Source organism: Candidatus Jettenia sp. AMX1, from assembly GCF_030263775.1.
GTDB lineage: Bacteria > Planctomycetota > Brocadiia > Brocadiales > Brocadiaceae > Jettenia > Jettenia caeni.
Genome location: NZ_SZPP01000021.1, coordinates 1 through 57,671, shown reverse-complemented (window position 1 = coordinate 57,671; position 57,671 = coordinate 1). Strand labels below are relative to the sequence as shown.

General features: G+C 38.8%; 55 protein-coding genes and 1 riboswitch (1 of these 56 running past the window's edge). Of the genes, 24 read left to right on the top strand and 31 right to left on the bottom strand.

Annotation, left to right across the window (positions count from 1 at the left end):
- Positions 1-260, top strand: the 3' portion of a protein-coding gene (locus FBQ94_RS08085; protein ID WP_007221628.1) for a hypothetical protein. 1,798 nt of this gene lie to the left of the window's left edge; 260 of the gene's 2,058 nt are visible here — the last part of the coding sequence; its start codon lies beyond the left edge, outside the window; the stop codon is at positions 258-260.
- A 243-nt stretch (positions 261-503) separates the two neighbouring features.
- Here FBQ94_RS08085 and FBQ94_RS08080 read toward each other — a convergent pair whose 3' ends face one another.
- The 15 genes from FBQ94_RS08080 to hemL all read right to left on the bottom strand — a co-directional run bounded on the left by FBQ94_RS08080 (position 504) and on the right by hemL (position 12,218).
- Entirely contained in the window at positions 504-809 is a 306-nt protein-coding gene (locus FBQ94_RS08080; protein ID WP_007221627.1) for a BON domain-containing protein, read from the bottom strand.
- 197 nt (positions 810-1,006) lie between these two features.
- Positions 1,007-1,228 carry a hypothetical protein gene (locus FBQ94_RS08075; protein ID WP_007221626.1) on the bottom strand — a complete coding sequence of 74 codons (222 nt, stop codon included), beginning with the start codon at positions 1,226-1,228 and terminating at the stop codon, positions 1,007-1,009.
- Between the two features lie 414 nt (positions 1,229-1,642).
- Positions 1,643-2,095, bottom strand: coding sequence for a hypothetical protein (locus tag FBQ94_RS08070; protein ID WP_007221625.1), 453 nt, complete (start codon positions 2,093-2,095; stop codon positions 1,643-1,645).
- 30 nt (positions 2,096-2,125) lie between these two features.
- The gene (gene rfbB, locus FBQ94_RS08065) at positions 2,126-3,157 is read right to left on the bottom strand and encodes a dTDP-glucose 4,6-dehydratase (protein ID WP_007221624.1); all 1,032 of its coding nucleotides are present in this window, start codon (positions 3,155-3,157) and stop codon (positions 2,126-2,128) included.
- A 44-nt stretch (positions 3,158-3,201) separates the two neighbouring features.
- Positions 3,202-3,606: an ATP synthase F1 subunit epsilon gene (atpC, locus tag FBQ94_RS08060; RefSeq protein WP_007221623.1), complete on the bottom strand. Its 405-nt coding sequence runs from the start codon at positions 3,604-3,606 to the stop codon at positions 3,202-3,204.
- Between the two features lie 2 nt (positions 3,607-3,608).
- Complete coding sequence (gene atpD / locus FBQ94_RS08055; protein WP_007221622.1) at positions 3,609-5,039, bottom strand: F0F1 ATP synthase subunit beta; 1,431 nt, start codon at positions 5,037-5,039, stop codon at positions 3,609-3,611.
- Between the two features lie 134 nt (positions 5,040-5,173).
- Complete coding sequence (gene atpG / locus FBQ94_RS08050; protein WP_040543675.1) at positions 5,174-6,046, bottom strand: ATP synthase F1 subunit gamma; 873 nt, start codon at positions 6,044-6,046, stop codon at positions 5,174-5,176.
- A 3-nt stretch (positions 6,047-6,049) separates the two neighbouring features.
- A complete protein-coding gene (atpA, locus tag FBQ94_RS08045) occupies positions 6,050-7,564 on the bottom strand; it encodes a F0F1 ATP synthase subunit alpha (protein ID WP_007221620.1) in 1,515 nt (504 codons plus the stop codon).
- A 243-nt stretch (positions 7,565-7,807) separates the two neighbouring features.
- Positions 7,808-8,356 (bottom strand): ATP synthase F1 subunit delta, encoded by a 549-nt coding sequence (atpH, locus tag FBQ94_RS08040; protein ID WP_007221619.1) that lies wholly within the window; start codon positions 8,354-8,356, stop codon positions 7,808-7,810.
- The gene (gene atpF / locus FBQ94_RS08035) at positions 8,346-8,855 is read right to left on the bottom strand and encodes a F0F1 ATP synthase subunit B (protein WP_007221618.1); all 510 of its coding nucleotides are present in this window, start codon (positions 8,853-8,855) and stop codon (positions 8,346-8,348) included. Before atpF ends, atpH begins: the two co-directional genes overlap by 11 nt.
- Before the next feature lie 19 nt (positions 8,856-8,874).
- Positions 8,875-9,147, bottom strand: a complete 273-nt coding sequence (gene atpE / locus FBQ94_RS08030; RefSeq protein WP_007221617.1) for an ATP synthase F0 subunit C — start codon at positions 9,145-9,147, stop codon at positions 8,875-8,877.
- Between the two features lie 25 nt (positions 9,148-9,172).
- Positions 9,173-9,937, bottom strand: coding sequence for a F0F1 ATP synthase subunit A (gene atpB / locus FBQ94_RS08025; protein ID WP_007221616.1), 765 nt, complete (start codon positions 9,935-9,937; stop codon positions 9,173-9,175).
- Positions 9,938-10,100: 163 nt separating this feature from the next.
- Complete coding sequence (locus tag FBQ94_RS08020; protein WP_007221615.1) at positions 10,101-10,556, bottom strand: ATP synthase subunit I; 456 nt, start codon at positions 10,554-10,556, stop codon at positions 10,101-10,103.
- Entirely contained in the window at positions 10,540-10,833 is a 294-nt protein-coding gene (locus FBQ94_RS08015) for an AtpZ/AtpI family protein (protein WP_007221614.1), read from the bottom strand. Before FBQ94_RS08015 ends, FBQ94_RS08020 begins: the two co-directional genes overlap by 17 nt.
- Before the next feature lie 92 nt (positions 10,834-10,925).
- On the bottom strand, positions 10,926-12,218 hold the full coding sequence (hemL, locus tag FBQ94_RS08010) for a glutamate-1-semialdehyde 2,1-aminomutase (RefSeq protein WP_007221613.1): 1,293 nt from the start codon (positions 12,216-12,218) through the stop codon (positions 10,926-10,928).
- A gap of 137 nt (positions 12,219-12,355) precedes the next feature.
- Between hemL and purN the strand changes: the two genes are divergently transcribed.
- The 5 genes from purN (at position 12,356) to FBQ94_RS07985 (ending at position 18,288) form a co-directional block, all read left to right on the top strand.
- Positions 12,356-12,982, top strand: coding sequence for a phosphoribosylglycinamide formyltransferase (gene purN, locus FBQ94_RS08005; RefSeq protein WP_007221612.1), 627 nt, complete (start codon positions 12,356-12,358; stop codon positions 12,980-12,982).
- 187 nt (positions 12,983-13,169) lie between these two features.
- Complete coding sequence (locus FBQ94_RS08000; protein WP_007221611.1) at positions 13,170-14,456, top strand: M16 family metallopeptidase; 1,287 nt, start codon at positions 13,170-13,172, stop codon at positions 14,454-14,456.
- A 97-nt stretch (positions 14,457-14,553) separates the two neighbouring features.
- Positions 14,554-15,294: a tetratricopeptide repeat protein gene (locus FBQ94_RS07995; RefSeq protein ID WP_007221610.1), complete on the top strand. Its 741-nt coding sequence runs from the start codon at positions 14,554-14,556 to the stop codon at positions 15,292-15,294.
- A 46-nt stretch (positions 15,295-15,340) separates the two neighbouring features.
- Entirely contained in the window at positions 15,341-15,538 is a 198-nt protein-coding gene (locus tag FBQ94_RS07990; protein WP_007221609.1) for a hypothetical protein, read from the top strand.
- A 50-nt stretch (positions 15,539-15,588) separates the two neighbouring features.
- Positions 15,589-18,288, top strand: coding sequence for an NAD(P)/FAD-dependent oxidoreductase (locus tag FBQ94_RS07985; RefSeq protein ID WP_007221608.1), 2,700 nt, complete (start codon positions 15,589-15,591; stop codon positions 18,286-18,288).
- A gap of 32 nt (positions 18,289-18,320) precedes the next feature.
- On the opposite strand, the gene hxlB is transcribed toward FBQ94_RS07985, so the two are convergent.
- Positions 18,321-18,899 carry a 6-phospho-3-hexuloisomerase gene (gene hxlB / locus FBQ94_RS07980; RefSeq protein WP_051006174.1) on the bottom strand — a complete coding sequence of 193 codons (579 nt, stop codon included), beginning with the start codon at positions 18,897-18,899 and terminating at the stop codon, positions 18,321-18,323.
- Positions 18,900-19,145: 246 nt separating this feature from the next.
- On the opposite strand from hxlB, the gene FBQ94_RS07975 reads away from it, so the two are divergent.
- From FBQ94_RS07975 to FBQ94_RS07945, 7 genes are all read left to right on the top strand, one after another.
- The gene (locus FBQ94_RS07975; RefSeq protein ID WP_007221606.1) at positions 19,146-19,388 is read left to right on the top strand and encodes a YggT family protein; all 243 of its coding nucleotides are present in this window, start codon (positions 19,146-19,148) and stop codon (positions 19,386-19,388) included.
- Between the two features lie 20 nt (positions 19,389-19,408).
- Complete coding sequence (locus FBQ94_RS07970) at positions 19,409-20,671, top strand: haloacid dehalogenase-like hydrolase (protein WP_007221605.1); 1,263 nt, start codon at positions 19,409-19,411, stop codon at positions 20,669-20,671.
- A 44-nt stretch (positions 20,672-20,715) separates the two neighbouring features.
- A complete protein-coding gene (ruvX, locus tag FBQ94_RS07965) occupies positions 20,716-21,129 on the top strand; it encodes a Holliday junction resolvase RuvX (protein WP_007221604.1) in 414 nt (137 codons plus the stop codon).
- A gap of 128 nt (positions 21,130-21,257) precedes the next feature.
- Positions 21,258-22,499, top strand: coding sequence for a peptidase U32 family protein (locus FBQ94_RS07960; RefSeq protein ID WP_007221603.1), 1,242 nt, complete (start codon positions 21,258-21,260; stop codon positions 22,497-22,499).
- Positions 22,496-22,747, top strand: a complete 252-nt coding sequence (locus FBQ94_RS07955) for a PGPGW domain-containing protein (protein WP_007221602.1) — start codon at positions 22,496-22,498, stop codon at positions 22,745-22,747. Before FBQ94_RS07960 ends, FBQ94_RS07955 begins: the two co-directional genes overlap by 4 nt.
- Positions 22,748-22,749: 2 nt before the next feature.
- Entirely contained in the window at positions 22,750-23,793 is a 1,044-nt protein-coding gene (locus FBQ94_RS07950) for a tetratricopeptide repeat protein (RefSeq protein ID WP_007221601.1), read from the top strand.
- A gap of 31 nt (positions 23,794-23,824) precedes the next feature.
- A complete protein-coding gene (locus FBQ94_RS07945) occupies positions 23,825-24,481 on the top strand; it encodes a hypothetical protein (protein ID WP_007221600.1) in 657 nt (218 codons plus the stop codon).
- Positions 24,482-24,804: 323 nt separating this feature from the next.
- On the opposite strand, the gene FBQ94_RS07940 is transcribed toward FBQ94_RS07945, so the two are convergent.
- From FBQ94_RS07940 to FBQ94_RS07925, 4 genes are all read right to left on the bottom strand, one after another.
- The gene (locus tag FBQ94_RS07940) at positions 24,805-25,056 is read right to left on the bottom strand and encodes a hypothetical protein (protein WP_007221599.1); all 252 of its coding nucleotides are present in this window, start codon (positions 25,054-25,056) and stop codon (positions 24,805-24,807) included.
- Between the two features lie 196 nt (positions 25,057-25,252).
- Positions 25,253-26,407, bottom strand: a complete 1,155-nt coding sequence (locus FBQ94_RS07935; protein ID WP_007221598.1) for an HD domain-containing phosphohydrolase — start codon at positions 26,405-26,407, stop codon at positions 25,253-25,255.
- 717 nt (positions 26,408-27,124) lie between these two features.
- Complete coding sequence (locus FBQ94_RS07930; RefSeq protein ID WP_007221597.1) at positions 27,125-28,828, bottom strand: sigma-54 dependent transcriptional regulator; 1,704 nt, start codon at positions 28,826-28,828, stop codon at positions 27,125-27,127.
- Between the two features lie 247 nt (positions 28,829-29,075).
- Positions 29,076-33,254: a PAS domain S-box protein gene (locus tag FBQ94_RS07925; protein WP_285442082.1), complete on the bottom strand. Its 4,179-nt coding sequence runs from the start codon at positions 33,252-33,254 to the stop codon at positions 29,076-29,078.
- Positions 33,255-33,951: 697 nt separating this feature from the next.
- Here FBQ94_RS07925 and FBQ94_RS07920 point away from each other — a divergent pair.
- Together FBQ94_RS07920 and amt are read left to right on the top strand one after the other, a co-directional pair.
- Complete coding sequence (locus tag FBQ94_RS07920; protein ID WP_007221595.1) at positions 33,952-35,355, top strand: hypothetical protein; 1,404 nt, start codon at positions 33,952-33,954, stop codon at positions 35,353-35,355.
- A gap of 83 nt (positions 35,356-35,438) precedes the next feature.
- Complete coding sequence (amt, locus tag FBQ94_RS07915) at positions 35,439-37,475, top strand: ammonium transporter (protein WP_007221594.1); 2,037 nt, start codon at positions 35,439-35,441, stop codon at positions 37,473-37,475.
- Here the strand turns inward: amt and FBQ94_RS07910 are convergent.
- A complete protein-coding gene (locus FBQ94_RS07910; RefSeq protein ID WP_007221593.1) occupies positions 37,472-38,113 on the bottom strand; it encodes a nitroreductase family protein in 642 nt (213 codons plus the stop codon). The genes amt and FBQ94_RS07910 overlap by 4 nt on opposite strands.
- 327 nt (positions 38,114-38,440) lie before the next feature.
- On the opposite strand from FBQ94_RS07910, the gene FBQ94_RS07905 reads away from it, so the two are divergent.
- Entirely contained in the window at positions 38,441-39,004 is a 564-nt protein-coding gene (locus FBQ94_RS07905) for an O-acetyl-ADP-ribose deacetylase (RefSeq protein ID WP_007221592.1), read from the top strand.
- Between the two features lie 12 nt (positions 39,005-39,016).
- Positions 39,017-40,582 carry an ATP-binding protein gene (locus tag FBQ94_RS07900; RefSeq protein WP_007221591.1) on the top strand — a complete coding sequence of 522 codons (1,566 nt, stop codon included), beginning with the start codon at positions 39,017-39,019 and terminating at the stop codon, positions 40,580-40,582.
- Between the two features lie 372 nt (positions 40,583-40,954).
- On the opposite strand, the gene FBQ94_RS07895 is transcribed toward FBQ94_RS07900, so the two are convergent.
- Positions 40,955-41,314 carry a VOC family protein gene (locus FBQ94_RS07895; RefSeq protein WP_040543672.1) on the bottom strand — a complete coding sequence of 120 codons (360 nt, stop codon included), beginning with the start codon at positions 41,312-41,314 and terminating at the stop codon, positions 40,955-40,957.
- Positions 41,315-41,608: 294 nt separating this feature from the next.
- Here FBQ94_RS07895 and FBQ94_RS07890 point away from each other — a divergent pair, with 294 nt between their 5' ends.
- The 3 genes from FBQ94_RS07890 (at position 41,609) to FBQ94_RS07880 (ending at position 43,077) form a co-directional block, all read left to right on the top strand.
- The gene (locus FBQ94_RS07890) at positions 41,609-41,977 is read left to right on the top strand and encodes a response regulator (protein WP_007221589.1); all 369 of its coding nucleotides are present in this window, start codon (positions 41,609-41,611) and stop codon (positions 41,975-41,977) included.
- Between the two features lie 128 nt (positions 41,978-42,105).
- A riboswitch (cyclic di-GMP riboswitch) is annotated at positions 42,106-42,241 on the top strand.
- A gap of 380 nt (positions 42,242-42,621) precedes the next feature.
- Positions 42,622-42,801 (top strand): hypothetical protein, encoded by a 180-nt coding sequence (locus FBQ94_RS07885; protein ID WP_007221587.1) that lies wholly within the window; start codon positions 42,622-42,624, stop codon positions 42,799-42,801.
- A gap of 105 nt (positions 42,802-42,906) precedes the next feature.
- Complete coding sequence (locus FBQ94_RS07880; RefSeq protein ID WP_007221586.1) at positions 42,907-43,077, top strand: hypothetical protein; 171 nt, start codon at positions 42,907-42,909, stop codon at positions 43,075-43,077.
- Between the two features lie 55 nt (positions 43,078-43,132).
- Here the strand turns inward: FBQ94_RS07880 and FBQ94_RS07875 are convergent, their stop codons facing one another.
- On the bottom strand, positions 43,133-43,660 hold the full coding sequence (locus FBQ94_RS07875) for a CsgG/HfaB family protein (RefSeq protein ID WP_007221585.1): 528 nt from the start codon (positions 43,658-43,660) through the stop codon (positions 43,133-43,135).
- Between the two features lie 536 nt (positions 43,661-44,196).
- On the opposite strand from FBQ94_RS07875, the gene FBQ94_RS07870 reads away from it, so the two are divergent.
- Positions 44,197-45,192, top strand: a complete 996-nt coding sequence (locus FBQ94_RS07870; protein ID WP_007221584.1) for a sodium-dependent bicarbonate transport family permease — start codon at positions 44,197-44,199, stop codon at positions 45,190-45,192.
- Positions 45,193-45,196: 4 nt separating this feature from the next.
- Positions 45,197-45,502: a P-II family nitrogen regulator gene (locus FBQ94_RS07865; RefSeq protein ID WP_007221583.1), complete on the top strand. Its 306-nt coding sequence runs from the start codon at positions 45,197-45,199 to the stop codon at positions 45,500-45,502.
- A 68-nt stretch (positions 45,503-45,570) separates the two neighbouring features.
- Here the strand turns inward: FBQ94_RS07865 and polX are convergent, their stop codons facing one another.
- The gene (gene polX, locus FBQ94_RS07860; protein ID WP_007221582.1) at positions 45,571-47,295 is read right to left on the bottom strand and encodes a DNA polymerase/3'-5' exonuclease PolX; all 1,725 of its coding nucleotides are present in this window, start codon (positions 47,293-47,295) and stop codon (positions 45,571-45,573) included.
- A gap of 261 nt (positions 47,296-47,556) precedes the next feature.
- Here polX and mtnP point away from each other — a divergent pair, with 261 nt between their 5' ends.
- Positions 47,557-48,420: an S-methyl-5'-thioadenosine phosphorylase gene (mtnP, locus tag FBQ94_RS07855; protein WP_040544082.1), complete on the top strand. Its 864-nt coding sequence runs from the start codon at positions 47,557-47,559 to the stop codon at positions 48,418-48,420.
- Positions 48,421-48,423: 3 nt separating this feature from the next.
- Here mtnP and FBQ94_RS07850 read toward each other — a convergent pair whose 3' ends face one another.
- From FBQ94_RS07850 to rbp, 3 genes are all read right to left on the bottom strand, one after another.
- On the bottom strand, positions 48,424-48,864 hold the full coding sequence (locus FBQ94_RS07850) for an FKBP-type peptidyl-prolyl cis-trans isomerase (RefSeq protein ID WP_007221580.1): 441 nt from the start codon (positions 48,862-48,864) through the stop codon (positions 48,424-48,426).
- 500 nt (positions 48,865-49,364) lie between these two features.
- Complete coding sequence (locus FBQ94_RS07845) at positions 49,365-49,793, bottom strand: FKBP-type peptidyl-prolyl cis-trans isomerase (protein ID WP_007221579.1); 429 nt, start codon at positions 49,791-49,793, stop codon at positions 49,365-49,367.
- Between the two features lie 152 nt (positions 49,794-49,945).
- The gene (gene rbp / locus FBQ94_RS07840) at positions 49,946-50,293 is read right to left on the bottom strand and encodes an RNA-binding regulator (protein WP_007221578.1); all 348 of its coding nucleotides are present in this window, start codon (positions 50,291-50,293) and stop codon (positions 49,946-49,948) included.
- A 185-nt stretch (positions 50,294-50,478) separates the two neighbouring features.
- Between rbp and FBQ94_RS07835 the strand changes: the two genes are divergently transcribed.
- The gene (locus tag FBQ94_RS07835; RefSeq protein ID WP_285442081.1) at positions 50,479-50,667 is read left to right on the top strand and encodes a hypothetical protein; all 189 of its coding nucleotides are present in this window, start codon (positions 50,479-50,481) and stop codon (positions 50,665-50,667) included.
- A 229-nt stretch (positions 50,668-50,896) separates the two neighbouring features.
- On the opposite strand, the gene FBQ94_RS07830 is transcribed toward FBQ94_RS07835, so the two are convergent.
- The 4 genes from FBQ94_RS07830 to FBQ94_RS07815 all read right to left on the bottom strand — a co-directional run bounded on the left by FBQ94_RS07830 (position 50,897) and on the right by FBQ94_RS07815 (position 57,298).
- The gene (locus FBQ94_RS07830; RefSeq protein ID WP_007221577.1) at positions 50,897-52,207 is read right to left on the bottom strand and encodes an MFS transporter; all 1,311 of its coding nucleotides are present in this window, start codon (positions 52,205-52,207) and stop codon (positions 50,897-50,899) included.
- A 428-nt stretch (positions 52,208-52,635) separates the two neighbouring features.
- On the bottom strand, positions 52,636-53,100 hold the full coding sequence (locus FBQ94_RS07825) for an EamA family transporter (RefSeq protein WP_007221576.1): 465 nt from the start codon (positions 53,098-53,100) through the stop codon (positions 52,636-52,638).
- Between the two features lie 6 nt (positions 53,101-53,106).
- On the bottom strand, positions 53,107-54,750 hold the full coding sequence (locus FBQ94_RS07820) for a DEAD/DEAH box helicase (RefSeq protein WP_051006196.1): 1,644 nt from the start codon (positions 54,748-54,750) through the stop codon (positions 53,107-53,109).
- A 160-nt stretch (positions 54,751-54,910) separates the two neighbouring features.
- Complete coding sequence (locus tag FBQ94_RS07815; protein WP_007221574.1) at positions 54,911-57,298, bottom strand: PAS domain-containing protein; 2,388 nt, start codon at positions 57,296-57,298, stop codon at positions 54,911-54,913.
- Between the last annotated feature and the right edge of the window lie 373 nt (positions 57,299-57,671).

The following is a 57,671-nucleotide window of genomic DNA, read 5'->3' as shown; positions in this document are numbered from 1 at the left end:
GTAATGGATCTGTAGGCAGGTACACTTCCATTATATCTGGCGTACAAAGTAAGGTACGTATCAGTTATTACGATAGTTCAAAGGGTAACCTCAAATTTGCTACCAATAGTTCAGGCTCATGGGCAACATGGCCACTAGACTTTCTTGGCGATGTAGGCGGGCACACCTCCATTGCTCTTAAATCAGGCAAGGTACACATTAGCTATTATGATTATACGAACGGTGACCTCAAGTATATCACGAATACACCTAGTCTATAAGATTGTAAAAGAAAAATACTATGGGTAAACTCATGGAAGAGAACAGAGAAATAGAGTAAAACCGAAGCATGATCAGCATAGGAATAGGGAGTGATTTTAAATGCACTCCCTATTTTTTAACCAAAACCGCTTACGTAAGGTAGCATAATAACCAATAGTAGCAATACATAGGAATAATAAGACATGAAATACTTTTGTTTGCAAATACACAACAATGCTGGAAAAACGATCACACATCTGAATCTATTTTACAATAATATCATTTTCGACTGATTCGACGCCTTCAACACCTTCTGCAATTTCTTCTGCCCTCACCGCCTGCTCAGATGTATCTGCAAATCCGCTAAGCTGTACATTTCCTCTAAAAGTCTTCACCTTAATGTCTAAAGCATCAACGACCGGATCAGAGGCAAAAGCAGACTTTATTTTTGTAGTAATAGTTGCATCATCGATATATTCCCCGGTGCTCCTTTGGTTCTTACTACCAGCACAACCTATCATTGCAGCAACAAATACAAAAACAATCATATACCTTGCCAAACTTTTCATAACTTCCTCCCTCTTCTCAAATGTTAACCTTGACTAATTGACACTTTACCATCACCTATAACAAATTCCTTTACAAACATATTTAACAGCAAGAAATGATAGTTTGAATATCTATTTTACAAGAGTATTATTTCCGACAATGGTTTAACAATCAGAATTATAAAACAAAATACTCTATCCAAAACTTTCCCTTATTCTTATGATCTTTTTGCTCCTATGACCAACAACGCAATTCCCCCTGCTAATGCTAATCCACCAACAATTGGAGGCAAGGGAATTCTTTTGGTCTTTTCAGCCGTTGCTTCGATAGGACCAACTTCTAACACCTTTTCTTTGGTTTTAAAAGTAATGCCCTCATACACAAAAGATACAATTCCCAAAATAATAAGTATAACCCCGATAATAATGTATGTTCTCATCCTTTCTACCTCCCCTTAGTTGTATTTATAACTTCTCAATTTTTAATACCGCTAAAAACTTATCTGTTATACTGCCTTATCATCTATAGATAAAACAAAAAGCCTCACTGCAAAGCTCTATTTTGTTAAAAAATTAATCCATGTTTATTCAATAAACAATCAAATATCATACCAATATAAATTATACGTAAAACTTTTTTATGATTTTTACAACAAAAAGACCTTACTGCAAAGATATTCTGTAGTGAATATTTTTACAGTAAGGCCTTTTTTATTCTTATAATAACTTTTATAGCGTTGAAAACTATCTATTTTGTATCTTCATTTGCTCAAGATTTTATCTAATAGAGTTTTTACATTAAGTTTTAATCCATCGAAAGGACGACGGTATCAATCAGAAGTACTCAAGTTCATTTAATGATTTTCAGCCTTTTCCAATGAGAGCGGCAATAAACCGACTTGAAGCGTCCTTTCAATCCGCCGCACACCTTGTTTACTCTTACATAATACTCCATTGATAGCAGATTTAATTATTAGTCTGGATCTATCATAGGTTATCAGTATCTTAAATATAAAGTATAGTTTTAACATGATTATCAGCGTTAATGGCGATACCAAAAGGAGCACCTTAGGTTTCGACATCTCTACAGCCAGATGCTGGGTCATATGGCTTATTAATAAAGCCATTACTGAAAAAGTGGCTATGAGAATGATCCCAATCTTTAATGACATATAGATAACAGCACAATTCATCAAAAACGATCTATATTTTTTCTTAAAATTAAGTACAGCCGCTATTAGCTCTTCAGCTTTTTTCTGTATATTTATAATCAACCTTGCATCGGAAAAACTCATCGAATCTAACATAACATACCTCTTTCTTCACACAATAGGCATCTAACACATTGGCGAATTTCTGAAACGATGATTATACTGCCTGTTATAATATTCCATAAATTCACCGTTCTTTATCCGATTCCACCATCCCTGATTATTTTTGTACCATTGTATCGTATCTTTAAGGCCATTTTCAAATTTTATTTTTGGTTTACAGCCTAAAGATGCAAGTTTAGTACAATCTAAAGCATAGCGTCTATCATGTCCTTCTCTATCCTTCACATGTTCTATCAAAGTTTTATCTTTCTTAAGCTCTTTCAGGATAAGGTTCGCTGTATCGATATTGGACCACTCATTACCTCCGCCGATATTGTATACTTCACCGTCTTTCCCATGCATCATGAGAAAATCAATGCTGGCACAATGGTCTTCAACATGAATCCAATCCCTTACTTGTTTTCCATCACCATATAACGGAAGCTTCCTGTCTTCTAACGCATTCGTGATAAAGAGAGGTATGAATTTTTCAGGATACTGATATGGACCATAGTTATTGGAGGCTCTTGTTATAATGATAGGTAACCTGTAGGTTATCCAATATGAATAAGCAAGCCTGTCTCCACCCGCCTTACTCGCAGAATAAGGGTTACTGGGGTTTAAGGCATCTGTCTCCCTGAAGGCGCCATGATGGGCTGTCCCATACACTTCGTCTGTAGATATCTGAATAAATTTTTTGACCTTATGATGCCTTGCTGCCTCTAAAAGGATAAAAACACCCTTCATATCTGTGTCAATGAAGGTACTTGCACTCAATATGCTTCGGTCGACATGTGTTTCAGCAGCAAAGTTGACGATTACATCAACTCCTTCCGCGGATACAATATGTTCTACTAGCTCTTGATTACAAATATCCCCTTTGTAAAATTTACATTGTTTAGACTTTTTTGAATCTTCTGTAATATCCTTTAGATTTTCAAGATTGCCCGCATAGGTTAACTTATCAAGCACTACTACTTGCTTATCTTGATTAACCATACGGCGGACAAAATGGCTTCCAATAAACCCTGCACCACCCGTAATAAGTATAGACATATATCCTCCCAACTCTGATTAAATTAATGGGAGATAAAAAGATTTCATTTGTTTGCCAAACTAAGCCATACGTTAGCTCTTTTTAAAGCAGCCTGCGCTTTTTCTTTAACTTCAGTGGTTCCCCCCATAGCTAAAGCTTTTTCTGCAGATTCCTTTTCGGCGCGCATTTTTTCGATATCAACTTCATCTTCCATAACACATGAATCAGTCAGCACAATAACATTGTTAGCCATAACTTCCAAAAAACCGCCATCAAGAGCAAAACGTATCGAGTTATTATTTGCATCAGTAACTACCAAGATGCTCGTCTGAAGTTCCGTAATCAGAGGAGCATGATCTGCAAGTATACCCAAAGCACCCTCAGTTCCAACTGCAGTAATGCCTTGAACAGGATTGCTATAAACAACTTTTTCAGGTGTAACAATCTCAAATTTAAATGTTTTAGCCATGTTTATCCACCCATTTGCTTCGCCTTTTCTATTACTTCTTCAATGCCACCTACCATATAGAAAGCCTGCTCAGGTAAGCTATCATGCTTACCCTCAACTACCTCTTTAAACGCTTTAATGGTCTCCTTCAATGGTACATACTTACCTTTCGTACCGGTAAACTGCTCAGCAACAAAAAATGGTTGCGATAAGAACCGTTGTAACCTTCTGGCCCTACCTACCAATATTTTATCCTCTTCTGAGAGTTCTTCCATACCTAAAATAGCTATAAAGTCCTGGAGTTCTTTATATCGCTGCAATATCCTTTGCACTTCTCTGGCAACTTCGTAATGTTCCTGACTTACAATTCTTGGATCAAGTATTCTGGAGGTTGATCTCAGAGGATCTACTGCGGGATAGATACCTAACTCTGCAATCTGACGGGACAAGGAGATTGTAGCATCTAAGTGTGGAAAGGTTGTTACCGGTGCAGGATCTGTAAAGTCATCAGCGGGAACGTAAACCGCCTGCAAGGAAGTAATTGAACCCTTCTTCGTTGTAGTAATCCGCTCCTGGAGGTCTCCCATTTCTGTAGCCAATGTAGGCTGATAACCTACAGCAGAAGGCATACGGCCCAGAAGCGCTGATACTTCAGAACCGGCCTGTACAAACCGAAAGATGTTATCGATAAATAAGAGTACGTCTTGCCCTTCTGCATCTCTAAAATACTCTGCCATAGTCAAACCCGTTAAAGCAACTCTCAATCTGGCGCCGGGAGGCTCGTTCATCTGGCCAAAGACTAGTACCGTCTTATCGATAACCCCTGACTCCTTCATTTCAAGCCATAGATCATTCCCCTCACGAGTTCTCTCGCCAACGCCTGCAAATGCAGAATAACCACCGTGTTCAGTAGCAATACTTCTAATAAGTTCCATAATCAATACGGTTTTTCCTACTCCCGCGCCTCCAAACATTCCAATTTTTCCACCACGAGCAAAAGGAGCAAGAAGGTCAATAACTTTTAAACCCGTTTCTAATACCGTAGTAACAGTTTCTCTCTCTTCAAATGATGGTGAAGGACGATGAATAGGAAAACGGTTTGTAACCTTTACCTCTCCCAGCTTATCGATTGGATCGCCTAAAAGATTAAAAACTCTACCAAGCACCTCTTTTCCAACGGGTACGGTAATTGGCGCCCCTGTATCGATAGCATCCATACCTCTGATAAGTCCATCTGTTGATGACATTGCAATACACCGGACCGTATCATTTCCTAAATGCTGTGCAATTTCAGCAACAACAGAAATATTTCTTTTTGCATCTTTTATAGTAACGGCGTTTTTTATAGGTGGAAGATTACCCGGAGAAAAACGCACATCAATAACTGGTCCAATGACTTGTACAATCGTTCCTTTATTATTTTTTCCAGCCAAAAGTCTTGCTCCTTCCTTCATTTTTAACCCATTGCTAATTTATTTTTTAGAATTTGAATGCTCCTCATAGTCTTATGTTAGCATTTCAACATTTCTAAATATTTTTATATACCTTATATATGTTACTTTTTTATTTTTACTCAATAGGTAAAATTTCACCTTACGAGCGCTTCGGCGCCCGAAACAACCTCTAACAATTCCTTCGTTATTGCCTCTTGCCGAGCTTTATTGTAAGTACTGGTTAATTCTTCAATCATTTCACCGGCATTCTCAGTAGCGGCTATCATGGCCACTCGCCTTGCAGCATATTCAGACGTTAAGGATTCTAAAATACACTGATACAATCGAGTTTCAATAAATTTCGGGAAAAGATGATTAATTATCTGTTCTGCCGATGGCTCAAAAATATATTCACCACCTGACTTTTCTTTCGATTCAAAAATATCTTTTTCTATGGGCAACAATCGCATACTCGTGGGGAAAGATTGCATAACGGTATGAAATTTCGTATAAAATATATGCAACTCTCCAAACGCATTCCTATCGTACCCATTAATTAGCTGAGCAGCTATCGCCTGCACCCGGCTATATCCGAGCTTCTCCACACTTTCAGGAATGTATTCTTCAATAGCAGGAGCATAGATTCCTTTAGAAAAATACTGATATCCTTTCTTTCCGATGAGGATCAATCTAACTTTTTTATCAGATTGAGCCTTCATAAACCGAACTACTTTTTGTATGATGTTGTTATTATAAGCTCCGCAAAGCCCCTTATCCCCTGTAATCAAAATAGCTTTTATAACGGAAACTTCCTGCCCTTTTTCTGCAAACCACGGATGGGCTTTTTCTAATGTGGAAACCAGATGGTTCAAGACCATATGCATTCGTTCGGTATAAGCTCTTGATGCTACAACCCTGGACTCAACCTTTTTTAGCCGGCTCGCAGCAACCATTTCCATGGCGCGCGTAATCTGCTTGATACTTGAAATACTCCTGATACGTTGTTTAATTTCTCGAGTACTCAGCATTTCTTAGCCCTTCTTTACAAAGTTTTGTTTGAATTCCTTGATCGCATTCTCTAATTTCGGTATCAGTTCCTGGTCGAGTTTTTTCTTCTCTTTAATCTCAATACCAATAGAAGCATATTTTTCTCTCATAAACTTCAAAAACTCTCTTTCAAAAGAACGAACCTTATCTACGGCAATATCATCCAGATATCCGTTAATACCAGCAAAAATTGCCATGATTTGTTCTTCTACCGGTACAGGAGAATATTGCGGCTGTTTTAAAATCTCTACGAGTCTGCTACCTTTGGCTAATTGCGCCTGAGTAAATTTATCCAATTCAGAACCAAACTGTGCAAAGGAGGCCAATTCTCTATACTGTGCCAAGGTCAAACGTAACGTTCCGGCAACCTTCTTCATTGCAGGAATTTGGGCGTTTCCACCAACCCTGGACACTGATAACCCTACTGAGATAGCAGGACGTATACCTGCATTAAACAAATCACTTTCTAAGTAGATCTGACCGTCTGTAATAGAAATAACATTGGTTGGAATATAAGCTGAATAGTCCCCTGCTTGCGTTTCCACAACAGGAAGCGCAGTTAACGAACCTCCACCGAGATCGCTGTTCAGTTTTGCTGCCCTCTCCAGTAACCGTGAATGGAGGTTAAATATATCACCGGGAAAAGCTTCGCGTCCAGGTGGGCGCCGTAATAACAGAGAAATCTGCCGATAAGCAATAGCATGCTTATAAAGATCATCATACATAGCCACGGCATGCATACCATTATCTCTGAAATACTCTCCCATAGCGCAGCCAGCATACGGCGCAATATATTGAAGCGGGGCAGGATCAGATGCAGAGGCTACAACAACGATACTTATATCCATCACCTTATGATCTTCCAATGTCTTAACAACATCAGCAACAGTAGACATCTTCTGACCGATCGCCACATAAATACAGTAAACACCGGATTCTCGCTGATTGATTATCGTATCAATGAGAATAGCAGTTTTACCTGTCTGTCTATCGCCAATAATAAGTTCACGCTGACCTCTACCAATCGGTATCATTGCATCAATTGCTTTAATACCAGTTTGGAGCGGCTCTTTTACCGGTTGCCTTTCAACCACGTTGGGAGAAGAGCTTTCGATAGGTCTAAAATGCTCAGTGGCTATAGGCCCCTTACCATCAATAGGTTGACCTAAAGCATTTACTACACGGCCCAATAATGCCTTACCAACAGGCACCTGTACGATCTTGCCGGTAGTCTTTACTACATCACCCTCTTTAATTTTTTCATCGGAACCCAGCAGGATGGCGCCAACATTATCCTCCTCCAGGTTCATAGCAATGCCGTACACATTTTCAGGAAATTCCAATAACTCACTGGACAAACAATCATCCAAGCCGTAAATACGTGCAACACCATCCCCTACCTGCATAACATATCCGACATTTTCTAATTTTAGTTTTTCCTCATAACCTTCAATTTCCTTTTTTAGGATTGAAGTAATATCCGTGGATGCTAATGCCATATCCCCCACTCCTATCGTAAATAATTTAGACCCTTTTCTTCGCTTACATAATTATAATAACAAATCATGTGAAAAGCGATAAATACAAAAGAATCTCCATGATCAAATTCCTCAATTTCAAGTTATGTGGCAGGAGCTACTCCTGCCACAAATTGTACTATTCACCAAGCTCCGGGGCTACTAAAAGCATCTGTAAATCGGACTTGATGCTTTATTCCATGTTTAGAAAATACTGAAACTATACTACGCTGTTCGCAGCGATAGTAATTTGGTTTTGAGATTTTTTAATTTGCTCACAACACTTCCATCAATCATTTTATTACCAATTTGGATTATCATACCTCCCAAAATATCTGGATTATGAACAACTTCAACCTCAACTGTTTTACCAGTAAGTTTACTGAGCTGCTTTTTGAAGTTGTCTAGCCGTTCTCCTGCCAGAGGTATGACTGTCTGCACTCTGGCTTTTACGATTCCTTTCTTTTCACTCGCAACCGTTTTATATACCTCAGGAATAAATTCCAGAAGGCCTATCTTTCTCCGATCCACTAATAAATACAAAAAATTCTTCATGAGATCTGAGACAGATCCACCAAACACATTCTTGATTAAATCCTTCTTCTCGTTTCTTGGGATCGATGGATGAAACAATATCTTTTTAAGGTTATCGTGTCTTGTGATTACATCAGAAACCAAATCCAGTTCTTTCTCAATTTGCTCAAAATTTCCCTTCTTTAAAGCTACCTCTAAAAGGGCATTAACAAATGCAATTGCAGCACTTTTATCTAACACGCAATTCCCCTATTTCTTCAATAAAGCCGTCAACAAGCTCTTCAGCTGTCTGTGGACTTATCGACTGCTTAATTATTCTGGAAGAAGCTAAAATGGAAAGAGTCACTACCTGATTTCTTATTTCTGTCAGAGCTTTCTTCCGCTCTTGTTCAATCCCTTCTTGCGCCTTTATCCTGACTAGTTCAACCTCTTCCTTAGCACGTTTAATAATTTCTTCGCTAATACGATTACCCTCATTTATAGCTTCCTGAATCCGCCTGGCAGCATCAGCCTCTGCCTCAGAAAGCTTCCTTTGATACTCCAACTTAACAGTTTCTGCCTCTGCTCTGTCTTTTTCAATCCTCTCGTAGGTGTTTCTTACTTCATCCGTTCGGGCTTTTATTACAGCTGATATCTTACCAAAAAGAAATTTCTTAAGAACAAAGAGCAGTATTAAAAAACCAGTTCCCTGGATAATAATAGATTTAAAATTGATTCCCAGGGTATTCAAAATATCCAATGAGATTCCCTCCTAACACTTATTTCACTGCGTGTTGAATTAATTCAAGAACTGCCTCTGTCTTTGGTAATTTTCCAAGAAGCATAAAGGACATCATCAAGGAATAGATTGTTAATGATTCAATAAAGGCCAGACCAACAAACATAACAAGCTGTATTTTACCTGCCGTTTCAGGCTGCCTTGCTATGCTGGTTGTCGCACCATAAACTGCCATACCTTGTCCAATAGCACAACCAAAAGCTGCGATTGCTATCAAAGCCACTGATACTGCTAATACTGCAAAATAAACCACGGTACCTCCTCCTTCTTAAAAAATGTTAATGATGCTCTTCTTCATGGATGCCAATTGCACCCGCTATATAAAAACTTGCCAATAATGAAAAAATCATTGCTTGTATTGTACTGCCCAGTAAGGCAAGAAAAACCATCGGTAGATGCATTGGTAAAGGGATGTAACCCAGGAGAAACGGAGAAATTCCTATAAATATTGCAATAATTGTATCTTCTCCCATAACATTACCAAACAAACGCATAGATAAAGATAATGGACGTGAAAGCAATTCTTGCATTAAATGTAAAGGAAAAACGAGTGGGGCAAGCCAAATTGGCTTTCCTGCCATATGCTTAAGATACCCTACAACGCCATTGTTTTTCACTCCCTGGTAGTGCGTAACAAAAAAAACGATTAATGTTAAAGCAATAGTAGTATTAAAATTACTCGTTGGTGAGTGAAACAGGGGGATTTGCCCTAGCATATTCATGGCAAAAATATAGATAAACAACGTCCCAATAAACGGAATAAAAGGCCCTGCAGCTCTTCCCATCTGTGATCTGGTAAAATTTTCAAGCCCTTCCACAAGGATTTCTAAAAAAGCCTGAAGCTTACCAGGGGTTTTTCGCAACTTTCTCGTTGCAAGCATAGAAAATAATGTCAAAAAAATAATTATCGTTGCCGACATTATTATAGGTACCCACTCGTGCTTCGTTAATCCTAAAAAATGACTATGGGCATCGATAGGCACTAAATCTACAAACGATGGTAATTCAGTTGTTTTTTCGCCTCCATCACCTGCACCAGACACAGACTAACCCCTTTCTTACATATAAATTAGTTGAAAAACATAATAACTCTTCCATAGCACACTTCTCATTACAAAGGATAAAATATTCAATTGCAAGATTTATCGCTTAACTATATCTCAGTTTAACCTTTTTATAGCGTGGCGATTGGAGCCATTACAAAAATTATAAATTCATATCTTTATAAGGGACCTTAACCGACTTATTCATATAATTTACCAGTACTTTACTGCCAATTTTCATAATAATCACTGCTATGACTACACTGAGACCAATCATCATAGCAATTACATCAACATCCAGAAATAAGCTAATCGAAAGTAATAGTGCACCTAGAATAAAATACTTTAAGATGTTTATTTTTAAGAGAAATTTCTTAATCTCAGAGCTCTTATGCTGTATTGCATGTCGTATCGTATGCCGTATCGTCCACCACAATACCTTATAGAGAATTAAGCTTATAAAACAACCGACAGCAACACTTACAGTTACTATAAAAGACATATAAGATAATGAGCAAACAACGAGTAAGAGTGACAGAAAAAAAGAAGTTTTAAGCACCCTATCGGGAAACCCCTCATCAAAAAACAAAAGAGATTTTTCTTTATCCTCTATTATCATGGTTTTTATTATTTTCTTCTAATAATTTCTTTACTAGCTTAAAAAATTCTATAAAACTTCCAATAACTCCTAATATAATGAATGACATCATAAACCACGGAGAGGTGTCAAATCTTTTATCTAAATAGCCGCCAAGAAAATATCCCCCTGCTATAGCGCCAGCAGTCGTGAAACCAAAGCTCCCAACTAATCCTATAACACGATACGTTTCATTATCTTTACCATTTTTATCTTTCTTGACAAGAGGCAATCTATTTCCCTCTATACAAAAATCCATATCGAGGCTTGTTCGATTAGGAAAATCAACTTTCAACAAAAAGAAACACTATCTACGAATTTTGAAATGAACATAGCCCTTCAGATCTTCGTTTAAAAACTTTTTACTACCTCCTTAAAAGCATCGATCGTTGCATCAATTTCTTTTTCACCATGGCATGTTGATACGAAAATTGCCTCAAACTGAGATGGAGCAAAATAGAAACCTTTTTCTAACATACCGTGAAAGAACTTTGCATATCGCTCTGTATTACATTTCTTGGCCGTGGTATAATCCGTCACTGGCTGGTCTGTAAAAAACGTACATAACATTGATCCTATACGTGTATGGTAAGCAGGTATTTTAGCATCTTTACATACTTTTTCCATACCTACGGCCAATCGATGAGATTTCTCTTCTAATCCTTTATAAATAGTAGTATCTTTAAGTATTTCTAATGTAGCAATACCAGCAGTCATAGCTACAGGATTGCCCGATAGCGTACCGGCTTGATATACAGCACCCATAGGTGATATAGTGTCCATAATTTCCCTCTTGCCACCATATGCGCCGACCGGAAGACCCCCACCAATAATCTTGCCCAGGGTTGTTAAATCAGGAGTAATATGGTAAAGCGACTGCACACCGCCATGCGCAACCCTGAAACCGGTCATTACCTCATCAAATATAAGCACAATACCATACTTCTTGGTTATTTCTCTCAATCCCTCTAAATAATTTTTTTGAGGAAGCACTACACCCATATTTCCAGCAACCGCTTCAACAATAATACAGGCAATTTCCTTCCCGCGCTTGAGACAAACATCATTCACTGCGTCTATATCATTATAGGGAAGAGATATTGTATGTTTAACAAAATCTTGAGGAACACCTGGACTCGTGGGCGTTCCCAATGTCGTGGCGCCCGAACCTGCCTGGATAAGCAAACTATCCACATGCCCATGGTAACAGCCATCGAATTTAATCACCGCATCCCGTTTGGTAAATCCTCTCGCCAGGCGAATAGCACTCATTGTGGCTTCTGTACCAGAATTAACCATTCTTATCTTTTCCAGAGAAGGCATAGCTTCTTTAATGAGTTGCGCTAACCTTACCTCTTGCTCGGTTGGGGCTCCGTAACTGGTTCCATTGGAAACTGCCGCATGAATCCTTTTTACAATCCTGGGATCGGCATGCCCCAATATGAGTGGCCCCCATGAGCCTATATAGTCCACGTAAGCATTGCCATCAATATCATTCAGATAACAACCTGTTCCGGATTTTATAAATAGAGGAGTTCCTCCTACTGCACCAAATGCCCTAACAGGGCTATTAACTCCTCCGGGTATAAATTTTTGCGCTTCAGCAAATGTCTTTTCTGATTTTTCGGTAATTCTTTTTGACATAGAGAATTTTTATTCTTATTATTTATGTAAGTAGAGTTCTAAGTCCAGAAGATACTTCTAGTACCACAAAGATCGCCATCTTAGCAAACATTAATTTTTTTGTCAATATATTTCATAAATTTTCATTTGCCTTTTCTATGAACAAAAAAATCAATTTAGGGGTGCTAATTTCTGGTAGTGGTAACACTCTTCAGAATTTTATAGACCAGATAAAAACAGAAAAACTTAATGCCCACATTGAGGTTGTAATAAGCAGTAAGCCGGATGTTGCGGGTTTAGACCGTGCGAAAAGATATAATATCCCTACAGCAGTCATTCCTTATGTAAATTATAAAGATGTTGATTCTTTTAGTAATGCTCTCAGTACGGAATTAGATAAGTATGCTATTGATTTAATTACCCTTGCAGGTTTTATCCATCTCTATAAGATTCCTGAGAAATACCAGGGAAAGGTTATGAATATTCATCCCGGCCTCATCCCCGCCTTTTGCGGTCGACAGTATTATGGTCATAAGGTTCATAAGGCCGCCATTGACTATGGAGTAAAAATTTCCGGATGCACCGTACACTTTGCTGATAATACTTACGATACCGGACCTATTATCATCCAAAGGGCTGTTCCTGTATTTTTTGAAGATACGCCTGATACTCTTGCTGCCCGGGTATTCGGAGAAGAATGTATGGCATATCCCGAAGCAATACGCCTGTTTGCTGCAGGACGATTACGGATAGAGGGCAGAAAGGTAAAGATACTAAACTCTTAGCAGTGAAATTACAATAAAATCCAATACGTAAAATTTTAAATACCGGGCAATTTGATTGGGAGGAACTTACGTTCGATTTAAGATCTTACTATTTATATTTATCCAGGATACAACACGTGAATTTTGGATTTATATGTGCTCCTCCGGGAGATAGATGCAAGCTACACATTGAGGCATAATTTACATAATGTATATATATAGTAAAGAGATTTTACCAAACGGACTACGTGTAATTTATATAGAGATGCCTTATATCCACTCCGTGGTTATGTCTGCCTATATCAGCGTAGGGTCCCGATATGAGGAAGAAAAGAAGACGGGTATCTCGCATTTCCTTGAACATATGCTTTTCCGGGGAACGAGACGTTTTAAAAATTCTTTCGAGTTGCTTCAAGCTATTGATAGTATCGGTGGAGAAAATGATGCTTACACATCTCCGGAGTATTCTGCCGTAACTATTCAGGTACATAACAAACACATCGAACAGGGATTACAGATATTAGGCGACATTATCCTGGGAGGAAATTTTAAACCGGAAGATATCGAGATAGAAAAATGCATCCTCCGCGAAGAAATGAAACAATTTGTAGATGTAAAAGGAGATTATGTATGCATTGACGATATGTCCTATTGTCTCATGTGGAAGAATGGTTCAACAGAGATACCTTTATTCGGAGATGAAAAAACCATCGCATCCTTAACCGCCGAAGACCTAACAGCATACTATAAGCAATTCTTTGTTCCAGATAATATGGTTCTCTGTATCAGTGGGAACTTCAAGAAAGAACAAGTCGTCCATTACATATATGGAGTGTACGGGAATCTACAAGGTAAGTTTACCGGACAAAAACCACCTCTCAGAACCAAGCAAACAAAGCCGAAATATTTATTTAAAAAATCTCCTTCTCAAACCACCAGTTTTAAACTTTGTCATAAGGCGTACCCGTATAAGCACAAAAATGTCATTATCATGCTTCTCATTGCAGATGTTCTGGGAGGAGGCATTAGTTCAAGATTATCAATCAATCTCCGTGAGAGATTAGGCCTCGTTTACGAAATAGCCTGCTACCCTACGATGTTCTCTGATGTAGGGTCTATTGATATCTACACATCTACAAAAAAGGAAAATTTTGAGAAAACAGCACAGGCCGTCATGAATGAAGTCCACAAACTTTCTTGTGAGGGAATAACCGAGCAGGAACTCAAAAGGACAGAGGAGCGGGTGTTCAGTCAGATGCAGCTTATTATGGATAGTCCGCTCGCGATGGCTAACTGGTTTGGCATTGAAGAACTGTTAATTACTCCAGAAATACCTGATACACCCGAAAAACAAACCCAGAAAATTCATGATATTCGATTAGAAGATGTGCGCAAAGTTATTTCTGAAATTTTTGTACCTGAAAAGCGCAATTTTATCGTTGTGGGCGCTTATAGTTTGTCGAACAAGAAACATACCATTACGATGCTTACATAATTTCTTCGCTTTTGTAAATTCTCTACAGACCCTTTAATCTGATATTCTATCGAAATATATGGAAACGTATGATAATTCTTTTTAGAAAGGTTTTACCATGAAAAGCTGTATCATAACCCTCTTACATCTTCTTGTAATTTTTACCCTTAGTTGCAGCAAAAATGATACCCCGCATACCAAGGTAGGAATTGTTTATAAACCCAATAGCAGCATGAACGATGATACCTTGAAACAGGGGGCATCCGGTTTAGACACCTCCCCCCTTGATAGAAAAGAGGTCGATAATAAACTGGAATCCATGGAAAACAATGATTTATTCAATTTTGCGCTTGATGCCGGAAATCAGGGTAACTATGGAGATGCCCTGACGGCATATAACAAACTATTGGAACGGGATAAAAATTACCCTGATGTTTATTACTATCAAGGGCTTTTATACCGGGATATGGGTATGCGAGATGAAGCTATCAGCGCCTTTCAAACAGCCATTATTCAAAACCCAAATTCAGCAGAGGCCCACTATAATCTAGGCTACGCTTATCGATGTAAGGGATTACATAGAGAAGCTATTGCAGAATATCAAAAATCTTTGGAACTTATCCCTGAAAATAAGACAAAACAACGGACATACATTCATTACAACCTTGGATTTTCTTACTTTTCCAATGGACTGATTGATGATGCAATCAATGAATTTACTAAGGCCCTGGCCTATAAGCCAAAAGATAAGGAAATTCATCAGAAGCTCGGCATTGCTTATACGGCAAAAGGTTGGACGGATAAAGCAAAAGATGAATTTTCTCTGTATCATACCTACGATAAACCTATAAAAAAATAATACTTTTACCACCAAAGAACCAAAAGATATAAAAATGGAGAACACAATGAAAGACCTTAAAAGCAGGCTTGATTTATTGGAAATGGATTTAAAAAAACTGGAAAAAAAGATCAAAGAAGACGGTCCTCATGGCTCCACAGAAGAATGGCATCATGTATTGCATAGGGTAAGAAAAATCGAGGAGTTTGCTATCGCACAATTAGCAATTAAAAAATATTTAGAAGAGCGTGAAAAACCGATGTGAATACGCCTTTCTGAATAGTACTATTAACAAATATACACGTAAATATATACATGAAACTTTCTTTAAAAGATACTTCAAGCATTGTGGTCATAGGCGGTGGGCCGGCAGGGAGTTTCTTCACTCATTTTGCGTTAAAGCTTGCAAAAGAATATGGATATAAGGTCACTTTAACCATCTTTGATGGAAGGGATTTTATTCAAAAGGGCCCGGTCGGATGTAACATGTGTGCCGGAGTCTTATCCGAAACCCTTATCGAAAGGATGGAATCTGAGGGAATTGTATTGCCAAAAGAGCGCGTTCAACAGGAAATAGACGGCTACTATTTTCAGACACAAGGACGCGGTATTCCACTGTATCATCCAATTCCGGGGCATAAACCAAAGATTGTAACGATTTTCCGTGGGAACGGTCCCCGGTTCTCCAACGTAACTACCAATATCAGTTTTGATGATTTTCTCCTGAAACAGGTAGCATCTCAAGGAGCAAAGGTCATTCCTGCTATTGTAGAAGAGATAGAATTGCCCAAAAACCCACAAGACTTAATCAATATCGTTTACTGTGAAGCAGGTGTAAGAAAAAAGATGACTGCGCATCTTGTTGTAGGCGCATTTGGTCTTAATACATCCCTTATCAAGAGGATTGTAGGTAAGGAATTTGGGTATCGGGAACCACAATCTGTAAGAACTTGCAATACCGAGCTTCACTTAGGGCGCTCTTTTATCCAAAAGAATTTTCGGAATACCATTTATGTGTTTGCTTTAGGAATTAAACCTATAAAATTTGCCGCTCTTATCCCGAAAGGAGACTATGTTACCATTTCACTTATTGGCAAAGAAGATATAACAAAGGCACATTTAATGGAATTCCTGGAGCATCCAAAAGTATCCAGCCTTTTACCAGAAGGATGGTCGTTGCCCAAAAGTCTCTGTATCTGTTTTCCGAAAATACCTGTCTCTCATGCTCCCCATCCGTATACCAACAGACTTATTATTATAGGAGACGCCAGCATTACACGTACCTATAAAAATGGCATCGGATCTGCCTTTGATACAGCAAGGTTAGCATCAAATACCATTTTCAAATATGGTATCTCCGAAAAAGATTTCAAAACGGGATATTACAAACCCGCATTAAGACTTTTGGCGCAGGATAATTTTTTTGGTAATCTCATGTTTAGCATCCACGATTACACTACCTCTAGCAAGCAACTCGTAAATGCGCAAATTGATCATCTTGATAAATATAAGAATGCGTGGGAATCTATCCAAATTAATACCATCTTATGGAATATGGTTACGGGCAATACCAGTTATAAGGAGATTTTCTTCAAAGCCATTAACCTGCGCCTGCATGCCATCATGTTTCCCTATATCCTTTCTGCCGCTATAAAACAAGTATACGCTTCCTTAAAGAACTGCATATATCTTAACTATGATAAAACACAAAAAGCTCAGAAAGAATCGGAACTAGGACCGTTAAAGAATAATCAAACAGTTGTTATTATTGGTGGCGGACCTGCTGGCACGAGTTGCGCCATCACCCTAAAGAACCTCGCAAAAAAACGAAATATTAATCTGGAGGTTATCCTGTATGAGCTAAAGGATTTTGAGGGTGGCATTGAACATAACGAGTGCGCTGGTGTCCTTTCTCAACCTATAGAACGTATCATTGAAGAAAAACTAGAGATTCCCTTTCCCTGGCATCTGGTTAAAAGAAAGGTGACGGGTTATTACCTTCATACCGATGGACAGGTTATCAAGCTTGATGGTGAAGGAGAAGTCTCTTATACTTTGCGGAGGATTCAATTCGATGCTTATCTCTTACAAAAGGCTAAAGAGGCCGGCGTAACGATTATTCGGGGTAAAGCTACCAATGTGGAGATCGGTCAGCATAAGGTTATTGTATACAGTGAGATAAAGCATGTTTTGGCCGATGTTATCGTCGGCGCATTTGGACTTGAGGAGGGTACAAACCGCATATTTGAAAGTGAAACGCCATATAAATCACCAAAATTTCTCTTAACGATACTAACCAAATTCCATCCCAAAGGGAAACACCATGATCTGGAGGATACAGATGGGTACATCCATGCCTTTTTGCCATCACGTAAAGATATAGAATTTGGTGCAATTACCCCCAAGGATGATCACTATACGATAAATATTGCTGGCGCAAAGATCTCTTCCAGGTCTATGGATGAATTCCTTCGATTACCCGATGTTTTAGGGGTACTTCCTCAAAATTTCAGAGAATTTTTGGATAAACTCGATTACCATCGTGGTTGCTTTCCCATAAAACCCGCCAAAAACCTCTTCGGCAACAGATATGTTACTATTGGTGATGCAGCCGGCCTTATTCGTCCATTTAAAGGCAAAGGAGTCAACGCCGCCTGCTTAATGGGAATTGCGGCTGCTGAAACGATGATATACGCGGGCATATCGAAAGAAGCGTTTCAAACCTATGCTGACAACTTTCAGGAAATCATGAGGGATATACCGTATGCAAAAGCGGCGAGGAAATTTGTCATATGGGGAACCTATTACGGTTTTCTCGCTCCTATTATTCAAATCGCAAAAAACCACCCATCCTGCAAAAAAGCATTATTCGATAGTATATCGGGTAAGAAAATGTATCGTGAGATACTCCTGGATAGTATAAGCGTAACACTCTTTATAAAAATAACTATGATAATCATTCAAAGGTTTGTAAAATGCATGTATAATAAATGCAGGCAGTTAGTTATACGTTGATGTGCTTATAGGGCAAACTTATAAAATAAGGTTTACTCGAGGTTGGAGTGCCGCCTGTGCATATCATTCTCAGAGCTGTTCAGCCTGGTAAGAAGAGAAAGAATAACCCCATCTAAATACACAAGGCATGCCTGCTCAAAAAGTGTACTCCGGAATTGAATAGATCCATTATTCTTATAATTGGTGCTCACTTCCTGTACCGGTAATTCAATAATAACATCCGCTTGCCTTGCAAGTGAAGAGTCTTTGCAGGAAGTCACAGCGATGATGGTAGAATGTGATTTCTTAGCCAATCCGGCAATATAACCGGTGATATGGGTATTACCAGAACCGCTGCAGGCTATCAATAGATCTCCTTTATCGATATTGGGTGTTGTAGCATCGCCAACGCAATAAGCATGCAATCCAATATGGGTAAGTCTCATAGCAAAGGTGCGTGATACCAGCCCTGAACGTCCTTGCCCTGTAACAAATATACTTTTTGCAGTAAGAATAGATAAAACAAACTGCTCATATGCCTTCTCATCGATCTTTTCCAATACAGAATAGATTTCGTCTAGTATAATTTGTGTAGTCGCTTTAATACCAAGAGGGTTACCATGAATCTTCAATTTATCAGACCTTAAGGAATTTATCTAAAGTAAATAATTACAAAAATTTTACCATGCAGCATAGTATATTTCAAGTAAGCATACATTCTCGTCAAAAATAATAAAGCTTTGTACAGGGAGGTACGTGAAAACCTTAGATTTTATTTTTTGTTGCTCTCTTGTATAAGGTGTGTTAAAATTTTTTTCATTTTCAGTATTCTAAATCATTAAAATATCGGCTTATATGTTTAAAAAAGGAGTATTCATATGGGAGTTTTTCTGGGTAAACTCATCAGTCTTTATGAGATCGCATTACTCATCAGAATTGTATTATCGTGGGTGCCTCATAACCCCTATAATCAGGCAATACAATTTCTTTATAAAATCACAGATCCCGTATTGAATCCCGTACGAAAACTCATCCCACCCATCAGAGGTATAGATTTCTCCCCGGTAATTGTATTTATTGCCTTAGGCGTTGTTAAACGGATGGCATTGGTACTATTTTAATCTTCCACGAACATATACTTATGAAAAAAATTATTGTAATGGATGTAGACGGTGTGCTATTTAGAGGGCAATTTTTATTGCACTTAGCGCGTTATGTAGGAATATTTGTATACATACGGACGGTTCTCCTGTGTTTTCTCTTTAATATGAATAAAATCTCTATCCAGGAATTGCTCAAAAAGGTATATGAGCGTTTTAAAGGAATTGACCTCGAATCTGCACAAACAGTTTACAAAAATATTACGATAATAAAATATGCACAAGAGACGATTGAGACGCTGCGCAGCCATGGCTATTATGTAATTCTTGTTAGCAGTGGAGTGCCTGATTTATTTGTAAAAGACCTTGCAACAAGATTATCGGCAGATAACGGATACGGCGTGGAAATCGGTATACAGAACAGGCGATTAACAGGCGATGTATTTGGACGTCTTTCCCAACCTCACGGTAAAAAAGAACTCATTGAAGAGTTATTAATCAAAAATAACCTTACATGGCAGAATACTATTGTTCTTGTGGATGACCGTAATAATCTTAATATTATGAATAAAGCCAGTATCAATATTGGTGTTAATGCCCACTACACCGTGCGGCAAAAGGCAAATTACTTAATTGATAGTAGAAACCTTGCCGAGGTTCTGGATATTTTGAATATAGCAGATGCAGATACCTATGGAACTCTGTCTGCAGGTATGCGGAAACAATTTATTCATTCGTGGTATCAGGAAATTCGAAGAAAATTTCTCCATATCCTCATCGCATGCGTGCCAATATTCTCCAATTTCATTTACTATACAACCCAAATGACACTCCTTGCTTTGTTAGGCGCTTATGTGATTTCTGAATGTCTAAGGATCAATGGGTACTCATTTCCACTTTTGGGAAGAATAACAAGATCCAGTGTTCGTAAAGTAGAAGAACGAGATTTTGCTTTTGGACCAGTGACTTTGATTCTGGGAGCGGTTTTATCTTTACATTTCTTTCCCGCTATGATTGCAAATATTGCTATATGGATTGTAGCATTTGCCGATACCGCTGCTACCATAGTTGGCAGGAGTCTGGGTGTCCATCGTATCCCTTACAACAAAAAGAAGAGTCTTGAGGGCACTTTCGCAGCTATGATTGTGGCTTTTTTGTGTGGATATATCTATTTACCAATTCCGGTAGCTTTATTTATAGCGCTCATTTCAAGTATGATAGAATCATTACCGCTAAAGTCGTTAGATAATCTATTCATGCCCATTGGTACCGGACTTCTCTTGTTATCTCTCGGATATTCATAGCATTTTACTCTTTTACAGGGTGACAACACGAGGTATTCTTCATTATGCGCATACTGGGAATCGATTATGGTGAAAAGCGAATTGGCGTTGCGTTAAGCGACCCACTTGGAATTACCGCACAAGGATTAACAACGATAGAACGTACTCAGATAAAAGAAGACCTGCAAAAAATACTGAATATTATACAGGAAAAGGAGGTTGAAGAAGTTGTCGTTGGTTTACCAAAACATATGAACAATACGTTAGGGGACAAGGCACATGCGGTACTGGCATTTGTTGAACTATTAAAGAAGCGTGTTCAAATCCCTATACATACTATCGATGAAAGGCTCAGTACTGTTAGAGCAAATAAAGCTATGCTGGAAGGAGATCTATCGAGAAAGAAGAGAAAAGAACGAATTGATATGATTGCCGCCCAGTTCATATTACAGAACTATTTAGCGAGAACTCAGAAATAAAATCAACAATGGAAGAATGCTGGCTTGCACACGGAGGAGTAACCATCCCGAATTTCCCGGTTCAATCGTAAACGATTGCGCCGATAATAAACTTGATTTTCTTGAGATGTTGAAATAAAAAGAATCTAATGATACATATACAGAATACATTACCTAAAAAACCTGAACTCCTTGCACCGGGAGGAGATATTGAAAAACTCAAAACAGCAGTTGAATACGGCGCCGATGCTGTTTACGTAGGTGGAGAAGGGTTTAATCTTCGAATGGGCGCACCCGATATAACGTTAGAGGAAATCAATGAGGCTACTACCTGGATTCATAACCGGGGTAAAAAAATTTATATCACCTTAAATATCTTTGCGCGTAATTATCACATTCGCAGTATACGCCCCTATCTGGAGAAGCTTGCTGAAATTCCGGTAGATGCTGTAATTATTTCAGATCCTGGCATTTTTTTCATGGTGAGAGAAATTGCTCCGCACATTCCCATTCACCTGAGTACCCAGGCCAATACAACCAATGGGAAGTCTGTCGAGTTCTGGTATCAACAAGGTATTCAACGGATAATACTTGCCAGGGAATTAACCCTGGGAGAAATTCAAGAAATTACTGAAAATTCCCGGGCAGAAACTGAGGTGTTTATCCATGGCGCTATGTGTATGTCATATTCAGGCCGTTGTCTCCTGAGCAGTTTTATGACAAACCGACATGCAAACCTGGGAGATTGCTCCCATGCATGCCGATGGCAGTATACCCTGAAAGAGGAGAAACGGCCCAATGAGACATACCCTATAGTCGAAGATGAAAGTGGTACTTTTATTTTGAGTTCCAGGGATCTTTGTATGATTCAACATATTCCAGAATTGGTCCGCGCTGGCATTACTGCATGGAAAATAGAAGGGCGTATGAAAAGCCAATACTATGCTGCCGTTGTCACGAGGATATACCGAGAAGCACTGGATCGTTATTTTGCTGATCCTGACAACTACATCTATGATGAGAGATGGCTATCTGAGCTTGAAAAAGTTAGTCACAGGGAATACGGAACAGGATTTTTTTTCGGAAATCAGGGGTATAATAGTCAGACAACGCATCCTGGAAATTCTTATATAAAAGAGTATGATTATCTTGGCACGGTTCATAACGTCCTTTCAGAAGATACGGCAGAAGTATTAGTAAAAAACAGGATTTCCGGGAACACTTCTGTAGAAATCATGGGAAAGCGGTTAAATGAAGATTTTAGCCAGGTACTGATGGATATCAGGAATGAACAGAATGAACCGATAGAAACAGCCAATGCCGGGCAAAAGGTACTGGTAAAAGTATCACGCCCGGTACGTAAGTATTTTATGCTTAGGAAGTACGGATGAAAAAATTTACAAAAAATGTTGCAGGTATTTTTCTTATCTTTATAGGATCGGCAATGCTTGTTTTACCCGGTCCTGGCCTCTTGACAATTCTCACTGGATTATACATCACAAGCTTTCCAGGAAAGGTTTCTCTGGTTAAGAAGCTGAAAAAGACAAAATTTTACCATCGGTATTTAGTAAATATTGAATCAAAAATAAAATCCAGTGAAATAAAAATAAAATCAAAATTTAAAAGAAAGAATAAATAAAAATGAACACCAGAACGATCGTCTTTATTGTTCTTACTACTTTTATAACCGGCTGTAGTTCTTCCGGGTTTCTTAAAAGGGTATCACCTTTTAAGAACGAAGAACCCACTCTCGAACCCCGGAAAGGTACGGCGCCTGCAAATAGAGAGAAAAGCGAAGAGATATTTGTCTGCGCAGGCGATATCGATACAACATATAAAAAGCTGGGAGAAGTGAGTCTTGGTGAATTCGGTTTTTCAGGACATGACGTTCTCGCCTTAAAAATTAAGGAAAAAGCCCAAGCAGTGGGCGCCCAGGCAGTCATTAATGTCCAATACGATACCGGAGCTTCAAAATCATGGCAAGGATATGGAGAGTTGGGAGGAACAGATTACGGTGTAAAACATACTTCGTGGTGTAAAGGCACGGCAATTGTATTTCTGGAATCCTATAATCCTTTGGGGCTTCTTGTGTGTAATATTACCAAAGAGAATAAAGAATGGTTTGGATTTAAAAAAAAGCAACACGGCGTGCTTATCGTTCATAGTATGCCTGAAGGCATCGCAGCAAATGCAGGTATTCGGGTAGAAGACCTCCTTACCGAATGGAATAGTGAAAAAATTGAAGATAAAAAACATTTAAAACAACTTATAGAAGCACATGCAGGCAAAGAGGTTAAACTTACCCTCTTGAGAGAAAAAGAGATCAGGATGATAACTCTGTCAGTACCAACATCTGAGGCTAGCCGAATTGTATTATCTCCGCCAAATCCCTTCAAAGAAGAACAAAAATTAGCAATTGAAAACACTGCGGAAAAAGAGACTTCTCCGGTTAAACTGAGTTCAAATACTGCCGATATTCACAATGAAGTCGGTGATCTTTATCTGCGAAAAGGGATGTATGATGAGGCGATGAAAGAATATAAAAAAGCCATTGAAATTGACCCAAACTGCGCTCTCGCCCATTTTAATCTTAGTATCGTATATGATAAAAAGGGTATGAAAGAAAAAGCTGATGAGGAATTTGCAACCTATAAGAGATTAAAGCCAAAAAATAAATTCAAATAACCATAATTTCATATAAAGCATAGAGGAAATAATGAAATACGCTTTATTCGGTTTAATCTTCTCCCTATTCACGCTATCATCATTGTCTGCTTCAGAATTACTCAAGAATGGAGATTTTGAAACGGGAGATAACACGGGTTGGAAATACTGGGAAACTTACCCTTGGGACGGTGATGGCGCCCCTGTAGAATTCCCCACTCATATAACCGTTGCAATTCCCGGTACTATCGGAACCCCCCTGCCCCCTGCCATAAGTGGATTTTTTGCTTTGGCGCAACAAGTTGACTCGAATGGAACGGCGCGAGGGGGTCTCTATCAGGAAATTAAGGTAATAGTCAACACTCCTTATGTCTTAACAGGCCGTATGGCGTTTTATGGCGATGATCTCGGAGACGCAACAATTATAGGAATTCTTGACGGTACCTGGAATCCGGCACTTGCTTTTACAACAATAAATAAACATACTATCAGTGGGAATAGTATCTCACCATGGAGTGAATTCTCTCTTACCATTATTCCTACCAAGGATATAATTACGGTTTTTACCGAAACGCGACAAGATTGGACACATGGACATGTGGCAGGCTGGTATGATGGGCTTAGTCTGCAGCCGACTCTGGAGCCAACAAAATTTTTTAAATCACCACATCATGAGAATCATTCTTTACAGAAAGAAAAACAACCTTAAAATTTAACTACCTTTGGCAGAGAGGAGGGGCAAGTTTCAAACTTGCCCCTCCTGCTTGTGAAAAAACGGAGCCGATGAACGTTAGATTTAATCTGCCTGACAATGCCATTACGATGCAGCGGTGGATTTACTTCGTTTAATCCACCGCTACCGAATGATTGAGGTGTGAGTGAGGTAAATTAAGCGAAGCGAATCCACTAAAGGGATAAATTCCAGACATGAATATGAACTTTGCAGACAGCCTCTTAGCATTTTTACCATTCCCTTACTAAAGCTTTTTGAGGGGAATTTTACTGCAGGATGCTTAATTTAATGACATTGATCTACCTGATAGAACCGGCCTTTTTAATATATTTTTGACCAAGATCTAATGCCGTATCATACTCTAAGGTTTTAAAACATACCTGACACTCAATATAGTTATCAGCTTGCCGTAAATTAGGTAAAATGCCTGTTTCATCTACTCGTACTCCCATTACCGGAGATTGTTTAATAATTTGAAAGCTACTGGTAAATACTTTAAATTTTTCAATATTACCACAGTTCGGACAGACAAAAAATTTATTCGTTTTCATGTATCGTATCCTTATTTAACAGTACCACAAGATTTCAAAACGTTAATTTGCAATTCAATAAACAGGTAAAATATTTATCCTTTTAACATAGCAAGCCCTCTGGGAATGTTTCCTAAATGATCTCCCCCGACAATTAACACAAACATATTTTTCTACCCTTTTTTAAACAAATAAAATAATGAGAAGGTTTCCAAAATCAAATTTTCAACAAAACATCCTCAAAGAGTCTCAGATTTGCGTATGACTTCTGTTCAAACTTAAATCCTTTTTCATGAAAAATAACTAAACAGGCATGTACCACATTAAGATCGTAAAGAATACCTCTGTTTTGTGATATTTCATCCAAGGCTTTATCTAAACCGAATGTTGACCGATAAGGACGGGGAAAGGACATCGCCTCTACAACATCAGCTACGCCCAAAATTTTTGCTTCCAGGAGTATATCTTTATCTGACAAACTCATAGGATATCCAGACCTATTAATCCTCTCATGATGTTGAAGCACAATTTGAGCAACAGGATAAGGAGATTCTATCTCTTTTACTATATCATAGCCTACTCGTGAATGATTCCTAAGCATATTCAGCTCGTCCTCGGTAAGCTGTTCAACTTTCCCAAGGATCTCTGTTGGTACCGACACTTTGCCAATATCATGAAGATTTGCCGCAAAGCAGACCCCATCAATCCTTTCCTGGGAAAGACCCATCTCCTCAGCTATACGGCAAGCAAGTTGGGCAACCCGTCTTTGATGACCAACTGCATAAGAATCCCTCAATTCAACAACCGACGCCATAGTCTGAATGATACATCTTAAGGATTTTTGTAACCTTTTACTATTCTGTTTAGATTCACTCTCTAACCGTTTACGGTTGTAAATCTCCTCCGTCAATTCTTCATTTATCTTTACCAGTTTTATTGAGTTTTCTGCTATCCGTTTTTCTAAAGATTCGTTAAGCGCCTTTACCTCTTCTCTTTGCTTACGGAGGGTGATATCTCTGGCAATACCTATAACGCCAATTATATCTCCCTTTTCACCTTTCAAAGGAAAATTCTTATATTCACAGAGCACCTTCGTATTTTTAAAATATAATTCATATTGCGGGCACTCCCCTTTCAATGTTCTTGCATACATATTTAGTGCTTCTTTCAGGCTAGATTCATCATAAAGAGAAGCGAACGGTTTTCCGTAAAATTCTTCTGGTCTATGCCCGGTAAATTTCTCAAATATTTTATTCACAAATAAAACATTTCCCTCGGTATCATAAATATAGGTAAGATCAGTTACGTTAGATAATAATAGTCCCATCAATTCATGATCCATCAAATTATCAATAAGCTTTGATATCTCCACCTCAATAGTCCTCCAACTTTATAGAGAATAATAATCGCTTCCAAAAGACTTTGGTAGACCTCATAAACATATCACTACCGTCAAAGAGATCAAAATACTTACGAATACCAGAACCGTAAATATCAGCATGGCTCTATCTTTTTCCTTTCGTTTGTCACAGTAAAATTTATTATTTCTCATATTTACCTGTTTATTACTACATTCCCCTGAGAAAGGATGATTTTAACTTATCAAAATGTATACCAAGAAGAGAGAAAATTTCAGATAATATAATTTGCTTGTTTGGATGAAACTAAGGGAAGTAATCAACAAAAAAGTGCCGGTAAACGATAACGCTAAATCGAGTAAACTATCCTAAACAAGAATCATCAAAATTTATGATGATAATAGTTTTTACGATTAATCGATTGTATGTAAACTATAATAAATCAAATGCTTGTATGAAAATAACTTTCAGGAATACTGTGGCTGAAACGGAAAAAGCAAGAGATGATATAAGAAGATATAGGGAAAGAAGAATTCTTATTCAGCACTATTTAGGATTTTACCAATGCATGAATACGAGAGAACGAAAATAATCCCAATATGATTGTTTGGTATAAAAGTGTCTCATGAAACAAAAGTGTCTCAGGACAAAAGTGTCTCACGGGACACTTCATAATACGGTAGAAATAGTATAAGGCAGATAAAAGGAGGGTAACAAGGCAGGAAATTAGATTATATATCTCGCATCTTTATTTTATATTCTTCAATTTTCCGGTAAAAAGTACTCCTGCTCATGCCTAACAGGCGAGCGGCCTTAACCCTGCTCCATGCAGTTTTTTCAAGCGCCTGAAGAATTGCCTGTGATTCTTCAATAGTTATATCTTCTCCGGAAGTAGTCTTAACTTCAACAAGTCCCTTAAGAATACCTGGTAAGTAATCCACGGTAATAGTACTCTGAGGGCAAAGGATAAATGCATGTTCAAGGGTATGCTCCAGTTCTCTGACATTACCGGGCCATTGATATTCCATAAATATTTTTTGAACATCGGAAGAAATTGCTACGATTTCCTTATTTATCTTCTTATTGAGCTTATTCAAAAAATGATTAACCAGGAGCGGTATATCCTCCCGGCGATCTCTTAATGGTGGTAAATTCACTTCCACTACCTTCAGACGGTAATACAGATCTTCACGGAACTTTCTTTGCCGTATTTTTTCCTTTAAATTTTGATTGGTAGCAGCAACAATCCGGACATCAATCCGGATAGGTGTTGAGTCTCCAACCTTCTCAAATTCTTTTTCCTGCAATACCCTTAAGAGCTGTAATTGCATCCGGGGTGATATGTCCCCTATTTCATCCAAAAAAATAGTGCCACCATCTGCCTTTTGAAACCTGCCGATCCTATCCTGAACAGCGCCGGTAAAAGCGCCTTTCACGTGTCCAAAGAGTTCGCTCTCAAGCAAATTCTGTGATAAAGCTGCACAGTTTACATTGATAAATGGTTTATGACTACGCTCACCTTTAAGATGCAAAGCCTCAGCAACCAATCCCTTGCCTGTTCCGCTTTCCCCTGTAATCAAGACAGTGGTTTGAATATTGGAGAGACTTTCTATAAGAGAGTAAACGGTCTGCATCTTTTCACTTTTTCCCACGATAGTATGGAATTGTTTGCACTCTTTCTTATCTCGCGCAAGATCTGCCAAATACGTCTCATCACTCACTACTAACACTACTCCGGAGAATATGCCTTTATTACTAAGCAGGGGATATGTAGTAATAGAGACAATCTGTTGCGGGCGGAATTTATGTCTGCATTCAATATGATACACTTCCGCGGGCTGTTTTTTATGAATGGTTTCTTCAATACTAACGAGACATTGACCACTACAGTGCTTCGGAAGAGAACCTAAAGGCACTCCGATTACTTCACGGGATAAATTACATACATCTTTAGCTGCTTCGTTAATCTCAAGCACATGCAATTTTTGATCCACCGTAATAATTGCATCCTTTACGCTATTAAAGATAGCCTTAAGATTTAAGCGGTAATTCTCCTTTTCATCTACCAACGCTTTATGCTGTAATGCCATCTTTGTAACCCTTAACAAGGTATCTTTGAGTATAGGTTTAGAAATATAGTCGAAGGCTCCCAACCGAAGTGCATCCGAAGCAGTTTCAATATTAGGAACCCCGGTAATCATAATAACAGGGGAATTCATATTCCTGTTCTTAACTTCCCTTAAAAAATCAATCCCTGTTTTACCTTCCAGGAAAATGTCTGCAAATATCAAATCGAAATCAGATGCATCAATCATCGCTAAAGCCTCATGGTAATCTTTAGCAATTACGACTTCATATCCCCAATCTAAAAGAAAACTTTTGAGAGTAAACCGAATATTCTCTTCGTCATCGATTATAAGAATTCTTGTCCTCATGATCCCCCCTTACAGATATAAATTATACCTTCGGCGACTTACCTACAAATTTTTTCCTCCCTTGATGGGAGGGACTAAGGGAGGGTGATCTGCTTGCTTGTCCACCCCCACCTAACCTCCCCCATCAAGGGGGAGGAACTGATAATTTGAAATTCCTATACATGAAATTATACCTTCGGCACCTTTTCTTTTTACCCATCCCTCTATGGTTAGAGACGCAAAATCTTGTATCTCCACAATTCTGGTTCTACTGTTTTAATGTAAATATCGGCAAAATTACTGCGACTTCAGTAAATTCTCCCTCGATACTATGAATCATAATCTTGCCGCCATGCTCATTGATAATGCCATGACTAATACTTAACCCTAATCCAGTGCCCTTACCTCTTGGTTTAAGGGTAAAAAAAGGGTCCATTACTTTCTCTATACTATTGGCAGGTATACCGATACCATGATCATAAAAGATCATTTTCAGACAGGGAAGATTATTTACGGTTATTTCTTTACCTGATATCTCAAGGAGTTTATCATCATGTGCCTCCGGATATTTCTGATTTAAGGCATACCGTGCATTACTGATAATATTCAAAAAAACTTGCTGAATTTGCTGTGGATGTACGGTTATTTCTGGAAAATTGTGGGGAATATCTACCCGGATTTTGATCCCCTCTTTTCGTAACTGCACCTCCGACAGAGTTAAGGTATCAGACAATATTTCATGGACACTGGCGATACTTTTCTTTTCTTTTCTATCTCCGGGTCTGGCAAAAGACAGGAGGCTGTTTACTATGTTAGCGATACGTTTACCTTCCTTGATAATCCTGTTTGCAATATCTTTTTCTCTGCTTTCCTCGCTGCTTTTATCGAATAGTATTTGAGCACAGTTAATAACACCAGTGATGGGATTATTGATCTCATGAGCCACACCCGCCGCCAGTTCACCCAGCGCTACCAGGTGTCTTGAGCGCATAGATTCCATCTGCAAAGCGACCTTCTCAGTAATATCCCAAAAAACACCTAAGATGCCAATAACGTTACCTTTCTCATCTTTTATAGGGGTTTTCACGGTATGCACAATGCATTCACGCCCATCCTTAATGTATTTTTCTTCTATATCTTCCGTTTGACCGGACTTCATAATTCGTTTATCATCTGTCCGGTATTTTTCAACAAACGCTTCAGGAAAAAAATCGTAATCTGTCTTTCCGACGATTTCATCTGGTTTGATATGTAAATCTCTGGCGTAATTTTCATTACAAGAAACATACACCAAATCTCTGTCTTTGTAAAATATCCTTTGTGGTAGATTCTCAAGGAGTATTCGGTACTTGCTTTCGCTCATACGTAATGCTGTTTCTGCCTGCTTACGGTCTATGCCTAACGCAATGATATCTGCTACAGAGGCCAAAGCCTTGGTGGTAAATTCTGTAAGGGGTTTGCGTAAAAATATCGCAACAACCCCAACCAGATGGTTTCCAACAATCAGGGGATATCCGGCAAACGAAATCATTTTCTCCCGTTTCGCCCATGCCTTATCACTAATATAGGGATCATCGATAATAGAGTTCGCCAGATGTGGCTGGCGTTCCAAGGCAATACGGCCAATTTTGAGTTTCCCTACAGGTATTCGGCTGTGAGAACCGTTTATATGAGTATGTAGCCCCGCGCTGGCTTGCAACTCTAGCATATCTTCCTTTTCATTCAGTGTCCAGATGCGTGCAAGCGCTGCATCCAGATTGTGAACTATAGCTTCCGTGCAGTATCGTAAAATATCATACAAGGTATTACCCTGGCTGAGCGCAATACTAACATCTTTGATAAATGATATCAGACGGAGCCGTTCTACCAATGTCTGTGTTCGCTTTTGTTCCTTGATTTTACCGTGTTCCCGTACCTCCGTATTCTGCCATGATATATATCGTTTTTTACCTGACTTTGTAAAAATAGGATTCTCAAAGGTCTTTGGCAACTGTCCGTTTTTTTGCCAATTCGTAAATTCTTGCCAAAAATAGGGAATACGGTCTTTTGGCACAATTGTTTCAAACCAATTTTTTCCTACAATCTCAGCTTTTTTATATGCAGTAATTTTCTCTGCTGCCTCATTAAATATCCGAATAGTGCCTGCAATATCCAATCCTATAACCATTACGTTTGCTGTCTCAATAAGATTCTCAGCATAATTCTTTGCATACCGTAATTCATCAACCATTCGCTTCTGTTCGGTAATATCGGCTAGTATGCCAACGATACCAGCAATGTTACCATGAGAATCACAGAGGGGCGCCGTTGAAAGACTGATATCAACCTGAGTCCCATCCCGTTTCTGGCGACGTAATTCCAAACCTATAAATGATTCCCCACGTAATACCCGGTTACGCAAAAAACGGAACTCATCTTGTTTGCCTTTAAGCATGACAGGAAGGGGATGATTCAGCAACTCCTTTTCTTTCCAGCCGAACATAGACTCCGCAGAAGGGTTCCACATCTTAATATGCCCATAAGAGTCAAGAACAATGATAGCCACGGGAGATGCCGATATAAGAGCGCGGAGGGTTTGATTCGTTTTTCGCAGTATATCCTCCATCCGTCTTCTTTCGGTAACATCTCTCGCAATGCCTATAACTCCGATGGTATTCCCGTTCTCATCCCTTAGAGGAAGATTCTTATATTCGCATAATATGTTGGTATTCTTGAAATAAAGTTCATATTGAGGACTTTCCCCTTCCATTGTTCTTGTGTAAGCATCCATTGCTTTTTTCAGGTTCTCTTTATCAAAAAGCGGCGCGAATGACTTTCCAAGGAAATTCTCTGGTTGATGACCGGTAAGCTTTTCAAACATATGATTTACAAAGACTACATTTCCTTTACCATCACAAATATACGGAAGGTCGGTCATTTGTGAGATTACTATTTCATACTTTTTTAACTCCTCTTTTGCCCTTTTGTGCTCTGCAATCTCTTCTTTCAGAAGCTCATTTGTTTTTAACAGCTCAACGGTACGCTCCAGAACGCGGACTTCCAGTTTATCGTATGCCTTTTGTAACATCTCTGCTTTCCGCCTGTGCTCTAAAGCATTCACAAATATTTCACTAATGATTCTCAGTATCGTAATATCTTGTTCTATCCATGTTTTTTCTGTCCGCACCGAATCAAATCCCCAAAACCCAACAAGAGATCCACCATAAATCATGGGAACGATGATAAATGACTGAACTGCCAGTAGTTCTTGCGACTCTTTTTCCGCTTCAGTACAAACTGGCAGATCATCTACCCGGGGAACATGGACAACCTCAAATCGTTTTAGTTTCTCCATCTCACGGGAAAAACGCTCAACGAAAACCTCCTTAAGATCTTTCACCTGCGGCTCAATCCCTTCAGCATACCACACATGGGTATTATCGATATTCTTTTCACTAGTGTTAGAACAGAGATAGACATAACTGCGGTCAACTTCCAGGAATTTTCCTATTATTTCCAACGCCCGGTTTATTCCTGTATCAACCTCATTTGGCGTAAGATTTATAAAGCTTGTTGATATAACTGCAATAAGTTCTTCCAATTTTACCTGACGCTGCAATAATTTTGCTGTATATTTATGCTCAACAACCTCTTGTCTTAGATCAGTATAAGATTTTTCAAGTGCCGCTGTCATTTGATTGAAATTTATGGATAATTGTCCGATCTCATCCCGAGAACGGATGTTTACTCTGCGGGTGAGATTGCCTTTGGCTATATCCAGGGTAATGCTTGTTAAATGTTGCAATGGTGAAATTATATATCGGGTAAGAAAGAAGGTAATACATATACCGCCAATAATAATACTTAAACCCAGGGGGATAATAATATATACCATAACATGCCGAGTGTTCTCATGTATTTTATGGGTAGATAAACCAATCTGTACAAAACCTAATATCCGTTGTTTTGTCTCTGTAACGATTTTATCTTCACTTAAAATCTGTGTGGCAAAAGCCTCCTCTGAGAACGTCTTCTCAAAAACAGGGATGGAGAAATCAAAAAATTCCTCATCTAAGGAAGCATTACTATGGCGGGTAAATACTATATCCGGATTTTGATGGTCCTCTCTGGCAGGAAGCTCTTCAATATTGAGATTAATTCGGGAAGATTTTTCTTCAATAATAACTTTTTGTATATCTGATACACATAAATAACCAATTTCCCCTTCAGTATCAAGCGCTTTTATTCTCTTAATAGGGGCGTCTAAAAATGCAGGCTGCGTATAACTCAATGCGTGTTTGACCTCGTCATCCTGCGCAAGCAACATAACAAGAGAGGTGCCTAATTTTCTCAAGGCATTGTCTTGCTGTCTCTTTAAATGGATTAAAAAGAAAAAGCAACTAAATGTTCCAATGATGATTATCAGCGTACTTATAAAAAGGATAAGTTTTGTACGGATACTTATCATACGTTTCCGATCAAAAAACGATTATGGGTAAAAAACTGCATTTGAATTCATTTGAATGGATGACCGGCATAGAAATGTTTTTTTCTCTTTATATCCTTTTTCAAAGCCTTTAATTGCTTCATTGCAGGCAGTAACCGATGGACATTGAATGATGACAACGGTAATCTTTACTACCATTAGCTCGGAAGTAAAAAATGAAATTTTAAAAAAACAGCAAACGTGCATTTTAGTACCAAATTTACTACTTAATGTCAAGCATTGTTTGCTCGTTTGATAAGGACGGATCAAAGAAATAAGAAATTACCAATACGTAAAGTACAGAAGTATAAAAAAGGCTTATGAGTTCCATAGAAAGCGGGTTATCTTAAGATACATAATTCATACCCTTCTGAAAATACACAATATTATTTCAACGTAATCTTTGAAAATATAAAATCTTGCAGTATAATACTACTAAATGTTGATATTTTTAAATATCAAGTTATTACAATCCGATCTTTTATGAAAAATTTTTGGAGGTTAATAAAAAGTTAATGAAGCATTCATACCATTGTATATATAATACTTGTTATTCCTGCAGATAGCTTCTTACAATATGGGACAAACGATTAACTCATCTTGTAGGCTCAGCGATGTAATTATATTGTGAGAGGTTACTTTGATAAGCTGAAACCATACTCCTTTAGAGGTAATACCGATGAGTGAAAAACCAAGACCAATTGTTCGGCTGTTAATCGCATGTCTTTTCTTTCTTATTGCAGTTCTCCTTAATATTTTATTGCCACTTTATTGGCATACGGTACCAGAAATAGTTAAGCATCTGCTTCTTATCTTCAGCGCCATAATGTGCGTTCATATCATGGAATATACCTACCTTTGGTGGGAAATTTTTGGGCATATAAAGGATATATTAAAGGAAACTCTTCAAACTACAAACCGGCTTATCGATGATAACAGAATTTCTTTAGAAAAATATTTACAAACAACCAATCGGCTCATTGGGTCGGCAGCACTTTGCGGTCTCACAAATATCTATTCCACCCGCAAAGATGTAAAGAGCGATATTTATGATGCAATAGAAAATGCTGAGAAAAGGGTATGGCTTCTTGGCATCACATTCTCCGAAAATCTTCATCTCGATGAATTGCTTTCCACGCTTCAGAAGAAAATATCGCATGGACTCGATGTAAAGATACTCCTTCTTGATGCACTTGAGTGCCCGGCAATCTTCCGAACTTTTCTTGAAAGCACTGCATCTGAAGCTGCAAAGATTATCCATGCCGACAGGACAAAAACACAATCACCGGATCCTTATTTCCATCAACGATTGTACAGTGATTTTGTGCATGCCTGTGATAGACTGAAAAGTTATCCCAACGTTGAACCTGCGGTCAGGTTTTACACGCATAGCCCAACCTGCTGGATGATGATTGTAGATAATGTAGCACACTTTCAACCGTATACATTCGGAAGAAGCGCCAGCCAGCATTCGGCAAACCTCTGCATCGGGGCTAACATGCCAGTATTTAAATTTCAAATACAGCCGAAAGGGAAACCCTTCGAGATTCTCGAAGATCATTTCCTGAAGTTATGGCTGACATCTAATTTAGACCTGTTTCATATAGAAGCTAAAATAGCAGACCGGAACCGTATCGTAAGAGATATATTTGATTCTCATTCATCATGGTTGAAACAGGTATATGAAGTACTTTACACACCGAAAGATAGTACGTCCTCCGTAATTGACCAATACAAGGTTCCAAGTCAGTTATGGAGATGGGATCAGCCATCACTGAGTATCTCCTTGCAAGATAATAAAACCTTGACACGCGCAGCTATCTGTGATTATTCCTGCAAGGGGATTTCATTAGAAATAGAGTCGGCCCTGGCGTTATGTGAAGGGCAAATCATTCTCCTGCAGGGCGAACCTCCAACAGAGCCGTTGGAGGCCAATTTCGTTATGAATCATTTCCTCAGAATAAAGAGGTTTATTATCAGGCAATTATCACAAGGATCACCATCAACAATCAGATTAGAGGCAGCTCCTGCGGAAGAGAACAATAAACCAGGAATTGATAGTAGATTAACCGCATATTCTTAGTTACAATTACCATTATTATCCAGAACGTGACACAAGCTACAAGGAAAATTTGGACAGATACAAGTATCGTGTGATATTCAATCATGGAAAACATACAAATAAATATTAATCATGTCTGGATTATGACAGCAGCATGTATGGTATTTTTCATGCAGCTAGGGTTCACCTCTTATGAAGCAGGTTTTTCACAATCCAAGAATGCTATCAGCGCTTCTATTAGAAATCTCGTAGTATTTCTCATATCCTCACTGGTATTTTACGCTGTCGGGTTTGGATTCATGTTTGGGGTAAGTTGCATGGGCTGGATTGGAGTAAGCCATTTCTTTACCAGCGGTATTCAGGAACACCCCGGTAATTTAGGTTATACCTTTTTCTTTTTTCAACTGGTCTTTTCCGCTACAGCATCTACCATAATGACCGGAGCTATAGCAGAACGCTCCTGTTTTATTCCTAATGTTGCAGGCACGGTATTCATGGTAGCCATTATCTATCCGATTTTCGGCCATTGGGCATGGGGAAGCCTTTTCCATTCAGAACAATACGGTTGGCTAGAAAAATTAGGGTTTATTGATTTTGCAGGATCTACACTGGTGCATTCGATTGGGGGTTGGTTCGCCCTTGCGGGGGCAGTTGCCGTAGGACCAAGAAATGGCAAGTATAATCCTGATGGGTCTTCAAATTCCATGGGGCTACATAATATTCCGTTGGTAACTTTGGGTACCTTCTTCCTCTGGTTTGGCTGGTTTGGCTTTAACGGAGGAAATCTTTTGCGGGCAAGCGCCGAGATTAGTCTTGTCATTACCAACACGAACCTGGCAGCAGCCACAGCGGGAATTTCTGCGCTCCTCTTTACGTATGCAAAAGAAAAGAGACTGAACGCCGGAAAACTCTTTACAGCTATACTGGCTGGCCTGGTAGCGATAACAGCAGGCTCCAGCAGGGTAAATCCTCATGGCGCCATTTGTATCGGTTTCATTGCTGGTATAGGAGCGATCTTAGCTCAGGATTTTATTGAGAAGATATTAAAAGTTGACGACCCCGTCTCTGCCATTGCAGTTCACGGAGTCGGGGGCGCTATAGGCACCCTCTGTGTTGCATCTTTTGCTGAAAAATCTATGCTAGCGGTAGAAAGTGGCAGCCGGTTACACCAACTTGGTATACAGGCTGCAGGCGTTGCGGTTGCCTTTGTGTGGTCTCTCGGATTAGGAACGTTCTTTTTTTGGTGTCTAAAAAAAATCGTAACTATCCGTGTAAGTCCTGAAGAAGAAAAAAGAGGGCTTAATGTTGCCGAATACGAAGATGTGGCTTCATGGCTTGATTTCATACGTATTACCAGACTTCAAGACTTAAACACTCTGCTTGAGAAGAAGGTTGCAGAAAGAACAGAGGAACTTCAAAAGGCAAATATTGCGCTCGATAAGGCCAATAAACTAAAATCAGAATTTTTAGCAACCATGTCGCATGAACTTCGCACCCCATTGAATGCTATCATTGGCTTCGCTGAGGTTTTAAGGGACGAAATTACCGGAACTCTTAACGAAGAACAAAAAGAATATATCAGTGATATCCACGGTAGCGGGGAACACTTACTCAATATGATTAATAGCATCCTCGACCTTTCAAAAATTGAAGCTGGCAAATTAGAACTTCACTATGAGGTATTCTCTATAGAAGAGGCGATCACTGAGGTGCTGAATATGATCATGGGACTTTCTCTGAAGAAAGGCATATCCCTGAAGACTTTTATTCAAAAAGATATTCCCTCTTTAACAGCAGACCGATTGAAATTCAAGCAAATTATGTTTAATCTATTATCCAATGCCATTAAATTTACCCCGGAAAGTGGTGCGATTTCAATCTCTGCAGATCTTTTAGATCAACATATCCAGTTTGCCATAAGTGATACCGGTATAGGAATCAAATCAGAAGATATGGATAAGATATTCCAGACGTTTCGTCAATTAGATGCCTCATATGCGCGCCATTATGAGGGGGCAGGTCTTGGCCTGGCGCTCACAAAACGTCTGGTTGAATTACACGGCGGTAAGATATGGGTAAAGAGTATCTATGGAAAGGGAAGCACATTCACCTTCACGTTACCACAAAATCCATCGTATTAGGACTTATCATCTTTCTTTTTTCCATATTTTTCATAAGAAACAATCTTTTCAAGATCAAATCTTGGTCTTTGAGATGGCTCTTCATCAGGATAGCCTACAGGAAGTATCGCAACGATTTCTATGCCCTTTGGGATTTCAAGTATCTCTTTGACTTTATTATCATTAAACCATCTTACCCAACAGGTTCCTAACCCTAATTCGACAGCCTGAAGTACCATGTGTTCGATAGCAATATCGGTATTTCCTGTAGCAGCAATCAATAAGTGCCATGCAATATCGGCGCTCGTTTCACTCCGTTTCAAGGAAGGAACAAAAATCTCACGAGTCTTAGCCGGCAGGGCGCCGGCTGCAATCAGTTCATCAATCCGCTCCGGAAACTCACCAAATGCCTTGATATCCGCACAACAAGCAATAATCACGGGCGCCTGCCCAACATGGCGTTGATTATATGAAGCTGCCTGGAGTTTTTTTCTTGTTTCGGTATCCTTTACCAGGATAAACCTCCACGGTTGTGTATTAGAACCCGATGGTGCAAGCCGTGCACTTTCTAAAATTTGCATTATGTATTCATCGGGTACCGGGTCTGGTTTAAATTTTCTGATACTGCGGCGTTTATGAATTGCTTCTCTAACATCCATATTGTTATCATTCCTGTAATGAAGTTATTGATTACCCGTTCTTACTGATAACTGATACCGAAGAAATGCAGCACACGTCCCATCCTGTGCCACTACAAATCACAATCCGGCCAGGATTCTTCTCTGCCTATAAATACCATAATGACCACAAGCAATGGGTGCTTATCAAAAGATTGGCTGCTTGTGTTCATGAGTATAAAAAAATATAAAAGCGGAGAAAAGTAAAAAATACCAGAGACTGGAAAAGAAAATATTCACAACAAAAACAAAAAGATATAGAAACATTATGACGTAACGTGCTACAATAGTTTTGAGGTATTAAATCTTATGCTAAAAACTACTATTAACACATCAACGTTAGAACTTGTTGAGGGAGATATTACCCTGCAGGAAACAGATGCCATCGTTAATGCAGCAAATACAAGTCTTTTAGGCGGTGGCGGTGTAGACGGAGCTATACACAGGGCAGGGGGACCAAAAATATTAGAGGAATGTAAGAAGCTGGGAGGATGTCCAACAGGAGAAGCCCGCATTACTACAGGAGGAGATCTTAAGGCAAGGTATGTAATTCATACCGTCGGCCCTATGTATCGCCATGGTAAAAAAGGTGAAGCAGAATTACTGGCTCATGCTTATAAAAATAGCCTCACACTCGCCTCTCAACATAAGCTCAAAAGCATATCATTTCCATCTATTAGTACTGGCGCCTACGGGTATCCAATTTACGAGGCAGCAACAATAGCCTTAAAAACAGTAATAGACTATTTAAAAACCCATTCTCATAGTATCGGACTCGTACGCTTTGTTCTCTTTAATTTCAAGTCATATCAACCTTACGAGAAAGCTTTACGGGAGCTTATAAAATACCAGACCCTTAAGGAAAAGCAATAATGGGTTTCATGTATGTTTATTAAAAAAAGAGAGATCATCCTTACCATTAATAAAATCATCTTCTCCAGCCTTGATATACGGGAAGTTTACCAAACAATGAGTAAGGAACTTTTAAAGGTAATTGATTTCGATCGTATGAGTGTTACTCTTATTAGTGAAAATAACAATTTATATGAAACCTTTGTGCTCTCAAAGGATTACGAATATACAGACCTCAAAGAGGGTGTATTATATCCGATGGAAGGAAGTTTAATGAAAAGAGTAGTTCAATTTCGTGAACCGGTACTTGTTGATGATACATCAAAAGGCCGGTTTCTTACCGATGCTGTACTATTTAAAGAGAACATTCGCTCAAGATTGGGATTTCCCCTTGATTATAAAGGGCGCATAATCGGCAGCGTAAATTTTGGGAGTAAGCGAAAAGATTATTACACAAGAAAGCATATCGATTTTCTTTCGCAAATCGCGCCTCAGTTAGCTATGGCAATCGAAAATACAAGACTTTTCAACAAAATTAAAGAAGCGGAGAAGAAGTACAGGACAGTCATTGAAAACTCGCCGGATATTATCTTTGAATGTATGAAGGATGGGAAATTTTCTCTTATGAGCCCTTCCGTGGAAGGAATAACAGGTTATCCGCTCCATGAATTTTATGATAATCGGGGTTACGGGCTCACCCTTTGCCATCCAGAAGACCAGGAAAGAGTATACCATGAAATACTCCGGGTATTACAGGGCGTCAATAGAAATTTAATGAATCTGGAGTTTCGGATTATTCATAAACAAGGTCAGATTGTCTGGCTCTCTCTTGAGATACTTCCCATTATTCAGGAAAATACGATCATTGGCATTGAAGGTTTTTGCCGTAATATTACCGAAAGAAAACGGTTAGAGGAGCTAAAAGATATTCTGATCCGGGATGTTACCCATGAACTCAAGACACCTGTCGCTAAGATAGAAATGGCTCTTGATATGTTTCAACGCTCTGTTTTAGCCGGAAATAAAGGTATGCCGGAAAGGGGCTATCAAATCAATGAAATTCTTCGAAATAATATCAGGCGATTAAAGAACATAATTAAAAACATACTTGATATATCTAAGTTAGAATCGGGAACGGAATCGTTAAAATTATCTGATATCTCACTGGTTGAATTAGTAAAAATAGCTGTTAATGAACTGAAAGATACTGCCAATCAAAAAGAGAATATCCTTCTGTATCAAATACCTTCTGACATTCCCATAATTAAAGCAGACCGGGATAAGATACTTCATTTGATAACCCATCTGGTGGACAATGCTATAAAATTTACGGAACGTGGAAAAATTAACATATCGGCACGAAAGCTCCCTGATACCGTGGAGCTAACCGTAGAAGATACTGGCAGAGGTTTGGATGAAGGGGTACAAAAACGCGTATTTGAAAAGTTTTATAAAGAAATACCCTCAGCCTATGGGTCAGGAATAGGTCTTGCCATTTGTAAAAACATTGTGCAGATGCATAAAGGAAATATCTGGGTAGAATCTGAAGGCAAGGGAAAAGGATCGCGGTTCAAATTTATCTTACCAATCAAAGCATAACTCATAGAGAAACAAAGAGATTATTCCGGGACCCTTTGTATGAAACCGAATATTCAAGTCCAAAGGGATGGCATCTCAGCACAGGTATCCTGTATCACCCCTTCGGGGTTCAAAATCCTTTTCTCTCTTTTTTGCTATAATCATAACATCCCTACGGGATTAGGTAGAGACGCAACATCTTACGTCCGTACAGTTGCTAAATCTTGCATCTGTGCAATCGCAATATCTTACGCCTCTCCGAATGAAGCTGAACACACCTGCGCACGCCAGAACACGATCCATACGGGAAGATGCAACATCTTGCACCTCTTCAATTCTCAATCGTTGATCACTATAGCATAATTTAGCAAATCTACGTTTTATTCTGAAGCTTTAAGCTGACCATATCTCAAGACGATTTCCCTCCGGATCAAACAAAAAAAAGGATCTTCCCCCCCAGGGATGGTCTGAAATCTTTCCTATACGTATCCCCTTAGCGAATAACCCCTGCCACGCTTCATCGGCTTTATCCACTTGAAAAGCAAGCGTCAATCCCTGACCGTTTGCACTTTTAATAGTGGCGCGTTTCTCGTTTGCCACGCTTAAACGAGCGCAGTCATTTACTTTGAACTCTATAAACCAGTCATTTCTAAACGTTATTGGAAAACCGAGAGTATCACGATAAAAGACAACTGTCTCTTGCCAGCAACGGCAATACAATATTGTATTAACTACACGAATTGATTCTCTCATTTAGCATTTCCCACCATAGAATTATGCAATTAACGATAACTTTTACCAGAGACTATCCGTAGTTTTATATCATACCTAAAGATAAAAACATATCAAAACAAATAGAGATAAACAAGCATTAAATTCCCTTGAAAGCTTTTAAATTACTGGTAAAATCAAAGAACATCAAAAGATATAAAAGTATACAGGAAATACGAAAAATTGTTTATAACTATTTTGCCAATACGCTGGAAAACATATACCGGTAGAGAAGAAACGAAATACAAATAATCTTTTCAAAGGAGTTGAAGATAAATGAAGGAATTACTCATTGTAGAAGATGACTCGGAAATGCAAGAATTTTATAAAGACATGCTCCAAGGGGAACAGTTTACCGTTACCCTCGCCTCAAATGCAGATGATGGACTCAAAAAAATAAAAGAAAATACGTATGATATGGTAATACTCGATATTTTAATGGAAGGTGTTACAGGAGACAGACTATTTGCTTTACTCAGAAAGGACAGCCGATACAGAAATGTACCGGTTATTATGGCTTCTGTATTAGAGGAAAAGGCTTACCGGTGTTTCCAGGCATTAGGAAATATTTCGTTTTTAGAAAAACCTTTTAACAAAGAAAGACTTTTGAGTGAAATAACAAAAAGGCTCGATAATTCCAAATAACGTAGCAAATACTCAACCAGGTGACCTTTCTTTCTCTTTATTACCTGCAGATTATCTCTTATGCCTTTAAGATTTTATATTTTTCTTGAAATACCGAGATATGCATGTTATTTAAGATATATAATACATTACGATAAAGGCAAACCTTGAGTAATCAGGGGACGCAAAGGAAAGGGTCTTGTAATAGTGGACAGTGTCAGTATAAGTAATAGACGCTTACACTCACAACTGACACGATTAAAATAAGATAGCCTTACTGCCGAAGATTTTCTTACTGAATATCTTGACAGTAAGGCTTTTTGTTTTAAAGAATTTCCCATATCATAGTAAAAAGCGAATTCTGATCTGAGAGAATTTTTCTCTTTAAAAAACCGAAACTAACCTTACGGACCGTATTTGCAATCATCGATACAACATCATGAGAGGAGGTGATGATTGAATTTTTAAAATTTTTTATTTTATGTATCAAGTTTGATGCACGTACATTGGGATAGAGCCAATGAGTGCCTGACTTTTATCTTATATAAATTAATGATGCGCGCAAACATCCGGAGGGATATTCCTGAAATTGATTTATGGATAGTTTCAGGAAAAAATACGTCCTTTATTTTCATGCTTTTTCATTAAATTAAAAGGAGATGCCTATGTTTAAAAAAATTGGTATTACCGCGACGTTTGTGGGCGCATTGATGTTCGGTATAGGTACGGTTAACACCTTTGCAAAGGAACCTAATTGTCCGGATGCTTGCAAATGCCCGGATACGATAAAATGTGACCCAGAATGTGTGAAGGGAAAGACAGATAAATGTATCTGTAAACATTAAACAGCCCAAAGTTTTCTCTATCCAGAAGCGCCTTGTATTAGCATAAGGCGCTTCTGATTTTATAACCATGAAACCGGCGAATACAAATTTTGGAGAGGGAAATTAATGAAGAAGAGAGTAGGACATTGGTGGAAAAATCCTAAAAATGAACTGTTTGATGAAAGTCATACATTAAGAACTTACTGGGATGAGGAAAAATATTGTTTCAGATGTGGAAATTGCAATACAGAAGTCAAGGAAGGTACTGTTTGTAAATGTGCTAAGGAAAATATATAATATTATGTTTTGTAGTAATTTATTGGAGTATGCCTTTATAAAGTTTATTCTGTAGTTATTTTTTATCTATCTCTTTTTCAAGTTTTTCAACTGCTTCTTTGATGGCTTCACTTGCCAACACAACTTCGTCCTTATAAGGCACGCTCTTGTTTGCTTCTATAGACCATAAGATTTTTCCTTGTTTTGTATCAATACAATCGGCTTTAAAAGATACTTTTCCACACTGGTAGATTGCCGCATTCGATAACTCAAGCTTATATATTTTACCAATAACCACAGCGTCTACCCCTAATATTCTTCCCAGAGCAATAGAATCTCTCTCTCTCATCAGTTCTTCTTTCATGTCTTCAGCTTTTAATATCCTCCTAATTTCCGAACGCGTTAAGATATGATATCTTCCCCAATCTGATAATGCATCGGTCATCATACCTGCAAGCATTTCACCCGCATCAGGATTACTGATTGTTTTAATAAAGAGACCCTTCACTTCATCTTTCTGAATATGTTCATCATCAAAACACATCACGGCTAACGTATTTCTATGGTGATAAGGTATTTCTCTCTCTACATATGCTTCAGTCATAGAGACCATCCTGCAGCCAGAACATATCATATATATTATCAGGACAAAGAACAAAAACAGCCTATTCATGCATTCTCCTTACAAGGGTGTAAAATTTATCCCGATTCGTTTTCTACCGGTAACGTAAGCTTATGAAAAAAATACTCTCACTGTAAAATTTATAATCCATGAATTCACATAGGAGGGCCTGGTATATCATAGTTAGATAGTATTTTCGGCTCCTGTGTGAGCTTACCGTAGTAGTAATAAAGCGAAATTGGAAAATAAATTTCAAAAATGAAATGATAACATTTTATCATAATTTGCCTGTATAATCTAAAACAATTAATCACTATTCAGCTAAGTCTTTGTTATATAAACACTAATATTATATTCTAAGATAATAATTAATTTGGAATACTATTTGTGTATTACCCTATCCGTTTTAGATTAAAATTTAAATTTCATATTGAGTAGCTCATAACGGGCATAATATTTAACTTAAGCTTATTGTTATTTTATACATAAGGAGAAAATATGGAGAATGGAGAAAAGATATGGATATTGGTCTTATTATTAATAATTTAGTGCATCCCCCGGTTCTTTTCTTCTTTCTCGGAATGATTGCATCGTTCTGTAAATCAGACCTCAAGATCCCCGACCCCCTACCCAAGCTTTTCTCACTCTACCTCTTGCTTGCTATAGGATTTCATGGTGGAGTCGAGCTTCGTAAAACAGGTATCAATCAGGAAGTTATTTTTTCCTTGTCTGCTGGTATATTAATGGCTATTATTGTACCGATATATACATTCTTTATCTTAAAGATTAAATTGGATACTTATAATGCTGCAGCAATTGCTGCAACATATGGTTCCATAAGTGCGGTAACGTTTATAACCGCTGTTACTTTTCTTCAGACATTAGGTCTTGAGCCTGGAGGGTATATGGTAGCAGCGCTTGCGCTTATGGAATCACCGGCAATCGTTATCGGTATTATCTTAGCAAGATTATTTGCTCCGAATAATAAAGAGGGTAATCACTTTTCCTGGGGTATGGTCATGAAGGAGGCCTTCCTGAATGGTTCTGTATTACTTATATCCGGTAGTCTTTTGATTGGATTAGCTTCAGGTGAAGAAGGGTGGGATACTTTAAAACCTTTTACAAAAGACATCTTCAAGGGAATGCTAAGCTTTTTTCTTCTTGATATGGGACTTTTGGCAGCAAAAAGAATTGGCGATCTGAAAAGCGCAGGATTCTTTTTACCGCCTTTTGCGATATTAGTTCCAGTTCTTAATGCGTGTGTTGCTATTTTTATAGCAAAGCTCATACACTTGCAGCCAGAAAATGCCCTCGTTTTTTCAGTACTTTGTGCCAGCGCTTCATATATTGCAGTCCCTGCAGCTATGCGATTGTCGCTTCCTGAGGCAAATCCAAGCCTATTCGTTCCCATGGCTTTAGCTATTACCTTTCCGTTCAATATTATCGTAGGAATACCTTTGTATTACTATTTAATTATGAGAACTGATCAATGGATTCCCTTATTTTGGAAATAAAAATATGAAAAGAGTGGTAAAAGTAGAAATAGTAACAGATTCTCTTGAAGTTGAAAATATTATTAAACTCCTTGAAGAGGTTGGAGTTTCTGGTTACAGTGTTATAAAAGATGTAACAGGAAAAGGCCATCGGGGGGTGCGGTCTGGTTATGAATTTGCAGATTTATTTAAAAACAGTTACATATTAGTTGTGGGTGAGGAAAATCAGATGCATAAGGTTGTAGAGGCTATAAAGCCTATTATAAAAAAGTTTGGTGGGCTTTGTATCGTCTCTGATGTTATATTGAGAATACACAGAGGTGATGACTGAATTTCCTCGGGAAAGTTCTACCCTGTTGGATCAGATAGAGGAATAAGCGCTATCGTTGTGTGAAGTAATTAGATAGCTGCCCTTTTTTTCTTACAAAAGGCTTTTAAGTCATGGAGTAAGAATGTGTTAATTACATTCTTTGCCTCCAGCCAACCCCTGCGGGCTATCCCCACACCCAATTCAATCATCCACATCTGATCCACATGGTGGGCATCGGTACTAATTGCAATCATAACTCCTGTCTCTTTTGCCTTTTTGCAATTGCTATCATTGAGATCGAGCCTATCATAATAACAGTTAAGCTCAAGCGCCGTACCGGTTTCAACGCAAGCCTCCATAACCTTATCCAGGTCTATCTCATACCCTTCACGTTTACCAATTAACCGGCCTGTTGGATGAGCGATGATGTTGACATAAGGATTGCGAATAGCAGCAATCATTCGTTCGGTAATTTTTTTCTTCTCTTGCTTAAATCCGCTATGGATAGAAGCTATAACAACATCCAGTTTTTCTAATAGTTTATCAGGAAAATCAATAGACCCATCAGCCATAATATCCACTTCTGTCGCCTTCAATAAGGTAAATCCTTTCAATTTTTTATTCAAATTATCAATCTCCTCAATCTCTTCAAGCAGTTCTTCCTCCCTCAAACCATTCGCCACATGGAGTGATTGTGAGTGATCCGATACCACGAGATACCTATATCCCATATCCATAGCTCGTTTGGCCATTTCCTCAAAAGTGGAATTGCCATCACTCCAATCAGAATGGTTGTGGAGATCTCCTTTGATATCTGAAAGTTTAATGAGATTCGGTAGCTTCCCCTCCTGAGCAGCTTCGATTTCTCCCTTATTTTCCCGCAACTCAGGCGGTATCCAGTCCATCCCCAGTACCTTATAAATTTCCTCCTCCCTACTTCCCCCAATCTTTTTATTGTCCTTAAAGATGCCATACTCACTGATCTTATATCCCTTCTTTTTAGCAATCTCCCGGAGATGGACGTTGTGTTCCTTTGAGCCGGTAAAGTATTGTAATGCAGAACCGAACTCATCTTCACGAACCACTCGCAAGTCTACTTGCACACCTTCCTCCACCCGAACACTTCCTTTGGTATCCCCTGCTGCTAATATCTGTGTTACACCACGCATAGTTACAAAAGATTTTACAATATCCTCACCATGCGTACCGGTGGCTAGTATATCTATATCCCCAACAGTTTCCTTCATTCTGCGCAACGAACCTGCTGATTGGATATCTCTTGTTTGTGAATGGTGTTTTAATACTTCTATAATCCCTTTCACAACAGGGTATGCCATTCCAATAGGGATACGCTGCTGACTCGTCTTAAATAGCTCGATCCCTCTCATAATATTTTGAATCTTCTTATCTCCCATCCCAAATAACCCCTTTAGCTTGCCTTCTTGTAAAGCCTTCTCAAGGTCACTCAAACTCACGATACCTAATTTCTTATTCAACATGGCTACGGTTTTTGGACCTAAGCCAGGTATCTGCATAAGGGTTATTGTTTCTTCAGAAATTTCCTTCATTACCTCATCGTACTTGGACATTTTTCCGGTATGAATATATTCCATAATTTTTTCGGCCATACCTTCTCCGATGCCGGGAATATCCTTTAATTTCCCTTCCCTGGCAAGTACTTCTATATCCTCCGTTACATCTCCAAGTATCCGGGCAGCCTTCCGGTAAGAATTTATGCGAAAAGCATTTTCCCCTTTAAGCTCCAGTACATTAGCAATCCGTTCAAATAATGCTGCAATCTCATGATTTTTCACATCATCATCCTTTTCTTTTCATTGTTGCTTATTAAACATACAGGGAAATTCTCACATGTAGGTGGATTATATCAACGTCCTCAAAACACTTCAAATTTTATTTATTGACACAGAGAGGATACTTTTCGCATAATCTAGACGTTTTTATTCTGAGCAGTAACCATATTGCTCAGGCGAAAAAAAATACAAACAATAAAGATTTTGATCCTGGAGATTCGTTGCTCTGTAGCAAGAAAGGTTATGGTAAAAGGAGAGATAAACATGAGAGAACAGATGATCGGCATTATTGGGGGAAGCGGCCTTTACAATATAGAGGGAATTCAAGAGGTAAAAGAGGTGTCAATTGATACCCCTTTTGGCAAGCCATCTGATAGTTTTATGGTAGGAACCTTAGAAGGACGGAAAGTAGCTTTTCTGCCACGTCATGGCAGAGGACACATGATCTTGCCATCAGAACTCAACTTCAGGGCTAATATTTACGGGATGAAGAAGTTAGGTGTGGAACATATCATTGCTGTCAGCGCTGTTGGAAGTATGAAAGAAGAGATTAAACCTTTAGACATTGTTATTCCAGACCAGTTCTTTGACAGAACACAAGGCAGGATCAGCACATTCTTCGGAGAAGGAATTGTAGGACATGTAAGTTTCGCCGATCCGGTATGCAGTACCCTTGCCAATACTTTATTTAATGCGGCTAAATCCATTGGTGTACGGGTGCACAAAGGCGGTACTTATTTGTGCATGGAAGGCCCTTTATTCTCTACCCGGGCAGAATCGAATGTGTACAGACAATGGGGAGTTAGCGTCATCGGCATGACAAATCTTCAGGAGGCTAAACTGGCGCGGGAAGCAGAAATATGCTACAGTACCTTAGCTATGGCTACAGACTATGACTGTTGGCACATAGAAGAAGAACCGGTAACGCTGGAAATGATTATTGCAAATTTAAATAAAAACGCTGAAACGGCAAAACAGATTCTCAGGAGCGCTATTCCAAAAATAGAACAAAAGAGAAGCTGTTCTTGCGCAACAGCAGTACAAAATGCTATTGTAACTCATAAAAACACGATTCCAGAGAGCGTTAAGAAGAAGCTCGATGTTATCTTCGGAAAATATTTAAGATAACTATCAATGGGACGGTGGAATAATTTCTATGAGCTGAAAATGAAAAACAAGATCCTTGCCGGCTAAAGGATGGTTAATATCCAGAGTTACTTCCTGTTCAGTAATATTGGTCACCGTGACTACAACAGTCCCGCCATCCTCTTGATAAATATCGAGCTGATGACCTACCTCCGGTTCCAAATTGGATGGAAATTCTTCTCGGTCTATTACGACAATCAATTCTTCGTCATATGAACCATGTGCTTTATTTGATGGTACTTTGATTGTTTTTAACTCACCCGGCTTCATCCCAATTACTGCTTCTTCAAGACCAGAAATGATAGAACCTTTACCTATGGTAAATCTCAGAGGTTTTCGATTAATTGAGGTATCGAATATCGTACCATCTTCAAGTTTTCCCGTATAGTGAATCTTAACAGTATCACCATATTTTGCCCGTGCCACTTCTCTTTGCTCCTCCTGTGTTGTTGTACAATCCAAGGAAGGTGATAAGTACTATAGAGAAAAAGATATGCCAATAGTATGAAAAAGATACGGAATGATTAAATTTTACTTTTCGTAGTACATAATCGATAAGATAATAAACTCAGTGTAGTTTTTTAGATGGCGAACAGCATGGAATGATTGATCATGATAATGTGAATACTGTGACATGATACAAAATTGCGATATCACAAGAATGTGACATGGCACAATTTCTGGAAGAGAAGATACAAACCAAGAAATGAAGACTGAAAAAGGATAAACAATGTAGGGGCGAATGGCCGTTCACCCCTACATGAGTGTACACAATTTTCTATAATTATCGATCTGACAGAGAGTACACGGAACGGTACATTCGCAGTCGTACCTTAGCATAATGCCTCTGATAAAAGAAGCAAATTACCTCAGCCTTCCTATGAGAAATTTCTGTACTATCTGATTGAAATGATAACGAAAGGCGATCATGCAATATCTATAAGTTTGATATCAAAAATGAGGTCTTTACCAGCTAAAGGATGGTTAGCATCTAATGTCACATCCGATTCAGAAACATCAGTTACCGTAACTACCGATGTTTGACCATCAGCGCCACGGACCTTAAACTGTTGTCCAACTTTTGGCTCCACATCGGGGGGAAATTGATCCCGGCCTACAACCCCTACCATCTCTTCGTTATGACCCCCATATGCATCTTCCGATTTAATGTTGATGGTTTTTGATTCTCCGGGGCTCATTCCCACCACCGATTGTTCAAAACTTGGAATTATCTGACCATTGCCTATAGTAAACTGCAGAGGTTCACGGTCTTCAGAGGAATCAAATACTGTACTATCATCCAATTTACCCGTGTAATGTACTTTAACGGTATCGCCATATTTTGCCTGTCTCATTTTTCACTCCTTTCGTCTTATAATAGCTCCCTTCTGAGGAATCTAATAACGTCCTCCAGCATATGCTAAAACCAAATGTGTTAGGCAAAACATAGCTGCAAACACGTTGTTAAGTAACATGATATCCTGCGTTATTCCGCATGGTATCTTTATTAGAAACGTCGCCTTCCACCGCTGCCACTACTACCGTATCTTCCACCCCTGCCACCGCCGCTACTGCTACCTCTTCCACCGCCACCGCCGCCCCTTCGTTTTTCTTCACGTGGACGAGCCTCATTAACGACAATCATTTTTCCTTTTAATTCTTTGCTATTCAAGCCATTGATTGCAGCCTGTGCTTCAGCTTTAGCAGGCATTTCCACAAACCCAAACCCTTTTGATGTCCCGCTGAATATGTCTTTTATAACAGTAGCGGATGTTACCTTTCCAAAAACCTCAAAAGCTTGTCGTAAATCATCTTCACTAACATCATGTGGTAAGTTACCTACGTAAATATTCACGCGTATCTCCTTTCTATTCTTTAAAGCCCTTGCCTACGATTTATCCTCACAAATAAACCAATGTAAAAACAGTTACAAATTTTAAACACCATAGTCTAAAAAGTTAAAATACATGCCATACAAATTCTGTTATCGAAAGAACCTACGTATAGATTTATGCGAAAATCCAAGAGCTTATACAATTGTTGAAGACTACCTTATGTAACAATAAAACAGTATATGGAGTAGATCTAAGATATCTGGAGGCAGTGTATCGGAAGTACCTGGAGATTGAATTTGGATATCAAAAAAAAGATGAGTTGCCCTTAATAAAGATCGATGCAGCACGATTGTGTGGGAACTATACGTATACCCCACCTTTACAGTATCTATAAGGTTAGGATTCCTTTTTAATTCGATGGGGGATCTCTTTGCTATAAAAGATTCATAAATCAGATATCATAAGCAGATTTTTAAATTTTTTATCAATCTGATAGTTACCTTGCAATCAGGTAATTTATAAAAAATCTCGTACAGTAGTACTGTTTTCTCTTAGGTATACTATACCGCATAATAGAGGAAATGAAAGATAAAAAGAAAATATTTTCCATCTTACGAAAAATTCTAAACAGAATCCTGAGATAAGTATTTCAACTCTTTCCGCCCTTTTTCTTCATTTACAAGAGAGAACAAGATTCCACCAATAATAAAAAAGAGCGAAACAGACGAAATACCAAATCGCGATGCACTATCACTGCTATACCCAAGAGATCTCATCATCAGATTGATTCCACCAATAAAGGCAGGGCCAATAACAGCAGCAAATTTACCTACCATATTATAAAAGCCAAAATACTCGGCTGATTTGTTAACAGGAATTATTTTTGCATAGTATGAACGGCTCAATGCCTGAATGCCGCCCTGAACCAAACCAATGGTAATAGCTAATATATAGAATTCATTCTTACTTTGCACAAAAGCGCCATAGAAGGAAACAAATAAATAAATTGCAAGAGCGATAAAGATAGCATATCTGGCGCCAATCTTACCGCCAAGATAAACAAGCCCCAAAGCAGATGGAAACCCAATGAATTGCGTGATAAGTAATGCAACAATTAAATCACGGGATTCGAGGCCTATAGAAATACCATAATCTATCGCCATGTAGACAATAGTATTTACCCCATCAATATAGAACCAATAGGCCATAAGAAAGAGAAAAACCGTCTTTAAATGCCGGACGTTCTGAAATGTTTTTCTTAATTGGGTAAAACCTGCTTTTACCATAGTTACCGGTAATTTTATCTCAGTATTTTTAGGTTCTTTTACAAAAAGGAAAAGAGGGATAGAAAATACAGCCCACCAGATGCCCACGGAAAGGAATGAGGATTTTATTACTTTCCCGGTATCTGAAAATCCAGATATTTTAGCATTGAGAACCATCCACACATTGAATGCGAAAAGGATACCACCTCCCAGATATCCCAAAGAAAAACCTAGTCCGGAGACAAAGTCCAACTTCTTCCCGGATGCCACGCTTGTGATCAATGCATCGTAGAAGATATTCCCTCCTAAGAATCCAATAGTTGCAAAGATATACAGAAGAATGGCTACCGGCCAGTTACCCTGAGAGACCATGCACAGACATGAAGTCATCACTGCACCCATATAAGCAAAGAAGAAAAGAAATTTCTTTTTCGAAGTCCCCTTGTCAGCAATGGCTCCTAATATGGGCGCTCCTAAACCTATAATCATACTTGCGGCCGAATTTGCAAATCCTAACCTCGCTGTAGTTATCGTGGTATCAACGCCAATACTCCAGTATTGTTTAAAAAAAATGGGAAAAAATCCAGCCATAACGGTGGTAGCAAAAGCCGAATTAGCCCAATCATACATACTCCATCCGAAGATCGCTTTCTTATCATCAAGTTGCATATTATAGATAACTTAAGGAGAAATGCCCCGTCGTTATTCTTTTACTATGTACGTCAAGTTGTCGTTTAGTCAAGGGTGGCACTGACAAACTCTGTTTGTCAGTGCGTTATATTCCCTATCCACGTTGGCATTTGAAGCAAGCACGGACAAACGATCCCTGCTTAAGACATACAGGGACAGGGTTTGTCCGTGCCACCTTGAAAACCGCTTACATAAAATGAAAATTCCTATACAATTTAATTAGGTTGGGTTTTAAAGGGAGAAACCCAGCGACTTTTACCCACCCCTTAATCCCCTCCCGGGAGGGGACTTCTCCGATTCCCCTCTTGAGAGGGGTTAGGGGTATGTTCATGGCATAGCGAGAAACTTTGAATTTCCTCTACATTCCATGAGATTGTAAACCAGGATATACCATAATTCTCATAAAGTTATCTATAGTTGTCTTGCCTGCCCTCAATCGGACCTGAGAGCAAAAGAAATGCACCGATAAGAATCAGTATGAGTCCAATCCACTGGGTTAAGCTTGGTCGCTCAGCGAGAATTGCATAGCTCAGAACTACTGTCACAGCAGGATACAGGGAAGTTAAGGGCACGACCAGACTTGCATGGCCTCTTTGGAGCGCAAAATAATAGAACACAAGACCCAAAGCCAAACTTACTCCGGATAAGAAACCAAATATATTCCAGGACGTGCGCCATGGAAGAAAATTTTCCGTACGGAAAAAAAACAGGAAAACAAATACTGCACACATCAGGCAAATAAGCGCTTCGGCTAGAAAGATAGAGACCGGTGACATGTTTCTTTCAATTGCAAGTTTTCCGAAAAAGCCCCAAAGGCCCCACATCAGAAGAGTAATACCAGAAGAAAATATCACAAAATAATCGGCTCTCATGTACAATTATTTCCTGCGCCGTCTACCTTTTTTCCCATAAGATTTCTGAGATGCTGTTCCGGTTGTTTTTTGGCTGGCAGGTTCTATAATAATCTTCTTCCCTTTGATTTTAATATCTTTCATGGCGTCCTGGATATCTTCTGCGTACTCTTTCGGCACTTCTACAAAAGTATAATTGTCAAAAATATCAACAGCTCCGATTATCTTGCCGGAAAGACCTGTTTCACCGGCAATGCTTCCGACAATATCCTTAACTTGTACTTTCTGCTTGCTCCCCGCATTAATAAACAATCTCACCATTTCTGATGTTGCGGGTCCTGTATCTCTAAAATCTTCCTCTTGTGTTGGTGCTTGTTTACTCTTTTCCCCTACAATTATTTTTAATAAAGATGCGGCAATATCTATGGAGGTATAATCTTCACCAGCCAGGCCTTCAACCCAGTGAATGTATTTCCCTAAATGCCCTTCATTAATTGTTTCTTTTACTTTCCCTAAAAGTAAATTTGTTTTAATTTCTTCTACGTCACCAAGAGAAGGAATCTTTTGAGGTGTAATTTTCGTCTTCGCATATCGTTGTATATCCTTTATCTGATAAATCTCTCTCCCTACAACAAAGGTAAATGAGCGACCTTTCCTTCCCGCCCTGCCCGTTCTTCCTATCCTGTGTACATAGTATTCTTCATCATGCGGCACATCATAGTTAAAGACAGCTTCTATATCCTCTACATCAATTCCCCGGGCTGCTACGTCAGTTGCTATCAGAATTTCGATAGTTCCTTTCCTGAACTTGGACATAACGCTATTTCTTTGTGATTGTCTCATATCCCCATGCAAACCATCAGCCAGGTATCCTCTTGCCTGGAGATGTTCCACCAGGTCATCTACCCGCCTTTTTGTGTTACAAAATACCAGTGATAATTTTAAATTATAGATATCGATTAAGCGGGATAGTGTCTCTAATTTCGCTTGCTCTTTTACCTCAAAATAAAATTGCTCAATATACGGAACTGTAAGTTCCTTGTGCACAACCTTTATAAATTGCGGATCGTTTTGATATTTTTTTGTCAAATCTAAAATAGCCTGAGGCATAGTTGCGGAGAAGAGAATGGTTTGTCTCTTCCTGGAGATTTTCTCCATAATAAATTCGATATCTTCCCGAAACCCCATATCCAACATCTCATCCGCCTCATCCAATATGATTATTCTTACGGCATCCATTTTTAGCGTACGGCGGTTCATGTGGTCCATAACACGCCCCGGAGTACCAATAATAATTTGCACACCTTTTTTTAATGCCTTAATTTGACGTTCTATAGGTTGCCCTCCGTAGATCGGCAAAATCTCAATGGCCTTTTTATATTTTGATAATTTTTTCATCTCTTCGGCAACCTGGATTGCCAATTCCCTTGTAGGACATAAAATTATCGCTTGTAATTCTCTGGTACCAGGATCTATCATTTCGAGTGTGGGAATCCCAAACGCTGCAGTCTTCCCGGTGCCTGTCTGGGCTTGCCCAATGATATCTTTTCCTTTTAATATATAGGGAATAGCTTGATACTGTATTGGAGTGGCTTCTTCAAAACCCATATCTTTAATTGCTTTTCGTAGTTCTTCTGATACATGTAAATCTTCAAATCTTAATTTTTCTATATCAGTTAGTTCTTCCATATACCCTTTCCTATCCCCCTCAATATTCCTTTTAATAATTTCCATTTCCTCGTTCATCTTCAACAAATTTAAGAAAACCAGGACTTTCGCTCTATTCTCATATCATAGTATGATAATAAAAGCAATAAATAAATTTATACGGCTATTTTTTCTCCCAGAATATACCTAAGATACCAACAACAGTACCTTTTTCATCTTTTACGGGGGTTTTTACCGTATGCACAATGCATTCCCGCCCATCCTTGATATAGTTCTCTTCTATTTCCTCTGTTCGCCCTGATTTCATAATCCTTTTATCATCCGCCCGGTATTTTTCAGCTATTGCCCCGGGATAGAAATCATAATCCGTTTTTCCTCTAATCTCATCCGATTTTATCGATAGATCCGCAGCGTAATTTTGATTACAAGACACATATACTGAATTTTTATCCTTGTAAAATATCTTTTGTGGCAGGTTCTCTAAGAGCAAACGATACTTACTTTCATTTGTACGCAATGCCTCCTCTGCCTGTCTTCGCTCTGCAATCTCTTTCCGTAATTCCTCATTTACCTTCATGAGTTCCGTAGTCCGCTCTGCCACCCGTTGCTCTAAAGATTCATTCAGCACTCTCAGTTCATCTTCTATGCGCTTAAATTCAGTAATATCTTGAACCGTTCCATTCATTTTAACCACCTTGCCTCTCTGATTACTTATGATCTCAGTCTGTACATGAATGATGCGTATCCGGCCGTTTGGTAAAATAATACGGAGATTATTAGTATAAGGCTTTCTCTTACAGATAGATTCACGAAGAGATTTTTTCACAGACTCTCTGTCGTCTCCATGAACAAAACTCAGGAACACCCTGTAAGTCGGAGTAAACGTATCCGGAGACAAACCAAAGATACGATAAAGCTCATCCGACCAATACAGCTTATCTTCCCTGATATCCCATTCCCAGTTTCCCAGATGAGCTATTCGTTGCGCATTCGCAAAACCGGCTTTACTTTTCCGCAACGATTCCTCCGCCCGTTTGTACTCGGTAATATCGGATACCACACCATGCAGATGGATAGATTCATTCTCCCCTTTCTTCGCAACGATACTATCACGCACCCAGCGAATCGTTCCATCCGGCTTAATAATCCGGTACTCCTCTTCTTCAAGAGCTGACTTGCCCACTGAAATGCGAATTAATGCATTTTCCAGCCTGGTTCGATCCTCAGGATGTAGAGTACCCAACCAGTGCTCTGGCCCCCGTACATAAAATTCCGGAGGCCGGCCGGTGATCTTTTCCACCACGGGAGAGTAATAACGATAGGTAAATGTACCTTTCTTATCAACTTCAGCGCTCCAAATATAATCCGAAATCGAACTCAATACCTGGCGAAGTTCTATGTCGGTGTGTTGCAGCATTTCTTCCACCCGTTTCCGTTCAACAATTTCCTTTAAGAGCCTTTCAGCAATTGTATGAAAATTCCTGGCCAGTAAGCCAATATCTCCCTTGCAACGTATCTTCTCCGGATAATTCAAGTCTCCATCAGCAAATCTTTCTACTGCATCCTTTAAATCCTTAATCGGCCCTGATACTGAAATAGTAAAAATAACCCCCGCACCGGTAACCAATGCAGCAACAACCACTCCAAAGATCAGCGTAACAATACCCAATATCCTTACTGGTGCAAAGGCCTCTGCTTCATCTATCTCTGCCAAAAGCACCCAATTATATCCGGGTATAATCATCGAGGCGCCAATAACAGGTATTCCCCTGTAGTCTTTATATATACCAACTATCTCTTCATTATTCTCCGCAAAGGCACGAATAGGCTCTGTATCTACTTTCTGCTTCAGTGATGCATCTTCTATAAATCTCGATTCGGTCAGCATCACCTTGTCTCTATTAACCAGATACACTTCACCAGTTTCCCCCATTCCGACACGGTCGGTTGTAATTTCATTCAAGAATCTAAGGTTATAGACATTAATGATAACACCGAGCAACCCTGCGTTATGTTGAGAAATAATGGGCGTAGAAATTAATATACAATTTGTGTTAAGGGAAGAGAGGTAATGGAGTTTAATATGAGTTTTACCTTCGCTTTTACTTATTCCTTGAGTAAAGATATCGTTATTTGACATATCTTTGTCAATAAAATTCAGATTGGTAGACGAGATTACCTTACCATATTTATCTACAAGGATTATTGCTATGAAATGTTGGTTAAGCAGTTGCTTATTCTCAGAAAAATATTTGTTTAATCTTATTGCCTCATCGTGATAAAAGGAACCTCCGCGAAGAGCCCTTCTCATGCAATTTCTTATGAATTCGTCGGAGCTGAAATCTATGGTCTGTGTCTTTATCCTTTCCATAAGGGATAGCATGTGAAGCCTTTTTGATTCTGCAACTGCTCTTAATTGTTCAAGAATCTGATACTTTAGTGTACTTCTGGCATTCAGAAAGTATATTGTTGTAATTATCGCTATAGGTATGAGGGAAATACAGAGAGTGAATATGAGGAATTTACCTCTTGTAGATAGAGATGAGTTCATGTGCAGGACTCCTTGAAGTGTATTCTTAAGATCTCTAAAGCAGTATTTGGGGTGGTACGGACAAACCCTGTCCCAGTATGTCTTGAACAGGGATGGTTTGTCCGTGTTCAACCTGAGAAATGAAAATTCCTCTACAATCAAGGTAAGGTTTATTTTACTGCTTAAGGTAACGCATATGACTCTAAACAGGCTGTCCAAAAATTATTTTTCAGAAACTATAGTATCCAAAGGATGAAACCGAACATATTCTTACCTAACGAAAGACTACCTGGCCAGTCATCTATGAAAAAGCATGTCAAGAAAAAATAATGTTCCTGTTGACAAAAAAACAAAGGAACTGTTTTCTTGCCATGCGTCCTTCCCGCTTAATTGG

Excerpts from the sequence above, each read along its gene's own strand:
- FBQ94_RS08080 (WP_007221627.1), bottom strand. The coding sequence starts at position 809 with ATGAAAAGTTTGGCAAGGTATATGATTGTTTTTGTATTTGTTGCTGCA.
- FBQ94_RS08075 (WP_007221626.1), bottom strand. The coding sequence starts at position 1,228 with ATGAGAACATACATTATTATCGGGGTTATACTTATTATTTTGGGAATT.
- FBQ94_RS08070 (WP_007221625.1), bottom strand. The coding sequence starts at position 2,095 with ATGTTAGATTCGATGAGTTTTTCCGATGCAAGGTTGATTATAAATATA.
- rfbB (WP_007221624.1), bottom strand. The coding sequence starts at position 3,157 with ATGTCTATACTTATTACGGGTGGTGCAGGGTTTATTGGAAGCCATTTT.
- atpC (WP_007221623.1), bottom strand. The coding sequence starts at position 3,606 with ATGGCTAAAACATTTAAATTTGAGATTGTTACACCTGAAAAAGTTGTT.
- atpD (WP_007221622.1), bottom strand. The coding sequence starts at position 5,039 with ATGAAGGAAGGAGCAAGACTTTTGGCTGGAAAAAATAATAAAGGAACG.
- atpG (WP_040543675.1), bottom strand. The coding sequence starts at position 6,046 with ATGCTGAGTACTCGAGAAATTAAACAACGTATCAGGAGTATTTCAAGT.
- atpA (WP_007221620.1), bottom strand. The coding sequence starts at position 7,564 with ATGGCATTAGCATCCACGGATATTACTTCAATCCTAAAAAAGGAAATT.
- FBQ94_RS08020 (WP_007221615.1), bottom strand. The coding sequence starts at position 10,556 with ATGATAATAGAGGATAAAGAAAAATCTCTTTTGTTTTTTGATGAGGGG.
- FBQ94_RS08015 (WP_007221614.1), bottom strand. The coding sequence starts at position 10,833 with ATGGATTTTTGTATAGAGGGAAATAGATTGCCTCTTGTCAAGAAAGAT.
- hemL (WP_007221613.1), bottom strand. The coding sequence starts at position 12,218 with ATGTCAAAAAGAATTACCGAAAAATCAGAAAAGACATTTGCTGAAGCG.
- purN (WP_007221612.1), top strand. The coding sequence starts at position 12,356 with ATGAACAAAAAAATCAATTTAGGGGTGCTAATTTCTGGTAGTGGTAAC.
- FBQ94_RS08000 (WP_007221611.1), top strand. The coding sequence starts at position 13,170 with ATGTATATATATAGTAAAGAGATTTTACCAAACGGACTACGTGTAATT.
- FBQ94_RS07995 (WP_007221610.1), top strand. The coding sequence starts at position 14,554 with ATGAAAAGCTGTATCATAACCCTCTTACATCTTCTTGTAATTTTTACC.
- FBQ94_RS07990 (WP_007221609.1), top strand. The coding sequence starts at position 15,341 with ATGAAAGACCTTAAAAGCAGGCTTGATTTATTGGAAATGGATTTAAAA.
- FBQ94_RS07985 (WP_007221608.1), top strand. The coding sequence starts at position 15,589 with ATGAAACTTTCTTTAAAAGATACTTCAAGCATTGTGGTCATAGGCGGT.
- FBQ94_RS07975 (WP_007221606.1), top strand. The coding sequence starts at position 19,146 with ATGGGAGTTTTTCTGGGTAAACTCATCAGTCTTTATGAGATCGCATTA.
- FBQ94_RS07970 (WP_007221605.1), top strand. The coding sequence starts at position 19,409 with ATGAAAAAAATTATTGTAATGGATGTAGACGGTGTGCTATTTAGAGGG.
- ruvX (WP_007221604.1), top strand. The coding sequence starts at position 20,716 with ATGCGCATACTGGGAATCGATTATGGTGAAAAGCGAATTGGCGTTGCG.
- FBQ94_RS07960 (WP_007221603.1), top strand. The coding sequence starts at position 21,258 with ATGATACATATACAGAATACATTACCTAAAAAACCTGAACTCCTTGCA.
- FBQ94_RS07955 (WP_007221602.1), top strand. The coding sequence starts at position 22,496 with ATGAAAAAATTTACAAAAAATGTTGCAGGTATTTTTCTTATCTTTATA.
- FBQ94_RS07950 (WP_007221601.1), top strand. The coding sequence starts at position 22,750 with ATGAACACCAGAACGATCGTCTTTATTGTTCTTACTACTTTTATAACC.
- FBQ94_RS07945 (WP_007221600.1), top strand. The coding sequence starts at position 23,825 with ATGAAATACGCTTTATTCGGTTTAATCTTCTCCCTATTCACGCTATCA.
- FBQ94_RS07940 (WP_007221599.1), bottom strand. The coding sequence starts at position 25,056 with ATGAAAACGAATAAATTTTTTGTCTGTCCGAACTGTGGTAATATTGAA.
- FBQ94_RS07930 (WP_007221597.1), bottom strand. The coding sequence starts at position 28,828 with ATGAGGACAAGAATTCTTATAATCGATGACGAAGAGAATATTCGGTTT.
- FBQ94_RS07925 (WP_285442082.1), bottom strand. The coding sequence starts at position 33,254 with ATGATAAGTATCCGTACAAAACTTATCCTTTTTATAAGTACGCTGATA.
- FBQ94_RS07920 (WP_007221595.1), top strand. The coding sequence starts at position 33,952 with ATGAGTGAAAAACCAAGACCAATTGTTCGGCTGTTAATCGCATGTCTT.
- amt (WP_007221594.1), top strand. The coding sequence starts at position 35,439 with ATGGAAAACATACAAATAAATATTAATCATGTCTGGATTATGACAGCA.
- FBQ94_RS07910 (WP_007221593.1), bottom strand. The coding sequence starts at position 38,113 with ATGGATGTTAGAGAAGCAATTCATAAACGCCGCAGTATCAGAAAATTT.
- FBQ94_RS07905 (WP_007221592.1), top strand. The coding sequence starts at position 38,441 with ATGCTAAAAACTACTATTAACACATCAACGTTAGAACTTGTTGAGGGA.
- FBQ94_RS07900 (WP_007221591.1), top strand. The coding sequence starts at position 39,017 with ATGTTTATTAAAAAAAGAGAGATCATCCTTACCATTAATAAAATCATC.
- FBQ94_RS07895 (WP_040543672.1), bottom strand. The coding sequence starts at position 41,314 with ATGAGAGAATCAATTCGTGTAGTTAATACAATATTGTATTGCCGTTGC.
- FBQ94_RS07890 (WP_007221589.1), top strand. The coding sequence starts at position 41,609 with ATGAAGGAATTACTCATTGTAGAAGATGACTCGGAAATGCAAGAATTT.
- FBQ94_RS07885 (WP_007221587.1), top strand. The coding sequence starts at position 42,622 with ATGTTTAAAAAAATTGGTATTACCGCGACGTTTGTGGGCGCATTGATG.
- FBQ94_RS07880 (WP_007221586.1), top strand. The coding sequence starts at position 42,907 with ATGAAGAAGAGAGTAGGACATTGGTGGAAAAATCCTAAAAATGAACTG.
- FBQ94_RS07875 (WP_007221585.1), bottom strand. The coding sequence starts at position 43,660 with ATGACTGAAGCATATGTAGAGAGAGAAATACCTTATCACCATAGAAAT.
- FBQ94_RS07870 (WP_007221584.1), top strand. The coding sequence starts at position 44,197 with ATGGATATTGGTCTTATTATTAATAATTTAGTGCATCCCCCGGTTCTT.
- FBQ94_RS07865 (WP_007221583.1), top strand. The coding sequence starts at position 45,197 with ATGAAAAGAGTGGTAAAAGTAGAAATAGTAACAGATTCTCTTGAAGTT.
- mtnP (WP_040544082.1), top strand. The coding sequence starts at position 47,557 with ATGAGAGAACAGATGATCGGCATTATTGGGGGAAGCGGCCTTTACAAT.
- FBQ94_RS07845 (WP_007221579.1), bottom strand. The coding sequence starts at position 49,793 with ATGAGACAGGCAAAATATGGCGATACCGTTAAAGTACATTACACGGGT.
- FBQ94_RS07830 (WP_007221577.1), bottom strand. The coding sequence starts at position 52,207 with ATGCAACTTGATGATAAGAAAGCGATCTTCGGATGGAGTATGTATGAT.
- FBQ94_RS07825 (WP_007221576.1), bottom strand. The coding sequence starts at position 53,100 with ATGAGAGCCGATTATTTTGTGATATTTTCTTCTGGTATTACTCTTCTG.
- FBQ94_RS07815 (WP_007221574.1), bottom strand. The coding sequence starts at position 57,298 with ATGAACTCATCTCTATCTACAAGAGGTAAATTCCTCATATTCACTCTC.